Source organism: Candidatus Zixiibacteriota bacterium (assembly GCA_029860345.1).
GTDB lineage: Bacteria > Zixibacteria > MSB-5A5 > GN15 > FEB-12 > JAJRTA01.
Window position 1 is genome coordinate 1 of the sequence record JAOUBJ010000006.1, and the last position, 57,671, is coordinate 57,671.

A 57,671-nucleotide genomic window follows, 5' to 3' on the forward strand; every position below is an offset into this window, starting at 1 on the left:
CACCCCTGAATGCATCTGGTAAACTGGATATTCTGAGCGAGTCGGATCAATACGGCATGTCCAACCCCGAGAATCTCCCCGGCCCGGCCGCCGATGCCAACCATGATTACGACTGGTTTATCAATGAGATGCAACGTGAGGCTCAGGCGCCGCCTGGTTCTAAAGAGTCGGATGATGCGTCGGCATCGCAGGGGCTGTCGGTTACAGACCCGGCCTCGTTTGTCGACCCCATCACACCGCCGCCCGGCCCGCCCGCCGCTGGTGAAAGTGTCGTAAAGTTCATTGATGAGTTCAAAAAGGAAGTAGACAAGATTCATGACTCAGAACCTGAGAGCATTGCGGTAGAGTCCGACAAAACCGGCGGCAAGCGACCATCGGACGACCGAGGTTGGGAAGATTCTCTGGAAAAGATTACACCCGACCGGATCAATCTGTTCAAGCGGGAATTCGTTGATCTGCTGGCTGAAAAAATCGCCTCAAAAATCGTAGACAAGATTGACAGTCAAAAACTACTCAGTATGTTAAAGAATGAGATCATGGCCCAACAAACTCAGAAAAGCCAGGATTATTCTTGAACGACCGTGCAAAACCCACCGGCCCATATTTGAGAGGCCGGCTACAAGCATCAGTGGTATTCATCACCGACAAATTGGAATTGATGTCCGGGCAGACAGACTCGGATACAGTGTGAACATGGAACGACCTGACACCCTCGGGGGTACGGCAATCTGGAAAAACGATTCATGAAAGACGCTCTTGGGCGACCACGCCATCGTCTGGCTACGGCTGTCCTGACCTTTTTGATCCTTGGTTGGTTCGCAAACGTTGTTTTGGCCGAAATAGATTTTGGCGGTCCACCGACAGACTTCGATGAACCGCTGGTGAATGTCTCGACCGCCCTGTCCTACAGCAGTGTGGAAGCAGGCGAATCATACAGGGCCGCCCTGATTGCCCAGATGATACCGGGCTGGCATATCAACTCTGCTCATCCCTACCAAGACTGGCTTATTGCCGCCCAACTTTCTTTTGAACCACCCCCGGGCTTTCAGCTGTCCGACATCGACTTTCCCGAGGGGCACGATGTGGCCTTTTTGGATGAACAGATTTCCGTTTACTCGGATCGGGCGGTTTTTCTTTTCTCCGTCACGGTGGCGGCAGATGTTGCCGACGGCGTGTATTCACTACCGGTCGCATTGAACTATCAGGCCTGCGATGATTCGACCTGTCGGCCGCCGGAAACAATTGAGTCGATGCTGACAATCAACGTTGGCCAATTGGGTACGCTCACACACACCGATTTTTTCGATAACAGTGAAGCTCAGACGGCTTCGAACCAACCCCCCAACGGCGGCGAGACCAACGAGCTGCAACAGTTGGTCGACAAATATGGCCTTTGGGGTTACTTCCTGGCGCTCGGTTTGGCTTTTGTGACGGGTTTGTTGTTGTCGTTCTCGCCCTGCACCTATCCGATGATTCCGATCACGGTCAGCATCTTTGCCGGCCAGCAGCGTTCGTTGGGTCGAGGCTTTATCATGTCGTTGTTCTATGTCGGTAGTATGGCTGTTATTTACGGCCTTATGGGGCTGGTTGTATCGTTGGTCGGTGGCGTCTTCGGCGCCTGGCTGGCCAGCACACCGGTAGTGATCGGTATCGCGGTGATCTTTTGTGTGTTTTCCCTTTCGATGTTCGGCCTCTATGAGTTGCAGGTACCGATGTTTCTCCGACAGAAACTGGGAACCACTAAAGGCGGCGGTGGAATCGGTGGAGCCATACTGTTGGGTGCGGTCGCTGCTCTGGTGGTCTCGCCCTGTGTGGGTCCGTTTGTGGCCGGAATACTTCTCTATATCGCCACCCACGGTTCGCCGTTAATCGGCTTCATAGTGCTGTTCGTCTTCGCCATGGGACTGGGAACCTTGTTCATCATCATTGGAACATTCTCTTCAGCCATCAATTCCCTGCCGAGAGCGGGCGAATGGATGGACCAGGTCAAAAAGTTTTTTGGCTTCGTCCTGTTGATAATGGCCTTGTATTTCCTTCGCACGATCATACCGCCGATAACGATGGCCATTCTGACCGGCCTGCTTTTGTTAGCCTTCGGCGTCTTCGGCGGTGGACTGGATCGACTCACCGGCGAAGCCGGCGGGTTCGCTCGCCTCAAAAAGTACCTGGGTCTAATCTCGCTGCTCATAGGTGCCTACTTGCTCATCGGGACGATTCTGCTGGAAGGACTAATCCTGCCGCCGGCCTCCCGGTGGCTGCCGGCCGTTGGAGCCGGAACCTCACAGCAACAAGAGCACGGGATCGATTGGCTCACCGACCTGGACAAAGGGCTCGCTCAGGCCAGAGCCGAGGGCCGGCCGGTCTTTATCGACACCTGGGCAACCTGGTGCGCCAACTGTCGTGTTCTGGAGAAGAAAACATTCAGTCATCCCGACGTTATCAAAGAGGCCGATCGTTTTGTGCCGATTCGCGTGCAGCTTGAAAAGGCCGACTCTGAGATAACCAGGAACTTCATGGACCGTTTCGGCTTGAAAATATACTCTCTGCCCACCACGCTGCTGTTGGACTCTGAGGGCGCCACACAGATGATTCGACAAGGCGTCATCTCTCCGGAGGACATGGTCGCTCGGATGCAGCAAGTGAAGTGACTTCTGCCCTGATTTTTTACCTTATACACTTGTTTTTTTTGCGGACGAGTTATTGACTCGGAGCTTGACCAACTTTATATTCCCGCCGATTAAAAAATAGCAGGTTTACAAACAATGCCAAGACAGAAGAAAAACTCAAGTGTAATCGCCGTCTGCATCCAGGAGCCTTTTGAAGATGGGTCCAGCATGGACCTCGGTTCCATACAGGGGGACGACCTGCGATTTCTACATCAGGCGTTCATCTCCGATACCATCACGCACGCCCTGGATATTGAGACGGCCGATACACGACTGTACTACATCGACGACACGGACCGCAAACGATTCGTCCAGATCATACACGACTACCTCCAGAAGAAACTGACAAATCAGAAAGCCGAAGCGTTCAAGAAACGGTTTAACCTGTTTGAACAGGAAAAGGAACGCTGGGGCATCCGAGCGGAAAAACTGTTCGCAGACTGTTTCGCTTCAGGCTACGATAACGTCTTGTTAGTCGGTAGTCGCACGCCGACGATTAGAGCCAGCATGCTCAAAGCCGCGCTGCGAAAGCTTGAAACGTCGGATGCCGTTTTCGGTCCCACCCCCGAAGGACGCTACTATATCATAGGCATGTCCGGCGGCGCGAGAATCCAGCTGAGTGATTTCGACTGGAAGTCACCCTCGATTTATTCGGAAGTGGTCGAAGCTCTGACGGCCAAGGGTCTGGCCTGGTCCGAGCAGGAGATTTGGTACGCAGTAGAGACCACCGATGAACTTGAAATGATGGTTCGCGACATCAACCAATACCGCTACGAGGGAGACGAATCCACGGCCATCGAAACCGAGAAGGTCATGGAAAGACTGCTGGCCAAGCTGGGAGAATAGGTGGAACTCAAGCTACAGCGATTGAGTTGGCTGAAAGTCTCGGAACTCGTTCCCCGCAAAATCGACACCGTCATACTACCAGTGGGCACTGTTGAGGCGCACGGCTCCGACTGTCTGGGCACCGACAATTTCATTCCTGAGAACATTGCCGAAGGGATCGCCGAGCGCGTCAACGCGCTGGTCGCACCCACGCTGCCCTTCGGAATCACCAAGTCCCTGCAGCGTTATGCAGGTTGTATCACCTTGAAACCGGAAACCTTTGCCAACGCCGTTACTGAGATCATCGGATCGTTCAAGCAAGCCGGATTCAAGAACGTGATTGTGATGAACGGTCACGGCGGCAACAACAACGTGCTCAAAACAGTCGCGCACGATTGCCATCGTGACTATACCGTGAATGTCTGTGTCATTCATTGGTGGATGTTGTGCGCTCAGATGACCGAAGAGTTCTTTGGACATGTCGGCGGCCATGCCGGTACCGATGAAAGCGCCATGGTTCAGGCTATCGATGAAACTCTGGTCGACAAAGATGCATACGATCCCAAACAGGCCTGGTACTTCCGTCCCGGCGCCGATGTCTACCCTGTTCCCGGCACGATACTGCTATACAAAGATGGCGTCGGTGCGCCTGAATACGATGCCGAGAAATCCCGGCAGTACCGCGAGAAAGTAATCAAGACGGTCGGCGAGTTTACCGAGCTTGTGCTTACACGCTGGCGCCAGCAGGGGCTGTAGACCCAGACAGGCGTCTGGGGGGTGCGCGTAGCGCGAGAGACAGGCTTGCCTGTCACCCTGAGCGCAGTCGAAGGGTAGTCAGCTATTTCTTCATCGCTTCTTTACGCATGGCCGGGGGTAGCTTCTCAATAGCATAGCGCAAAGCCGTGCGCGGCATGACGGCGCGATGTTTCAAGACGTAGTTATAGACTTCATCCCGGAACTCGTGCGTGGCTTCTTTCAGCATCCAACCGTACCCCTTTTGCACCAGGTCTTCCTCGTCCATCATGAGTGTGTCGGCGACTTCGAAAGCGTCCGACAATGCCTGCTTCTTTCTGAGCGACACAATCAGACAGACGGCCGAGGCGCGACGCATCCACATGTTTTTTGATTTCGCCCACTTCTTGGTGCGTGGAATCAATTCCGGGTACATCAGAATCAAGTGCCCCAAGGCGCGACAGCATAGATTGTCGACCGTGCCCCAGTTGACAAGATGTTTCTTGGCCCATCGTTCGAACCGTGCGAAGTCCGATTTCGTAAAGTCCTTGCGGCACCGAAAGGCAAAGTCGAAAGCCAACCCTATGCGTGCTTCGAGATCGGAGGACAGCAGTTCTTCGCAATGACCGAAGATATCTTTCTTGGACTTCTTCTTGATCGTTTCCCAGATGTCGTTGGACAACTGTTTGAAGACCGGTCCTTTGAGCATCCAGGGTTGATCCAGTTTTTCCTTGAAGAAGCGCTGGGCGTTGATACGGTACTTGCGGGACTCGTATTTTTTCAACTCACGCGCGACCTGTTTTAGGAATGGTGATGTTTGCATGTTCTCCTCTGACTTTGTCCTAACATGCCTCATATTGTGGACAAGTCAATCACATTTTCTGAGATTCCCTCAATTTCGTCCTGAGTAATGCCCGGTAGGGTGGGTCCGTCTTCGCCTGCACGCCGTGGCGCGGACCCGCCTTTATTGTCTGTCGTTCCGGGCTTTGACCCGGAATCCAGTACTCGACTCGAAGGAAGTATGCCGGATCAAGTCCGGCAGGACAGCATCGGACGCGCGTAGCGCGAAAGAGTGATCTATCACCTCACCCTGAGCCCACCACCTCATCCTGAGCGGAGTCGAAGGATGAAGTATGCCCCCCTAAAACCGCTCTAGATACGTCAGGCGAAACGAACGTGTGAAAGTGTCTGAATCGCGGCGATTAATCAGGAGGTCTTTCAAAAGAAACTCCAGTTCCAGATTCTCGGTCACCAACCACTTGATCCCTGTGTTGAGATAACCTCTCCCCTTGCCGGAATACGGGTTGGTACTACCGTTGGGTAGTTTGGATTTATTGTCATCTAGAGCAGCATCGAATTCGGCTACGACAGCCAGGTTGTACTGGAACGTGGCATCGAAACCGACGAAGACGTTGGGATCGGTTTCGTCATCCCCCTCGTTTTCCAGCGAATAGTTGACCCCGGCATGCCAACCGGATGTCCAATTGTAAAAATAGAAGCTTCGACTGACCACAGCGTAGAAACCGCGTGACTTGAAAGTGTAGCGATCCAGAGAGCTATCGCTTATCCAGGCGCCAAAACCCTGCGAGCAAAAGCCGAAGGTCACGGCCGGGAAAACCTCGATCTCATCAACGACACGAAACTTGACATTGAACTGGATCTGCGGATTCCAATTGGGATCGCGATTGGACAGAATGTTTTCGGCCCCATAGGAGATACCGAGCGTGAGTCGATTGGACAGGCCGATATTAGTGTAAGCCAGGCAGCCGCCGTTGGGATAGAAACGAAAGCCGGCTGAGTAGTAGGCGCGGGGTAGCGTGCCCGCCGTCGGCATGTCCACCAGCCAGCGCGGCGGCACATCGTAGAGGCTGGTTTGGGCGTCATTGATCACTTGTTGCGCTGAGACCACCGTCGGAGCGGCGTTCAGCATTAGAAGGCAGATCAGCAGGGATCGGATAGTTCTATTCATAGCACGACCTTTGTTTATCGCGGTTTCTAATCGTTGAAAGATAGATGTCCTCCTCAAGATCAGTCAAACAAAAACCTGGTGTGTGATAAATCACTTCTTGCGCTTCGCGCCTTGTGAAACTAACAAGCAGATATTCAAGTGGTCTTGGGCGACCCCGCCCGACACCTCTCTCCCACCTGGGGGCCGTCAGGCGAGTCGCCAGACAGCACCTTTGCCAGATACCCACCGCAACGAACAAGTCCCGTCATTGCGAGCCACGCCAAGCGCGTGGCGCGGCAATCTCAAATTGTAGATGGAAGGCGATCCTTCGACTGCACACAGGGTAACGGCGGATGAGATTGCCGCGTCGTCCCCCGCTGGCGGCGGGGGACTCCTCGCAATGACTCAGTAGGAGACTCTGCCAAAAGCCCGGACGTCCAGGCCACCCAACCTGCGACGGGCCGCTTTCAGTTCACACCGACTAAGCGGTAGAACTGTTCGGCCAGGTCGGCGGTGATAGGTCCGGTTGCTACCCTGTGGCTCTTGCGTCCTGCTTTGACTAACGAAACACCGACAACCAGTTTCAGCGAACTGGAGATGAACAACTCGTCCGAGTCAAGCAGTTGCAAGAGTGAGCAGTTCTTCTCGGCGATAGAGTGACCGATCCGGCGGGCTTCTCTCAGCACGATCTTACGTGTAATGCCCTCAAGACAACCGGACGAAATGGGTGGCGTGAAAATGCGCCCGTTCTTTACCCAAAACACATTGGCCGACGTAACCTCGGCTACCTTGTCGTCCTGGTTAAGCAGAAGAGCATCATCGCAGCCGGCCCGACGCGACTGCAAGAGGGCGGCCGCGTGGATCACATACGACAGTGTCTTGATACGTCGAAAGACCGACTTGTGATCAACACGAAAGCGAGACACCTGGATGCGGAAGGGCCGTGCAGGCATGGTGTGCGGCGAGGCGCTCAGGATCACCTGCGGTTTCCCCTGACGTCCGACCCAGCGGGCCGCTTCACCGGCGGTAAGCGTCAGCCGCAACTTGGTAATCCGATCCGGGTGAGCGCGCACTGTTTTCTTCATCCAGCCAGTCAAACGCTCGGGCGTCACAGGTATGTCCAGGCCGATCACTTTGGCGCCTCGGTACAAACGGCTCAAGTGCTCCTTGAGAAAGATGATACGATCATCGACAGCCAGCAGCGTCTCGAACAACCCCTCGGCATACAACAGGGCGTTGTCAAAGACCGAGATGCGGGCATCCTCGCGGTCGTGAAACCGTCCGTTGATAGTCGTAACAGTCTTCAGCAAACCGTTTCCTCCTGCTGCACACCAAGCGACTTGAGCAGATTGCGGGCCTTCAGAAGCATCTCGTCATATTCAGAATCGGGATCACTATCAGCCACGATACCACCACCGGCATGGACTTGATACTGCCCCCCGGCGTGAATCATGGTTCGGATAGCGATATTGAAATCGGCCTTGTCACCATCCACGTATCCGATGCAGCCGGTATATACCGACCGCGGCAGAGTTTCCATGTCGGCAATAATTTCCACGGCGCGCTTCTTCGGTGCCCCGGTGATCGAACCCCCGGGCATGAGAGTTGCCACAATATCTTTCAACCGGACATCGTTCCGCAGTTCGGCTGAGATATCGCTTACCAGATGAATCAACGATGAATAGGTTTCTGTCTTGAAGAGACGTTCGACTTCCACCGTCCCGGTCCGCGCGATACGTCCGAGATCGTTACGTTCGAGATCGACTATCATCAACAGTTCGGCGCGGTCCTTGTCAGACTCAAGGAGCCGACGGCGGCTGTAGTCGTTGGCCATAGGGTCATCGCTGGCGGCAATGGTCCCTTTGATGGGACCGGTGCTGATACGCCCGCCCTCTTTTAGAAACATCCGCTCCGGTGATGTTGAAAGTATCTGATAATCTCCAAAATCCAGGTAGGCACTGTATGGAGCCGGGTTAAGACGCCTCAAACGACGGTACACATCGAAGGGAGGGGCGTCCGAGTTCACATCGATACGCGTCGTGAAATTGGCCTGGTAGATGTCTCCCTCGCGGATGTGGTCCTTAATAGCTCGGATGCGTTCTATGTAGTCGGCACGACTGGTTTGGATTAAACACTCGCCGCCGGATTGGTCGACAGCATCATCAATACTATTGGCACCGACGCTTTCGGTGTGGTCGAATTTCTGCGCCCGATCAAAGAACAGAAACCGCACCGACGGGATCGAACCGTACACGGACGGCGTGACACCGACAAACGGCAACATTGCTTCATACGAGATATACCCAACCGAAAAGTACTGCCGGCTTTCCCACAAACCTGAAAGTTCATCCCAAATATCGCGCCCCGGAAGCACCTGAACCGCTTCGCCCGACTTGCGAACCTGCACACGATTCTCATGAAGTGCAACATCAATCTGCGGATCACCGGCGACAAACGAGTTGTGCCCGCGATCATCAAAGCGCAGGGTTGAATCCAGCCAAACCGATCCGGGCCTGCCTGCTACCGTCGCAAAAAACGCTTCCGGTGAAGACACAACTTCTTTGGTGACAATTTCTGTTTCCATATCAGAGCGCCAAGCTAACGACCAGAACCGATTTGTCAACCCCCAGCAACAAGTTGCTTCTGTTGGGCACCAGCTTGCGGCGGCAACACAGCACGAAACAAAAGAGACCCAGTTATGGGCAGGCTTGACCCTGTCACCCTGAACGCAGTCGAAGGGTGCTCGTTGAGGCAAGAAATTTGTGATTGAGCCGGGCTGCCGGGCTGCCTATATTGGGCACATGGATATTTTCGAGAAAGACTCCCCCCTGTCGGAGGAGGCGGTGCACAATGCTTCCCCGCTGGCCGATCGGATGCGCCCGCAGACTATCGATCAGTTTGTGGGCCAGTCGCGGGTTTTCGGTGTCGGCACACCTTTGCGCCAAGCCATCGAGCGCGACCAGGTCGGGTCGCTGATTCTGTGGGGACCGCCCGGCTCCGGCAAAACCACGCTGGCCCGTTTGATCGCCAGTACTACACGGGGACAGTTTGTGCCGTTCTCGGCCGTGACTTCAGGCATCAAAGAGGTCAAGGCGGTCATCTCCAAAGCGGGCAACTATTTCAAATTGTCCGGTCGACGCACTTATATTTTCATTGACGAAATCCATCGTTTCAACAAAGCGCAACAAGACGCTTTCCTGCCCTATGTGGAATCGGGCGACATCGTGCTCATCGGGGCGACTACGGAGAACCCCTCGTTCGAAGTCAACTCCGCGTTGCTTTCACGCATGAGGGTCTATGTTCTTGAACGGCTCAGCCCAGCCGATATTCGAAAGTTGATCGAAAGAGCGTTGTCCGACAAAGAGTCTGGGCTGGGGGGCGGCAATGTGCAGATCGATGAGGACGGGCTCGATTTTGTGGCCGCGGCCGCCGATGGCGACGCGCGCCGGGGCTTGTCACTTTTGGAAGCGGCAGCAGCCTTTGTCGAGTCGGGCAAGACAATCACAGTCGATGACCTCAAGCAGGTGCATCAGCGAGGGCTGGCTCTCTATGATAAAGCCGGCGAGGAACATTACAATCTCATATCCGCTCTGCACAAAACTATCCGGGGCGGCGATCCCGATGCATCCCTCTACTGGCTGGCCCGGATGCTCGAAGCCGGTGAGGAACCCATGTATATCATCAGAAGACTGGTGCGGTTCGCCACTGAAGACGTCGGCCTGGCTGATCCATACGCGCTGACTTTGACTCTCAACGCCCGTGATGCTTTTCATTTTCTCGGCCCGCCCGAGGGGGAGTTGGCCATTGCGCAGGCTGTCATCTACATGGCTTGTGCGCCGAAATCCAATTCTGTTTACACGGCCTTCAAAGCTGCAAGAGTCGATGCTGTGGAGAAAGGGTCCCTGCCGGTGCCGCTGGGATTGCGTAACGCGCCGACTTCTCTGATGAAAGATATTGGCTACGGCTCCGGGTACCAGTACGCCCACGAGTTCAAAGATGGTGTAACCGGTCAGGAGTATTTCCCGGAGGAACTGGCCGGTACCAGCTACTATAAGCCCGGCGCGATCGGTCGTGAAAAGCGGCTGGCTGACTATCTGGCGCAGTACAAGGAATTCCGCGAAAAACTGAAGGACGACTCGTAGAATAAGGTGATTTGTCGAAACCTCGTCCTTCGACTGCGCTCAGGACGACACGGTCAAGCCGGCACAAATCACTGGAAAGGAACTGACATAGAGAGGCGGCGCGCGAAGCGCGAAAAACAGGCTTGCCTGTGGTTCGACTCCGCTCACCATGAGGTGGAAAACGCACGTAGCGCGAAAAAGTGATTTATCACTCCCCCCCCAACACCTCACGCAAAACCGGACGGGCAGCATCGGAAACGATCTGGTAACCCTTGTCGTTCAAGTGCACCGGGTCAACCGAACAGTCGCGCGGCAATAATCCGTTTTCATCGCCGATTGCGGCTGCGAAGTCAATAATCGGGTAGTGGTTCGACTCGGCAAAGGCACGCACCCAGTCGTTGAACTTTGAGAGACTGTCGGCCACAGAAAAATCGCCGATCCGCGCCTCTGGTTTGCCCGACGGAATTATCGTCGACACAATCGGCACGATGTCATTCGAGTGGGCCAACTGCGCCAACATGGTCATGCCATCTTCGAGAACCTTGTTGGGCATCTGCGGCCGGACGTTGATCGAACAAAACTTGATTATCACAGCCTTGGGGTCAAGCTCCAGCACGTCTCGCTTGTAGCGCGCCAGGATTCCGGGCACCAACTGTCCGCCGACACCCCTATTGACAAGCGGAAACTCAGGTAAAAACTTCTCGAAGTCCCAACGTTGGGTAATCGAGGCACCCAGAAAAACGATGCGCGACGAATCAGCTTCACCTCGTTCGATCTTCGCCAGGAGTTCAGCGTTTTCCTGAGCATAAGCGACCCTCGGAGCCGACTGTTTGGTCGTACCGGTCAGTTTGCGTTTGATATCTCCCAGCGGCGAGCCGCCGTACTTGACATAATTGAAAAAGGCCCAAATCGCTACAATGTTCAAAAGCAGCGAACCGGCCAGCACCAGTATCCAGAAGTATCGCATGACATCCATTCCTTCTATTTGATTCTTTTCACTGCCTAAAGATTTACTTTCCGGGCCGGGTTGCCCATGAATGTGCAGTTATCCGGCGCATCTTTGTAAAGCACGGCACCGGCCGCGACAGTACAGTTTTCCCCCACGTTGGCCATTACGATTGCTTCCTGCCCAATCCAACTATTGGCGCCGATTGTGATCAGATCGTACTGTTCGGTGGCGGTTTGATCAGAAGTTCGTTCATCCGGTCGCCCGTGCTGATATTTGCCGCTGATAACCGAGACGCGTGCGCCAAAAAGCACGTTGGGCCCAATATCGGCACAGCCAATAATCGTGTAGACGCCCAGAACCACACCCGAGGCCACGCTGACGTCACGGTGTGACAACATACTGCCCAGCATGAAACTGGCATCGGGAGACACATTGCGACAGGTGGCCAGGTAGAAACCGAGCCTGAAGTATTGGCCGACTATCGTTGGAAAAAGCGACAAAATCTCTTTGCAGGCGCCGTACACGCGCTCGTATCGCCGACCCATAATGGCTGCCTCCAGCCAGGTGAGCAGGATAAGCGGTAACGTGCAAACGACACCACACACCAAAAGGAATCTTTTGACAACCAATCTGATCATAAACCTTCTATCGGCTTACCACACCTGTACAGTAATGCTACCGCCACCCGTATATGAAGGCAACTACAAAAAGGGAAAGTTGAGGGGCTTGTTTTGGTTGGCCGGAAACGAACAGAGAATATGCGGCCTTCTCTGACATTTCGGCAAGACTCAAGTTGAGGTTTTCGTGTCTGCGTGGGACACAAGGGAAGTATCAGGAACCGTTCTTTCGCTGGACGAACTTAACCAGGTTGTCGATGGAATCCAGGTTGTCCGGTACCAGATCGTCATCGTCGACCGTGAACTGATAGGTTTCTTCAAGGAATCCGACCAGTTCGAGCACGCCGGTAGAATCAATAATGCCAAGCTCCAGAAGTGATCCGGAGTCCGACAATTCGGAGGCATCCTGTCCCATCATGAAGTTTTCTACAACGAACTCTTTCAGTTGTGTTCGAGCGTCCAATCGAACCTCCTGGTCATGAACTTAGTACGTCGGCCAGAGCCCGGTCTCTTAAAGTTATCGACAAAACCTATTTACAGTAAAGCCCTTAACGAGGCAAGTGTCTTTCCCCGGGATTTTGCCGACCGGAGTCGGCTACACCGCTGCGATAGTCATATCGGACGGAAAACTCGTTTTGCTCAAGGGCTGTAGGCTTTTCCGACTGATCGATAAACTGCTGCACCAACAACTGGGTCGAAAGTATGCCAATGAACGACATGTTGTCCTTAAACGACAAATGAGCGTGCGAAAGTCGAGCGCACTTCGTTCTCAGTTTGGCCACGGCCTCCGGCTTGAACAAGCCGGTCCGGGCAAGACACTCTTCCGAAAGCATCTCTTCGACATAGGCCGGTGGATCCTCGCAGAAGAAACTATTGGAGTCTGGCGCCATGTATGGTTGTTTGACGCGCTCCACTATCCTTGGCGGCAGTTCTTTCTTCATGGCTCGTTTCAAGATCGCTTTCTCGTTCAAACCGCGAATCTTCAGCCAGGGAGGAATCCGCGATCCCAGTTCGACCACCCGGTGATCCAGAAACGGGTAACGTCCCTCAACAGAATTGGCCGCCGACACGCGGTCTCCCTGAGACGACAAAAGGTAGCCCGAAAGCAACGATTTCGCCTCCAGGAATTGAGCCCGCAGTAGGTGATGCCAATCCTGAAACTGGTCGGGCAGGTCCCGGCCGAAGGCTTCGAGCGAGTCATGATCGCCGATTCGCTGCTTAGCCTCATCGGTGAAGTAATCCTTCAGTTTGACCGTGGTGTTGATGCGCGGCTGGTGCGAGAACAGCCAGGCATCGGACTCCGACAGACCGGCCTTGTAGAAAGTTTCAAGGTAAAACCGAGCCCGCCCCGGCGACAACGGCAGGGTCGGATAGAGCTTTCGCAGCAAAAGCGGACGCCATTCCGAATCAGGCTGACGTGACCAGAACTTGCGCACGAGTGTCTCTTTGAACAGATCATAGCCACCGAATATTTCATCCGCCCCTTCACCGGTGAGAACCACTTTGAAATTGTTGCCACGGACCAACTCAGACAGCATGTACAACGGAGTCGGGGCCGTTCTGAGTATCGGACGCTCGGCATGACGGATTACGTGCGGGAAGTTCGTGGCAATGTCTTGATAGGTGCAGGAAACCTGGTGGTGATTGGTACCCAGATAGTCAGCCATTTCCCGCTGGTAGCCTGATTCGTCGTAAGCTTTGTCCTGAAAAGCTATCGAGAATGTCTCCACCCGGTTATCGGTGAACTGCCGGATAAGCGCTGTTGTCGCCGATGAATCCAAGCCACCGGAAAGGTAGGCGCCGACCGGTACATCAGCTCGCAAACGCAGGCGAACGGCATCGACCAGTAGTTCGTGCAACTCCTCCGCCCATGAATCCGACGACCGGGAGCGGTCGAATTCAGTTGGGAAACTCATATCCCACCAGCGTCCGCTCTCAATCTGTTCTTCTTTGATTTGGAGAAAACTTCCGGCCGGAAGCTCGCTGATCCTTTCAAAGGCTGTCCGAGGCGGCGTCGTTGTCCACCAGGTGAAAATCTCGTCCAGCCCCTTGTAATCCAGACAAGGCTGGATCGACGGATCACAGAATATCCCTTTTATTTCTGAGGCGAAAACAAAACGGCCATCATGCACGGTATAGAAAACCGGGCGAATCCCCAAACGGTCGCGGGCCACAAAGAGCGACCTTTTGTTTCGATCATAAATCGCAAAAGCGAACTGTCCGTTGAATCTGTCCAGACAATCGCGCCCCCATTGCTCCCAGGCGTGGACAATTACTTCAGTGTCCGACTGGGTCCGGAAGTGATGCCCGGCCGTCTTTAGTTCTTCTCGCAACTCGATATAGTTATAGACCTCCCCGTTGTATACGATCCACAGCGATCCGTCCTCGTTGCAAAGCGGCTGGGAGCCGGAAGTAAGATCGATTATCGATAACCGTGCATGACCCAGGACGCAATTGTCGTCAAGATAGACACCGAATTCGTCCGGGCCACGGTGTCGCATGATGTTCACCATGCGACCGATCAGTTGTTCGTCGGGTAAAGTATTAGAATTCAGTTTGAAGTATCCGGCAATCCCACACATCGCGTTAACCAGACTGGATTACAGATTGGATTGGCTCGACTTTGTCAGTCTGCAATCCATCTAAACGATTTCGAGCGGACTCATCCGCAGATATTCTGTCGCAACAATCTTGCGGTTGATATTGGCGTATGCTTTTTCCACTTGCTCTTCGGTCAAACCGAGTACCGAAGCAGCCTTGGCCGGCTCGACATCGTTCTCCATGGCGTACCAGAGCATATCCATATTGTAAAAGTCCAGACCGAAAAAGAACTCCTCCTGAGTAACTTCGGCCGAATAGGTGTCGGTGGTGGGTGTGCGTTCGATGATTTCGCTGGGAACACCGAGAAACTCGGCCAGTTGGTACACCTGGATTTTGTACAGGTGGGCGATCGGCTTCAGATCGGCCCCGCCGTCGCCGTACTTGACAAAGAAACCCTGCTGGTGTTCATCTTTGTTGCCGGTGCCGACCACCGCCCAATTGCGCAACTCGGCATGATAGTATAGGGTGGTCATGCGAAGCCGCTGCTTGAGATTTGAAGCAGCTACCACCTGTAGGTAGGCTTTCAACGGCATGCGTTTGGTGAGGGCCTCGCCCGTATCGGTCTCGGCGGCGAGATTGAAGAAATTGAATGTGTTTTTGTCGAGGATGTTCCCGGGGTTGACAATCTTGGTTTTCCAGGAATCGTTGAAGTCCGGAAAGACGGACTTGATTGCTTCATCACGACGTTCGTAGCAACCCAGACCGGCCAGACCCTGCGAGATGTTCTCCATGACTGTTTCGAATCCGAACTTTGTAGCCAGGATTCCGGCCAGGTCGGCGCTTTCCGATGCTGAATCGGTTTCCGGCATCATGATCCCGACCACTTTCTTGGGGCCTAAAGCCCGGGCGCACAGAGCTGCCACCACCGATGAATCTATCCCACCGGAAATACCGATCACAGCGCCTGATTTTTTCAGCTTTCCGCGTATCTGTTCGAGGATGGTCGTGCACATTTCATCGACGACCGCCTTGGCGTCAATCTTCAAACTATCCTTGTTGAACTCCACTTGCTTTCCTGCCTGCTGTTCGGTTAAGGCCTCCTGGCTGCCCAGTATATTACCACTACCGATGGCCCTTGGCAACCCGATATTTACGACTTCGCGACGCGGCTTTCACTCGGCCGACCGAGCCGTTCCTTCAGTTTATCGGCGACATCAGGACCGGCTTAAGCCCCATGGTCTTTCAGAGTTCGACGTGTATCGGGCCACTGATAAGGCCCATTGCAAGCCTCTACCGACGGGGGCCATCACCCAGCGGCCAGAAGGTGTAGCTGAGTCGCACTGCCCCCTGTCCGTTGTCAGCGTCGATTTTCAGCACTTTGATCATCGCCCAATGACCCTCGGACGTCAACATCCGAATGGAGTCACCCTCCCGGACCTCCACGCGGTTGGCGGCCTGCTTGGGAGCCAGGCCACTTCGAAAGTCTTCTGTTTCCCAATCCAACTCAGGGTTCGACGCCGGCCAGAACAGGTTGTGTCGCAGAAAACTGTCCAGGCGTGAAGGAGAGGCAATGAAGTGCGCGCCGTCTTTGGAATAGTAATAAAGATCATTATCGATATTGTCGGCCCTTACATGCACACCCTGGGCCAACGAAAAACCGTCCAGGGCTCCTGAGTATCGCCGAACAAGTTCGAACTCTCCTTGCGGACCACACAAACCGCCAATCGGCTCGGATGGTGACGACAACGTCCGATCCGCAAAGACAACGCGCACGGCTACCTGGTACAACACACCGTTGTTAAGATTGGTAGCCTCATAGTAGATTATCCCGTCGTCCGGGTCGGTGTCACCGGGATAAACGACATCGTTGTGCGGTTCAAACGGCAACGCAGAAGTGTCCGCGAATCGTTCAATTGAAGTCGGACTGATGTAGATGTTGTAGCCGCTGATCAGACGATCACAATCGGTTTTCCACCCGATTTTCATGCTGCCGTCATTGGTTTCTACCATGGTACTATAGGGTTGACAGATCGCGGCTCGTTCATGAGCCGGTTTGGGTGGACCGCATCCGGCTGCGATGATCGCCACGCCGATAGCTACGAGGCTGATTCTGTGGGCGGCAGACGCCCTCGTCTGCCCCGGCATCCAGGTGGCGCACGAGGACGTACACCACGCACAACACCGTGGAAAGGCTGCTATAAAAACGGCTAGAAACTTCAAACTACGATCAACTCGAGTTGCCGGGGGCATAGAAACCTTGCTCCGCCATCCACTATCAGCACATCCTCTTCCAGACCGACACAACCGATTCCCGGCAGGTTGATTTCAAGTTCAAGTGTAAAAACGTTGCCTGCTTCCAGCTTCATTTCCGCTGTCTTGCCATAACGCTCCCACTTAGGTCCGATTATCGCGCCGCCATCGTGAACGGCGCGGCCCAGCTGATGTCCCAGCGCATGTTGGTACTCGGCATAGCCGTTATCCAGGAGCATTTCGCGGGCAATGGCGTCGATCTCGAAACCACGGGCACCCGGTTGAGCGCGGCCGGCCGTCTCGGTGATGATGTCACGCACCTGTTCGAACGCCTCGCTCAGATGTTCTGGCGGTCCAGCTTCATTGGGGCGACGAAAGTACACCAGTCGTTGCAGGTCTGAGCAGTAGCCTTCGATCCGAGCGCCGAAATCGACGTGCAAAAGATCACCCGGCTCCAGTTTGGCATCGGTCGGCAAACCATGTCCCGGCGATGTTTTGTCGCCGGCGTTGACTATAGTGCCAAAGGAATTAGCTGAACCTAAGCGATCAATCTCAGCATCGATGACGGCGCCGATTTCCTTTTCGGTCATGGCGGTGCCGAATTCCGGAACCACGTTTTTGAATGCTTGATCGGCCAACACGGCAGCCCGGGCCACCAGGTCGACTTCGCTATCGAGTTTTCTCGCGCGGAGCTTTGTGCAAACATCGGAAGCCGACACCAGCCGGTCGGCGAAGTCGGTCCCGTCCAGGTAGCCCAGTATAGTAAGATACATGCCGTGCGTCAGACCGTCGGCAGCCGGATTGTCCGGAGAGTAATTGAGCGCAATCCGCGACGGGTTTAGTCGTTCGATGGTTTTGCGAAAGTCATCGCGCACACCTTCGGTGTAGGCTGTTACTTCGGTAAACCAACCGCAACGTCTGTAATCCTCCACATCCAGATTGCCCACCAAGGCGATAGCATCACCCTCGCGCGTGTAAAAGAAAAACGACTGCCAGGTTGCCTGATGTCCAACCACCAGCGACAAAAGTGGGTCGGCCATGATCGATGTTTCGCGTACGGCCATCAGCCACAGGTCTATCTCCAGTTCCCCAAGAAGCCGATGGGCTTGTTGGATCTTCTGCCGGGTCAAACTCATGCCGGCCAAGATAGGCGGCAAAGATGGACTTAACAAGCGGAAACCGGGAACGGAGATTGTGATACAGGTCAAAAGTGAAGCTGACAGCGCCAAAAGTAGGCACAGCCGAAATAAGTAGGGCGGGTCCGTCTTCGAACCCGCCACCTTCCTGAAGTGGGCGACAACCAAACCCCTCTAAACCGAAGCTGACAGGGGATAAGCCCACGGGCTCGAAATTTGCCCGCAGGACGGCCCATAACCTCGTGTGACACATTGTGTTACATTCCGGGAAAGTCTTAAAGGCTGTTGGTGAATCGGTCGACATAGATAGGTAGCAGATCGAAAAAATCCAAACGGTTAGAATCGTGTTTCTCTAACGCAGGAGGACAGTATGTACGATGCCGCAAATGACGGCAGTGGATTTGGCATGATGGGTGTGTTGATCATCCTGGCTGTCTACTTCTACTTTGCTTTTTCACAGTTTAAGATTGCGCAGAAAGTTGGCTGCGCCGACCAGGCATGGTGGTCGTTCATTCCGATCGCCAACACATTCCTGTTAATCAAAATGGCCAACAAGGACTGGTGGTGGTTTGTACTCTGCCTGGTGCCGGTGGTGAATATCATCTGTTTCGCCATAATGTGGATGGAAACAGCCAAAGCGGCCGGCCACTCCCCGGTTTGGGGATTCCTGGTGCTGGTCCCGTTTTTGAATTTCGTCGCGATTGGCGTGATGGCGTTCAGCGGCGGGGCTACCGGTGGTGGTATGCCCTCATCGGGCCAGATCGACACTACGCGCAAACCGACGCATGTAGGGTAGCGGACCAGATTCCGTATCGATTTCGCAAAGGCGAGCCGGATGGCTCGCCTTCTCTTTGTGTAGATACCTGCAGGGGTCGGGCGGGGTCGCCCAACGCCACTTGGAACTCGTCCCCCGACTCAGCTCGGGGTGACGTTGCATACGCGCGACGGGTGGCCGCCTCAAACCCGGTTTGGGGCGGAAGACAGTACAAGAGATTCACCCTTCGACTCTGCTCAGGGTGAGGTGGATGGGTGCTTCCGGTGAGTCTTCAAAACAGTAGGTCGAAACCCCTGTGGTTTCGACATCCCGCTCTTCGCGGTGATAAATCACATCTTCGTGCTTCGCGGGATTCTCTTCAAACAAAGACTGGATTCTGGCCTTCGCCAGAATGACCAATCTACAGGGTGCTGATCAGTCTTCGTAGGGCAGGATCCCTGTGATCCTGCCAGATTAGGCGGGTCCGAAGACGGACCCACCCTACTAAGCGAAAATGGATTCCCGCCTTCGCGGGAATGACAGAGGGGCGCGGAGAACATTCTTGCCTGTCGCCGCGAAGCGAAAAACCCATTTATGGGCTCAATACGACTTGGCCCAAATGGCGTCGGTCTTGGCCGGGCCGCCGCAGATGACACAGGTACCATCGGTGCCACTCTGATCAAGCGGCATGAGACGGATCGTAACCTTGAGCTTTGCCGCTTTATCTTCGCACTCCGGGTTGTCACAATACTTGGCCAGCACGAACCCCCCGTGTATCTCAGGTTTCTCACTGTTATCCGGTGCAAAGAACGCCTCGAACGATGCAAAGTCGGTGATATCAGTGTGAGTGTGTTCCTCACGAAGAGCCAGCGCCTGGTCAAAGAGATTCCGTTGAATCTCGCCGAGCGCTGTCACTACCGTTTCAGCGACCTGGTCGCGACCGACCGACTCGGCTGCTTTGACCGAACGATCACGACGGCCCATAAAGACAGAATCCGATTCCATATCGCGGGGACCTATCTCAATTCGGATCGGCGCACCCCGTTTGACCCATTGCCACTTTTTGTCGACCGGACGCATGTCACGTGCGTCGACCTGTACACTCACCGGCTGTCCGGCCCAGGATTGCTTGCGGATGTCATCGGCCACAGCGTTGGCATAGGCCAGCACCTGTTCTTCGGTGCCTGCTTTGTTCAGCATGGGGATTATCACCACCTGTTTCGCCGCTATCTTAGGCGGCAAACGCAGACCGTCATCGTCGGCGTGGACCATGATAACGGCGCCAATCAATCGGCTCGACACGCCCCACGAGGTGGTATACGCCAGTTCAACCTCACCTTCGGCATTGGAGAACTGAATCTCAAAGGCACGCGAAAAATTCTGGCCGAGATAGTGCGAGGTACCGGCCTGCAGCGCTTTGCGATCCTGCATCATAGCCTCGATACAATATGTGGCCACGGCGCCGGGGAATCGTTCGGCTTCGGTTTTTTCACCGACCAACACCGGCAGGGCCAGAGACTCCTCAGCAAACTTGCGGTAGACGTCGTGCAGTATCATCAAGGTTTCCTCGCGCGCCTCTTTCTCGCTTGAATGCGCGGTGTGCCCCTCCTGCCAGAGGAACTCGGTCGTGCGCAGGAAAATCCGCGGACGCATCTCCCAGCGCACGACATTGGCCCACTGGTTGATCAACAGCGGCAGGTCGCGATAGGACTGAATCCATTTTGCGAACGACCGTCCTATAATAGTCTCCGAGGTCGGACGCACGATTAGCGGCTCTTCCAACTCACCGGTCGGCACCAGACGCCCCTCTTTTTCGACAAGTCGGTGGTGCGTAACAACAGCGCATTCTTTGGCAAACCCCTCGACGTGCCCGGCCTCCAGTTCCATGAAGCTGAGCGGGATAAACAACGGAAAGTACGCATTCTCATGCCCGGTCTCTTTTATCAGATCATCCATCCCCCGTTGGAGTTTTTCCCAGATGCCGTATCCCCAGGGCTTGATAACCATACATCCGCGCACGCTGGACATTTCGGCCATATCTGCCGCTTTGATGACTTGCTGGTACCACTCGGGGTAGTCTTCCTGCCTGGTCGGTGCAATCGCGTTCTGTTGTTTTTTGGCGTTCACTGTTCTGTCATCTTTCGAAGTTGTGTTTTTCTTGTCAGCCTGAGCACCGTCGAATGGTGCATGCTTCGACTCCGCTCAACATGAGGTTGACAGGCGGCGTTCGTCCGATGGGTGGCACCCTCAAACTCGGTTTGGGGGTGATAAATCACTTTTTGTGCTTCGCACCTTGTTACTCACGCAAGCACTTCTTACGGCAGCACGCGCGGAGCGCAAAAAACGGGCTTGCCCGCCGCCCCAAATATGATCTGAGGCGGCCACCCACCAGTTTTATTAGCGAGAGGATAGCAGACGACACGGGGAGGCACAAGGAAAATCATCCCAACTTGCCAACTCAGTAGACGGAGATTTGGGGTCGAAACTTCTGGTTCGAAGGACCGCCCTGAGCGCAGTCGAAGAGTGTATGCTTCGACTCCGCTCAGCATGAGGTCGTCAGGCGACGTTTGTCGGTTGGGTGGCCGCCTCAAACCCGGTTTGGGTGTGGACACATCCGCTCCAAACAAGCAGGCTGTGTCATGAAGGGGGTGTCGCAGGGTTCTGATCTCGACGCAGTCGGGATTGTGACCCTGCGATTTTCGGCATCGTGTTGTGAGAGAGCAACCTCAAGAACCACCGGTTCACACGATTGCGACACGGCCTGAAGGCATGAGACGGCTACCTGTGGCTTGCCTGTCAGGAGCATGCGGTCCCCGACTTGCAAAGAGCCGTCACGCAAAGTCGCATGACGGCACAAGGAAGATAGAGTCCCACTTTCGCAGGAGTGAGAAGACTTTCCGGGCGGTGGTTAGCGCCAGTAGCTGAAGTCTATTTCGAACTCGTCCGTGCGACCGTAGATGGATGACTCGAACTGATGTCCGAATCCGGTGTTGAGCACCCAACGGTGCTGCGTGTTGTCGAATCGCAAGCCTGTTTCCCAGACTCTGACCAACGGTATGGTTATACCCTTGAGCATCGTTAAGGCCGTCGTCCGGCTCTTCGCGTTGGCCTTCTGCCAAACCGATTTGGCGATCCGGACTTTCATGACGCGAGGGCTTCCATCCACCAGAACGGTGCAATCGGCGTCAAATTCCCACATACCGTAACTCCCTTTATTTAGAACTCCATCAGGCGCCTTCACCTGATTATCTCATTGGTCGGTCCAAAACTCCTTGTATTGCGCGCGCCAACTTTGCGGCACCCGCTAAGCTATACAAACATATAATACGTGTCAAGTTGAGCTTCTCGCAGGAAGTTAAACTGGTTGCCTTTAATAAGTCGGCTCCCCTATCTTGCCGGTGAAAGGAAGGACTCCGAGCCGGTTGGTGGGCAATCGGCCCGGACAGTGCGTGGTTGTATGAGTCTGGAGAGATTCGTTGCCGGAAGATATCTGAGAAGCGGGCATGCGTTTCTTTCGGTATCCACCTGGATCACGATGGTCGGTGTGACACTGGGGGTGGCCGTCGTCTGCTTTGTGATGTCACTGCACAACGGTTTCGAGCGCGAGATTCGTTCACGGCTTTTGGGCACCACATCGCACATATCGATCTTCCCACTGCACCACGAACTTATTGAAGAGTACGAGCAATTGGTCGATCAATTGGAATCGGTTGACGGTGTCGTGGCCGCCTCGGCGTTTATCTACTACAAAGTGGCTATCCAGTCGGCGTCAGCCGGTGACGGCATAATTCTGCGCGGTGTGGATTTGGAAATGGAGAAGAAGACTTCCAATATCGCAAGAGACATGAAGGTCGGCGAGTGTTCCTTCGAACCGAAAATGATCGACAGCGACACCGTGCCCGGCATGATCATTGGCAGCCATCTGGCCGAACGATTGAGTGTGTACCTGGGTGAGCCTGTCTGGCTGTATTCCATTCGAGGTGAGGACTTGCAGAAACGTTCACGCCCGCGCGTGGCCAAGTTTCAGATTTCCGGCATTCTGGAAACCGGGATGTATGAATTCGACGCCCAGATGGCCTATATAGCGCTGGCCGACGCGCAGAAACTGTTCAAAACCGGCCATGCTGTCACGGCGGCACATCTTAAGCTGACCGACATATATGATGCGGAATATGTCACGCCGGTGATCGACTCCATCCTCGAGTATCGCTACGATGTTGTGCCCTGGAACATCCTGCACAAAAACCTCTTCTCCTGGATCGCCATAGAAAAGAAGATATTATTCCTGGGTTTCATTTTGATTGTGGTAGTGGCAGCTTTTTCGATAATCTCCACCCTGGTAATGCTGACCATGGAGAAGCGCTCCGACATCGGCATCTTGAAGACAATCGGTCTGACCCCGGCCAAGGTGCGCAAGATATTCGTGTTGAACGGTCTGACCATTGCCTCAGTCGGTGTGGTAGGCGGCTGGGCTTTGGCCTTGGCAGCAGCTTGGGTACAGAACAGCTACGAACTGATATCGTTGCCACCTGATATCTACTTTATCAGCTACCTGCCGATTGAAGCGCGGTGGTTTGACTTTTTGGCGTCCGGGGCGGTGGCTGGGTTCATCTGTTTTCTGGCGGCGCTATATCCGGCCACCCGGGCGGCGCGACTCTCGGTGGTCGACATTGTGAGGCAATAAGTCGATGTTTTTGAGTGCGAAACTAAACCTTTGCTGAAAAGTGGCGAAAATAGTAGTATAACCCGGGTTGGGTTAAAACATAGGACGGCAAACGCTTGAATATGGATGACAAAGATTTGATCCTGTCGGCTACCGACATACACAGGCAGTTCAACACAGCCAACGGCATCCTCCCGGTGTTAAAAGGGCTTTCGCTGGGTTTCCGCCGTAAATCGATGGCTGCCATGACGGGTGCATCCGGTGTCGGGAAGTCGACTTTGCTGCATATCCTGGGCGGATTGGATCGACCAACCCAGGGCAAGGTGGAAGTAGCCGGTGTCTCGCTGGTCGACAAAAGTGAAACAGAACTGGCTCAGTTTCGAAACGAAACAGTAGGCTTTGTGTTTCAGTTTCACTACTTGATGGACGACTTCACCGCCCTTGAGAATGTGATGATACCTTCTTTAGTGGCCAATCGAAAGCGAGGCGAGGCCAAAGCCAAGGCGGAACAACTTCTGACACTGGTGGGTTTAAGAGATAGAACAAGCCATCGCCCGAAGCAATTGTCGGGTGGTGAACAACAAAGAGTGGCGGTCGCTCGTGCTCTGGCCAATGATCCAAAGATTGTGCTGGCCGATGAACCGTCGGGTAATCTGGATACGTCCACCGGCCGCCGGCTTCACGACCTGCTTTTTGAGCTAAACGCAGAAAACGACACCACTTTTCTTATTGCAACGCACAACCGGGAACTCGCTGACCGATGCGACAGTGAGACACAGATTGTTGACGGTAAGGTTTTTGACCATATTACGCGCAGGTGATGAGTATGCTATGTCAGGACTGTAACAAGCGCGAAGCACATGTGCAGATCACGCAAATCGTGAACAATGACAAAACGATGCTGTCGCTTTGTAAGGACTGCGCGGCTGCCCGCGGCTTCCATTCCCCGCTGGAGAATGCACCTTTCCCGCTGGCCGAGATTCTCTCCGGGCTGGCCCAGAGCATTCCCAAGGCGGGCGCGCAGCTGCCGGTAAGCACGGTGTCATGTCCCAACTGCGGCCTGGCCTTCGATGAGTTCGCACGGCAGGGTCGGTTTGGATGCGGCGAGTGTTATAAGACATTTCGCGGTGATCTCGAAAAGATAATGAGGAAGATCCACGGCGCTTCTTTGCACCGGGGTAAAGCGCCGATTGTCGAAGCGCCCGTTACCGACTCAGGCGACGATAACGATCCGGCCATTCCCGTCAAAGAAGAAGAACGGCTTGAAGCCGAACTGAAAAAGGCGGTCGAGGCCGAAGATTTTGAGCGGGCGGCAGAAATCCGCGACAAGCTCAAAACGATGCGGGATTCCTTTTCGGTCGAAAGCTAACGTGAGGACATAGAGTGGAAACGATGTTTGAAGAAATGGCCCGAACCCCGGCCGCCTGGTTGTCCGGGAAAGGCAGAGAGTCGCTGGTGGTTCTCTCAAGCCGTGTCCGTCTGGCCCGTAATGTCGCCGGGTGTCAGTTTCCCGGGTCGGCCGACAGCGCCACGCGTGATAGGATCGTAAATTACTTCGACTCCACGCGAGCTCGTTCCAAATTGTTGTCGGAGGGACTATACTACAAGGCGACCGACCTGAGCAAACTGGATCAGGATTTCCTGGTCGAGCGTCACCTGATATCTCCCGGCTTTCTTAATGGCGAAAGTTCCAAAGCGCTGTACATCGATCCCCAGGAACGGTTGTCGGTCATGGTCAACGAAGAGGATCATCTGAGAATCCAGGCGCTTTCTCCCGGTCTCGACCCTGAAGGCGCCTACAAATTGGCTACGACCTACGATGCTGAGATTTCCGGCCACCTGGAGTATGCCTACGATCCCGATTTCGGGTATCTCACCGCCTGCCCCACCAACGTCGGCACCGGCATGCGCGCTTCGGTTTTGATACACCTGCCGGGTCTGGTGTTGACACGCGAAATAGACAAAGTCATCTCGCATATCACCCGAAGCGGCCTGGTTGTGCGCGGTTTCTACGGCGAAGGCAGCGATGTGCTGGGGAATCTTTTTCAACTTTCCAACCAGACAACGCTCGGTGTCTCCGAAGATGAAACCTTAAGGCAGATCAACCGAGTGGCCGACGAGATTATCGAGAATGAAGCCGGCGCTCGTCAGCGACTGGTCAACGAGGCGGCCGATATGATCGAAGACAAAATCTGGCGAGCCTATGGGATACTCAAACACGCCCGCGTGCTGACATCCGAAGAGGTCATGAACCTCCTGTCGGCGGTGCGTCTGGGGCACGCCATGAAAATCATCGATTTTCTGGACGTTGCTCTTGTGAATGAAATCCTGCTCTTGTCGCAACCGTCGCACCTGCAAAAATACTACGGTCGTGAGATGGATGCTACCCGTCGTGACTTCGTGCGGGCCCAGATGGTGCGTGAGAAATTGCGGAAGTTCGAGAACTGATGGACTCAGAAAATGTTGACTTATGGATTTGCAGAAAAGTTTTTCGTTGAACATACAGAGGAAGGATACAACGCATGAATGAGATGTTCACAGAGCAAGCGCGCAAGGCGATTGAATTCGCTCGCGACGAAGCAGCCCGCTTGCGACATGATTATATTGGAACCGAGCATCTCCTGCTGGGGCTTATACGCCTGGGTGAAGGGACAGCCACGGAAATCATCGCCAACCTCGGCCTGGAACTGAGCGACCTGAAAGCCTCGATTGAGGATGTGGTTCAGCCGGCCGGTGGCACCATGACAATGGGCCAGCTTCCTCTAACAGCACGGGCCAAAAAGACGCTGGAAGTTTCCGGCCAGGAAGCGCGGGCGCTGAAGTCCAAGGATATCGACACCGAACACATTCTGCTGGCCCTCCTTAAGGACGAGGAAGGGGTGGCCGCCCAAGTGCTTTCCACCTATGAGATCGACTACAAAGAAGCCTACGAAGAACTCAAGAATGTCCAGAACGGCAAGCCTTCGTCGTTCAAGAAGAAGCGTAAGAAATCGAAAACTCCCGCCCTGGATCATTTCGGCCGTGACCTCACCGAACTGGCCCGCCGCGGCAAACTGGATCCTATTATCGGTCGCCATGAGGAGATCGAACGAGTGGCGCAGGTACTCTCCCGCCGCAAGAAGAACAACCCGGTGCTGATTGGTGAACCGGGCGTCGGCAAGACAGCCATTGTAGAGGGGCTGGCCCAGCGCATCGTGGAGAACCGTGTCCCGCAAATTCTTGAAAACAAACGAGTGGTAACTCTGGATATGGCCTCATTGGTCGCGGGAACCAAGTACCGTGGTCAGTTTGAAGAGCGTCTCAAAGCGGTCATGACCGAGATTATCAACGCCAACGATGTTATCATTTTTATCGATGAGCTGCATACAATCGTCGGCGCCGGTGGCGCCGAAGGATCGCTGGATGCCTCGAACATTTTCAAGCCGTCATTGTCGCGAGGCGAACTCCGCTGTATCGGCGCCACGACCCTGAACGAGTATCGCAAGTATATCGAGAAGGACGGCGCACTGGAACGCCGTTTCCAAACGGTGATGGTTGAGCCGCCGAGCGAAGAAGATACTATCAAGATTCTCTCAGGCCTCCGTCATAAGTATGAAGAGCATCATCAATTGACCATTTCCGATGAAGCCATTGAGGCGGCGGTCAAGCTGTCGAACCGCTATGTGTCCGGCAAATTCCAACCGGACAAGGCTATCGACCTGATCGATGAAGCCGGTTCGCGTTCGCATCTGTCAAGCTACACACGACCACCGGAATTCTCAGAGACCGAAAATGAGATTGTCGAACTGCAACAGAAGAAAGAGCAGTCGGTCAAGAACCAGGCCTTTGAAACCGCCGCCCAACTACGCGACGAGATCAAGGCCAAAAAGGACAAGCTCGATCAGATGCAGAAAGACTGGGAAGCCGCCCGCGAAGAACAGAAAATCATTCTTACCGATGATGAGGTGGCAACAGTGCTGGCCAAGATGACCGGCATCCCGCTGTTCCGCCTGGAGGAAAGCGAGTCTAAACGACTACTTAGAATGGAAGAAGAACTTGGCAAGACCATCATCGGACAGGCCGATGCGCTAGCCACTATTGCCAAGGCGATCCGCCGTGCCCGCGCGGGGCTGGCCGATCCGCGGCGACCCATTGGCGCCTTCATGTTCCTGGGACCTACCGGTGTAGGCAAAACCGAACTGGCCCGATCACTGGCGCAGTTCTTGTTCGATGATGTCGACTCGCTGATTCGTATCGACATGTCTGAGTACATGGAGAAGTTTGCCGTGTCGCGTTTGATCGGTGCTCCTCCCGGCTATGTCGGCTACGAAGAAGGCGGCCAGTTGACCGAGAAGGTCCGTCGCAAACCGTACTCGGTCGTGCTCCTGGACGAAATCGAAAAGGCCCATCCCGATGTTTTCAATATTCTCCTGCAGTTGTTCGACGATGGATCGCTGACCGACTCGTTCGGTCGCAAGGTCGATTTCAAAAACACCGTGGTCATCATGACCTCGAACGTGGGTACCCGGCAGCTTCGTGACGGCAAGACGGTCGGGTTTGATGCTCAGCAGGTTGACGCAACTCACGAGAACATGGAAAAGAAAATCAAGGAAGAACTGAAGAAGATGTTCAATCCGGAACTACTCAACCGGATTGATGAAACGCTCATCTTCCACTCGCTCGATCGTGATCATATCAAGGAGATCATTCACATCCTGGTGGCCGATATTGCCACACGGATGGCTGAAAAAGGAATCAGCTTCCGATTGACGCCCGAGGCTTGCGAATTCCTGGCCGATAAGGGTTTCGATCCGGCCTTCGGCGCCCGACCTTTGAAGCGGGCGTTGCAGAAGTATCTGGAAGATCCAATGGCCGAGGAGATTCTCAGAGGTCAGTATGCCGGCGACTGTAACCTGATTGTGGGCGCAACCGAGGAGCAACTCACCTTCACCTTTGACAAGTCGTCATCGTCAAAGAAAGACACGCCGACGGAGATCACCAACTCGAATTGATCGCTTAGGCACATGTTTTGACATACAGCGGCCGGGTCTCAGACTCGGCCGTTTTTTTCTTGTGTCACAGTGACGGTCAAAACTCCAGTAACTTGCCATTCTGATAAAAATCGACTCTTTTCTTATCCCCCTCAGGAGTCCACAGTATCCACTTGCCGTGCTTCTTGCCGTCGACTTGCTTGCCTACATAGAACTCCCGGTCCCATTTGTCCTTTTCGACGAAGACATCCTTGGCCGAATCGTAGTAGGTCTTGGCATGAAAGATATCATCATGAAAGAAAGTGCTATCCAGGGGTTTGAGGGTAGCGAGCAGAGCACCCTCGACATAGAACCAGATTGCCTCGAACCCACGGTGTACCCCATTAGCGAGGTCCCAATAAGGATCATACAGGATGCACTTACCATGAAGTTCACCGTCTCGGTATTGGTAGAACTTGTGAATCTTCAGATTCGGACGCCAGGTGACTTCTTTGCCATGCTTCTTCCCGGCGAGATAGGACACTTGCTCGATCTTTCTTCCAACGCTATCCCACCTTGTCCAGGTTAGAGCCTTCATATCATCCTCGTACGCACCATCGTATTCCAATTGCCCGTTCTGATACCATGAGCGATACGGCCCTTCCTTGAAAGTCCTCTCGTTGCCTCCAGTGTAGACCGTGTTATACCGTTCTCTGAGTCGACCATCCGGCCACTGCGTTTCTACGGTATCGACGATGGTCTCATCCCAGGGCATCGCAGTGGTCAATGGCAGAGCGATTGCGAGAACCACCAGAATCAGTTGTCGCATAATCATTCCTCCACTTGAGTTCCGGATCAACATAACCCAATTGCCTTCGCTTGGCTACTCTTATACAAACGCTGGCTCCAACCGCCCACTCTCGACTCCGATCAATCCCCTGCCCGACAATCAGTTACAGATTTCGCTTGCAATTGGGCGCCGAATTGTTATAATAGACGGCTGTAGTTGCCGCGAAATCCGGCGATATACAGCTTATAGGTATTGAGAAAAGAACGCTCAGTAGATAGAGGTCAGTATGGCTCATAAGAAAGGTGTCGGTTCTTCCAAGAACGGTCGCGACTCAAACGGTCAGCGACGGGGAACCAAAGTATACGGCGGCCAGGCAATCCCGGCCGGATCGATAATCGTGCGCCAGTGCGGCACGAAGATAAAACCCGGCTACAATGTCGGCATGGGCAAAGACTGCACCTTGTTCGCCAAAGTGACCGGCGTGGTCAAGTTCGAACGGGTCGGCAAGGATCGCAAGCAGGTATCCGTTTACGAGTAGGGTCCAGAACGACCTTGGTCGTCACACAAGCAATCAACCTCCGACCAGAAGGTCGGGGGTTTTTTCGTGGGCGGTGGTTACCAATAAAAACACCCACTCTGGTCAAAATGGACACTTAATGTCATTGCTAATCACCAACCGCCGTGTATATTCAACCCCGTTATTATGAACCGATTGCTGGACGATCTCAACGAAGCGCAGCGCGCGGCGGTCACCACCACTGAAGGGCCGCTTCTGATAATAGCCGGAGCCGGTTCCGGCAAGACGCGCGTGTTGACCAGACGGCTGGCTCATATACTTTATGAACGGTTGGCTGAGCCGTATCAGATTCTGGCCGTAACCTTCACTAACAAAGCGGCCGGTGAAATGCAACAGCGAGTGGCCTCGCTGCTTGGTGGTTGTATTGAGAAGCTCTCGGTGTCGACCTTTCACTCTTTTTGCGCCCGACTCCTGAGGCGTGAAGCGGGAGAACTGGGCTACGATACGTCGTTCACCATTTTTGATGACATCGATTCGGTCAGCCTGGTCAAGTCCTGCATAACCGAGCTTGGCGTGAATGTCAACCAGTTTGCGCCCAAAGCGCAACGTCGCAAAATATCCAACGCCAAAAACCAAATGACTTCGGCTGATGTCTTCGCCTCATCGGCATCGGGTTACTTTGAAGAGACCACGGCCAGAATATATCTGCTCTACGAAAAACGCCTGCGCGAATGCAACGGCATGGACTTCGACGATCTGCTGTACAACACGGTGCTGCTGCTGAAAGACAATAAGGCAGTCGGCGAGCGCTACCGGAATCGGTTCCGATATGTCATGGTCGACGAATACCAGGACACCAATCATGTCCAGTACCTGATGCTTAAACACATTATCGGAGCCCATCACAACGTCTGCGTCGTCGGCGATGAGGACCAGTCGATCTACGGCTGGCGCGGCGCCGACATTCGCAACATTCTCGATTTTGAAAAAGACTACCCCGGCGCAAAAGTAATCAAGCTGGAACAGAATTACCGGTCAACACAGACGATTTTGGGAGCTGCTTCGGCGGTTATAGCCCACAACGAAGCGCGCAAAGGGAAGACTCTGCACTCGTCAGGACAAGTGGGCGATCCGGTAAAGCTACTATACGTTGACAATGCCGAAACCGAGGCGGCCAAGATCGTGGACTACATTGATCAGGGACGTCTGGACACGCCGCTGAATGAAATGGCCGTGCTCTACCGCACAAATGCTCAGTCGCGCGCCTTTGAGGAACAACTGCGTCGGCGCAATCTTCCGTACCAGATCGTGGGTGGCATCGCCTTCTACCAGCGTAAAGAGATCAAGGATCTTTTGGCCTACTTGAAACTGATCGCAAATCCGCTCGATGACGTTTCATTCCAACGTATCATCAACTATCCCAAGCGGAGTCTCGGGGCCAAGTCGGTCGGCGTTATTATGGAGTTGGCGCGTCGGGAGAGTCGTTCCTGCTATCAGATCATTGCCAATGCGGATTCCTATCCTGAATTGGCGGCCATCTTGAGACGTCTGATGCCGTTTGTGGACCTGGTCGAACGGTTTCGCAAAAAACATCAGGAAATGCCAATCGATCTGTTTGCCCAGGAGTTGGTCGACGAACTGAAACTGATCAGTATCCTCCTGGATGAAGACAAAACTGTCGGACGGACACGCGTGGAGAATATCGAAGCCTTCATCGAAGGCGCCGCGACCTTCGCGCGCACCAACGGTCCCACAACGCTGGTCGACTATCTGGAATCGATCTCGCTGTACACCGATCTCGACGCTTACCAGGCGACTGAGGACAAAGTGACCCTGTTGACGCTGCACGCAGCCAAGGGGCTGGAATACGACAGCGTGTTTATCGTCGGTTTGGAAGATGGTCTCTTCCCGCTGCAACGAGCCATGGATGACCCCATGGAACTCGAAGAGGAGCGGCGTCTTTTCTATGTGGGCGCCACTCGCGCTCGCAAGCGGCTCTATCTTTCCACGGCCAGCAGCCGCTTTCGGTTTGGTGAGGTTATGTCGATACCCTCACGCTTTATCAAAGAGATTCCCGAAGAATTGATCGATGCGGTCAATCTAAAGACATTACCAACCCGGACTCATCGACCGACCCCCGCCCGCAGCCTATTCGGCGATTCAACCACCGACGCGGCCGTTCCGGAGGGCGTACACTACGAATGGGACAACGATCACGCGGGGCTCAGACCGGGACGGATTGTGCAACACCCGACCTTTGGTCGTGGTAAGATCGTCGGGGCTGATGGTTTCGGTGAGTCGTTGCGATTGGAGATCATGTTCACCGGTATCGGTATCAAGAAGATCATGGCCAAGTACGCCCGCCTCAAAGTCGTGGGGTGACAGGGTCAAGCCCTGTTCTTGTGGCTTCGCCACGTTGCAGAACTAACTCTAATTATCACTAACCTCACTCTGAGCGGAGTTGAAGGGTGATAAATCACTTTCTCGCGCTCCGCGGTGATAAATCACTTTCTCGCGCTCCGCGCGCCACTTCTGTCGTTCCAGCGCAGGCCGGAATCCAGTTCTTCCCCCTTCAAGCTCACCCTGAGCACCACCCACCTCACCCTGAACGGAGTCGAAGCACAACTCTGTCGTTCCAGCGCAGGCCGGAATCCACCCGGTCTTTCTTGTGCGTGGTGTACGTCCTCGTGCACCACGTGTGTTCTTTGCCGTTCAGCAGGGACCTGGCTTCACCAAAGGTGAAGGTGTGACCCTGCAGCTTATCAACGCGCAGGGTGTCAGCCCCCGCCCGTGGCGGGGGAAAGGACCTAGCGCAACTGCCAGGTCCGAGACAGCCCCTAAAGATCCCACCCGCCGCAAGGCCTCTGGGTGGGGTACCGTGTGGTGCCCAAAGTGCGGTGTGTGTTTCTTCTTCGAGTGACTCAAATAACACACCCCTAAACCGACTCTCAAGAGGGGACTTGGAAGAATGAACCTAATCGGTTCTGACACTGTCACCCTGAGCGCAGTCGAAGGGTGAATCCCTACACCGTAGGGCTCATGCTTCGACTGCGCTCAGCATGACATCGTATGGTTGCGACATGACTTGCGCGCGAAGCGTAAGAAGCCGATTTATCGGTGTCAGGTCACAATTCCGTCGGTACGGACTCAAGGCCTGACACAACAGTGCAGCGCTGAAGTTGGCGCGTCCGACGATGGACCCACCCAACTAAGAACCAAGCCTTACATCGCGGGCCACGAAAAACCCGTTTATGGGCTAAAACACACTAAACTTGAAATACTTCTTGGGGTTGGCCTCAATGTCGGTAACAAGGTTGTTGATGCGAGCCATCATGTTGACCGCTTCGATGTAGAGCGCAGTATCGGCGACCAACAGACCGAGCGATCCTTCGGCAGTGTTGATCTTGTGGATGACCGAGTCCAGTCGGGCCGAAGTTGTAGCCAGATTGTCGTACAGGGCCGGATCGTTCATTAGACGCCCCAGTGTGCCGCTGTTGGAGTCGACCCGGTCGGCCAATCCGGTGACGGCATTCGAGGTTTGCTCAATCGACGAGACAATGCGCTCCTGGTTTTTCTGCAGCGCGGCCGTCAGTTTTGTCAGGCGCGCCAGCAACGCGGTCATATCGGTGTAGAGTTTGTCGTCGGTGGACAACTTACCGAGCGTGCCATCGCCACGGTTCATACGGGCGAGGACATCATCGAGATTGCTGACCATATCGCCTGCTTCGCTGAGCGCACGTTCGCCTTCGAGAAACATCGCTTGAGCGCTGCCGGCATCTCGGGTAGGCACAATGGCGCCGTTCTCAATCGGTACTCCGCCGGGTCGGCCGGGATCAAGTTCGAGATACTTGTCACCGAGAAAACCAATGGAGCCAAGTTGCACGCGCGCGTTATCGGTTATCATGTCCCACACCGAGCTTTTCACTTTGCACGTCACTTCGACCTGTCTGAGTGAATCGATATTGACAAAGGTAACCCGACGCACATTACCGATTTCCACGCCCGACATCCAGACCGGCGAGCCCTTGACCAATCCATTGACATTGGCGAAGTAGCACAAGAAATCGCTCTTGGGATCAAAAATCGAAGTCCCGCCACCGGTGAGCGATGCCCACAAGGCGGCTGCAATCGCCACTACCAATACCGCTCCCACTTTCAGACTGCCCCACTTGGTCGACGACGATCGCTTCATCTATTGTTACCTTTAATATTCATGTTCTGTATACGCCTCTTTCGTAACAGCCGTAGCACTATATAATGTCGATTTCACACGGCGCCATCAACAAATTTCCGTTTGACCACTCCTTCCATCGAAGACCGAAAAGGCTCCAGGAATTCGACCACTTGTTGATCAGTACTCTCTCGCAACTGCTCCAGCGACCCGTCAAAAGCCACCCGACCTTTGGATATAACCACGAAGCGATCCGACACTGCAAAGGCATCGGCGATCTGATGTGTCACCACGATGGACGAGATCGAGCGCTCATGATGCAATTTGTTGATCAGGTTTATAACGTTTCGGGTAGCGTAGGGGTCCAGTCCGGTGGTCGGTTCGTCGTAGAGCATAATCTTCGGATCGGTCGACAGAAGCGCCCGGCCGATAGCTACACGACGGCGCATACCACCGGAGAGTTGGTCGGGTAGTTTGTCGATCAAGTCATCGGCATCGAGACCGACAAAACCGAGCATGGTGCGGGCTCGTTCTTCGATTTCCTCCCACGGGAGCCTGGTGTGTTCGATCAGGTAGTAGCCGATATTCTCACCGACGGTGAGCGAATCAAACAATGCGCCGTCCTGAAATACCATTCCGATTTTCTTGCGTACTTCTCGAAGCGCCTTTTGCTTCAACCGACAGATATTCTTGTGGTCGACCAGCACCTCTCCCTGATTGGGACACTCCAGACCCAGTATCAATCTCAAAACTGTAGACTTCCCCGATCCGGAAGGACCCATAATTACCACCGATTCGGAGTCCTGGATCTCAAATGTAACGTCGTTCAACACCGGCTTGTCGCCGTATGAAAAATGTACCTGCTTCAGTTCGATCATAGGTAGCCCTTTATCCAGTTGAAGACAACGCGGGTGATGAAGAAATTGACGATCAGGATCGTTATTGAGGTCCACACCACCGACCGCGTAGTGGCTTGACCAACACCCTTGGTGCCACCTTCAGCGGTGAAACCTTTGTAACAAGCCATGAAGGCAATCACCAGTGAGAATACGATCGGCTTCAGAATACCGACCAACAGATTGCCGAAAATCAATCGATCCCGCACAGTCGCCCAGTACATGGTGGAAGTGACATGGGCGACAAGGACGGCAATCATCCATCCGCCGAGCAGGGCAATGGCATCACAAATGATCGTCAGAACGGGCACCATCACTACCAGTGCGATAAGTCTCGGTACGGCCAGCTTCTTCAGGGGATCAATACCGAACGCTTCCATGGCATCGATCTGGTGGGCCGACTTCATGGCGCCGATCTCGGAAGTGATTCCGGCCGAAACACGCGCCGCAAACATCAGACCGGTCAGAACCGGACCGAGTTCACGGATAATACTGATAGCCAGGATACGTCCCAGGTAATTCTTGGCGCCAAAGTCGGCCAGTTCCATCGAAAAGGCAAAAGCAAAACCCTGCCCCGCAAATATACCGGTGAGCACCACCAGATAGAGCGATCCGACGCCGATCACGTACATCTGCTCCATCGTCTCTGTGACGTACCACCGCCTGGAGAAAAAGGCTCCGATCATTCGCAGGCTGAAGAAGAAGAGACTCTGCGTCTCGTAGGCGAAGTTACTGAGCCAGTTGTTTATCAGTCGGAAAATGGACATGTTTTCAACACTTTGGCCGTCATTGTACCGGCTATGTTCGGACAAGTCAAGGCTAAAAGGGACTATCCTTTTCCTGGAAAATTCCTATATTGAGCCCTCAAAACTGCGACCGTCTTACGTTATACATACGCCGGTTACGGCCGTTCAGTATCGTTGGACACGACATTATGTAAGGTTGATTTTGAACGATAGATCAAAGAAACGCGGACACGCCATCGCCCTGTTTTCAGGCGGATTGGACTCGGCGCTGGCCATTTTATTAATGCTCAACCAAGACATTGAGGTGACCGCTCTGACCTTCATGACCCACTTCGGTTGCGATCTGGGCGATCGCTCATCGTGTGGCTCCGATCCTTACCCGGCGGCGGAGAAGTTCGGGTTCAATGTCAAGCTGATGCACCTGGGTGAGAAGTTTGTCGACATCGTTAAGAACCCGCAATTCGGCCGGGGCAAGAACATGAATCCATGCACCGATTGCCGGGTATTGATGCTCAGCGAAGCGCGCGAGTTCATGGAGATGTCCGGCGCCGACTTTGTCGTCACCGGTGAAGTCATGGGCCAACGACCTATGTCGCAGGTCAAGGACAAACTGTTCCTCACCATCAAACACTCGGGGCTCAAGGGAAAACTGCTGAGACCGCTCTCGGCCAAACTGCTTCCGCCGACCGACGCCGAGCTGAGCGGCATGGTTGATCGGGAACAGCTCGAAGGAATCAGCGGACGGAGTCGCAAGAGACAGATGGAGCTGGCCCAGCAGTTTGGTCTTGATGACTACCCCTCACCTGCATCCGGCTGTCTGCTTACAGACGCCGCTTATTCGGGACGGCTGCGTGACTTGTTGGGGCACTCGGAGCGGATTACTTTCGACGACCTCAATCTGCTGCGAGCCGGGCGTCACTTTCGGTTGAGTCCCAGCCTGAAGATCATAGTCGGTCGCCACGAAAGTGACAACCGGGCGATCGCTTCCTGCGCCAGACCCGAACACATTCGGCTGGAAGCGGAGGAGATCGGTTCACCTGTCACATTACTAATCGGCGAGGCAAGTGAAGAGTCAATCGAAAAGGCGGCCGCAATTACAGCCCGCTACAGCTCCGCGCGCCACGAACCACAGGTCGAAGTTACCGTGACTTCCGAGCAGGGCCGGCATCGTGTCAAGGTGCAACCGGCCACCGCCGAACAGCTGGGAGCGGCGCCGGTGGGCTGATTGTGTTTTTGTATCGCCGCCCAGCCAATTATTGACAAATTGGGATATACTGGTTTTCTTGCCGGGTGATTTGCTTTTGAATTTTTCCAGCCCGGAGGAACCAACAATGCCGCAAGTACGATTTCTCGGACACTCCTGTGTCACCATTACGGAAGGGGAGCACCGACTGATAATCGATCCCTTTCTGACCGACAACCCACAAGCGACGGTGAGCGCCGATGACATCAAGGCCAACTACGTGCTCGTCACTCATGGCCACGGCGACCATGTGGGCGACAGCGTCGCTATCGCCAAGCGCAACGGCGCAACAGTGATCGCTAACTTCGAATTGGCCAACCTGATCGCAAAAGATGGCTGCGAAATCCATCCTATGCATATCGGTGGCAGATTCGACTTCGATTTCGGCAGCGTTAAACTGACTATCGCTCACCACGGCGGCGGCTATGGCGAGGATGCCTCACGCTACACCGGCCCGCCGGTTGGTTTTCTGGTGACAATAGGTGGGAAGTTGATCTACCACCCGGGTGACACCGGTCTGTTTTACGACATGAAGCTGATCGGCGACATGAACAAAATCGACCTGGCTTTTCTGCCGATTGGTGACAACTTCACGATGGGCATCGACGACGCCGCCAAGGCCGCCGAGTTCCTGCAGGCCAAAAAGGTGGTGCCATTTCACTATAGCACCTGGCCGGTAATTGAGGGCAGCCCGGATGAATTCGCGGCCAAGGTAACTTGCTCGGAGGTTGTAATCCTGAAACCGGGTGAGTCATTGGAGCTTTAGCCGTTGAATTCCCGACTGACTGCCGGAGTATACAGTTCATCGATACACCGACCGAAAACGTCAGTTCGAAAGGCGACAGGTATGAGTGAACAAGACACGGCTGACCCGATGTCATGCCCACGGTGCAGGACCTCTCTTGAGTACGTCGGCACCAAGAAATTCCACGAAGGCACCAACTGGGGATTCTTCGGAGAAATCGGCGAGTTGTTCGTCAAGAAACAGCACTTTGACGTCTATGTCTGTTCACGATGCGGACGCGTGGAGTTGTTTGTAGACGGCATTGGCGAGGAATTCCGGCCACATTAAAACGAGCCGGAGTGCGCTTGAGACTCTGTTTAACGGAGGTACGTTGTAGTGACCGAGAATTCCGAAAAACCTGAGTGGTCGTTTGACACCTGGGCCGAGACCTATGATCAAGAAATAGCAACCGGCAACAGTTTCGACCGTTACGCAGACATTTTGGCCGCTGTGGTCGAGGTTGCCAATATACGACCAGGCTCGCAGGTACTCGACATCGGCGTCGGGACCGGTAACCTGGCCCTCCTATGCGCCGAATTGGGCGCCAGGGTCGTTGGGTTGGACCCATACAAGGGCATGTTGGCCAAAGCGGAAATCAAACTGGCCGGACACTCGGACGTGCGCCTGGCCTGGTGTGAAGACCCCTTCTTGTCTTTGCCCTCCGACGATGCATCTTTCGATGCGATAGTCAGCACCTTCGCTTTTCATCATGTACTGCACGAAGAAAAACCGGCGGCAGTGCAGGAACTCAAAAGAGCGCTCAAACCAGGCGGAGTAGTTTCTATCGGCGATCTCATGTTTGAAAACGCTCAGGCTGAAACCGCCGGGCTGAAGGAGCACGACTGGTTGGATGAGACTGAGTTTTTCTCCCGAATCGACGAGTTGAGCGACATGTTTGCCGAAAACGGAATGGAACTGATTTGTCAGCAGTTCACACCCGTGGCTTGGGTCGTGCACGCCACGAGGTCGAAAGAAAGCTGAGAATAGGACCTTCACTTATGAGCAAAGACAAACCCTGGTACGAGCGGGAAGATTTCTGGGAAGACACCGAATCGCTGATATTCGGTGAGAAACGTCTCGAACAAGCATCCGACGAGATGGAACAAGTAATTGCGCTGATGAAACTCGATCCCTCGATGAAAATACTCGATATGTGTTGCGGTGTCGGCAGACACACAATCGAACTGGCCCGTCGCGGCTTTGACGTGACCGGTGTGGATCGGACACAACGGTATATTGATCGAGCTGCCGCGCAGGCGGAGAAACAACAACTCGAAATCAGGCTCGTGTGTGAAGACATGCGCAACTTCTGTGAACCGGAGAAGTTTGACGCGGCTATCAATCTGTTTACATCGTTTGGATACTTCGATGATCCGGCCGACGATAAACTGGCGGCCCTGAATATCTACAACTCTCTGAAACCGGGCGGCGTGCTGCTCATGGAAATGGGCGGCAAAGAAACCCTGGCCCGTATCTTTCAGCCAAGAGACTGGTACGAACAGGAGGATGGAACCATTATCCTCGAAGAGCGCAATACTGCCAGGGACTGGAGTTGGATGGAGAACCGTTGGATTTTACTCAAAGGGGACAAGCGCATAGAGCAACATTTCTGCCACCGTCCATACTCCGCGACTGAGTTGAAGAATCTACTTTTGGATTGCGGTTTTAGTACCGCGCAGGCGTTCGGTAGTTTGGAAGGTTCGCCATACGATCATGAAGCCAAGCGCTTGGCAGTGTTGGCTCGCAAGTAGACGGTGGGAGAGACAAGTCGGTTCACCCTTCGACTCTGCTCAGGGCGCGGTTCTTATGCGATTCAAGAATAGGCTCTGGGAGTCGACATTATAAGCATAGGAACCGGGCTCGCCATTGCGTGAAAGTTCAGTCGTTCAGGCTCTGGTTAAGAAACAACCGTAACCAGTAACATGAGTGAGGAAACCCATCATGGCATTGACTGATAACTTAGTTAAGCAGCACGCCGACCTGGTCAGGCTTGTCGAACAGATCTCAGCCCATCTTGAGGTGGACAAAGTCACCAACGAAACCGACGAAATCTCAGACCTGTTGTCCCAGTTGGCCGGTAAGCTGACCATGCATCTGGCCATGGAGGACAAATCTCTGTACCCGAAGCTGCTCGGACACCGCGATGACAAAGTCAAACAGGTGACACAAAAGTACATCGATGAAATGGGCCAGTTGGCCGAAGCGTTTCAGAATTACCTTGAGAAATGGCGCGGTGCAAGTGCCAAGCGTGACAACGCTCAGGGGTTCATCGATGACACCAAGGCAGTGTTCGGCGCCTTGGACAAGCGGATCAAGTCTGAGAACAGCGAATTGTATCCACTGGTAGAATCCTGTTAGTAGTCGGTAGCGGAAGCTCAGACCGTAGGTCGAAACCCCTGTGGTTTCGACATCACGCGCTTCGCGTGATTCCTTGGTATTGTCTTGTCTCTCCAGGAAGTCGAACCTTCGCCTTGCGTTACGTGCACGGCAGATGTCCACATCTGCCGATCCGGTCACCCTGAGCGCAGTCGAAGGGTGACAGGGAAACCTGTTTCTCGCACTTCGTGCGCTGTCATCAAACTTACAATATTGCGGCAGGTCTTGCGAATCATGCGTACCGCGTGATTTGTGTGACCTGCCGCTTTTGTTTAGCCGGTATTCATGTTGCAGGTGCAGTCAGGCGACTCGCCTGACTGTCCTTGGATAGCTCAGGGTGTCGGGCGAGGTCGCCCTACACCACTTGAAAGACGGACATTTTCGTGCACGGCAGATGTCCACATCTGCCGATCCGGTCACCCTGAGCGCAGTCGAAGGGCGACAGGGAAACCTGTTTCTCGCACTTCGCGCACTGGCCGAAGCCCTCATTACGATGTCAGAAAATTCGCTGCGAAAGAAGTGATTTATCACCTCATGCTGAGCGGAGTCGAAGCATGAACGATTAGAAAGACTCACCCTTCGACTCTGCTCAGGGTTAGATTGGCAATTATGCAGTAGGGCGCCACCGCTAAGGGGGTGCCGCCCCGCGGGGATCTACGGTACGAGCCGCCATTTAATTAACAGATGAAAAGTTGAAAGCGGGCCGCCTTACGACGACCCGCGTGTTACATTCAACGTAGGGCAGGTCTGTCCTCAGTCCTGCCGACAAAGGCGGGTTCACGCCGCGGCGCGCAGGCGAAGACGTACCCGCCCTACTTGTTTTGTTCTGTATTGGTACCCCACCCAACGGGTGGGTTTGTTTTGTCCGAAGCTACCCTTCCACCTTCGCTGATGACCAGTCCATCGCAGCCAGTTGAGAGTACAGGTTCCAGCGACGGTCCACATCCTGCTGGCCCAGTTTCAGCAGATCGCGCGCGCGCTCCGGGTGGGAACCTTTGAGCTTTCGAAAACGACCCTCGGCATAGGCATAATCTTCAAACGAAATTGACGGCGCCTTACTGTCCAGTTGCAATGGGTTCTCACCCTTGGCGATGCGGTCCGGGTGGTACCGATAGAGCAACCAGTGGCCGGACTTGACAGCGCGGTTCTCGGCTTCGAGTCCCAATGACATATTGATACCGTGGGCGATGCAGTGGCTGTAGGCGATGATGCACGATGGACCGTTGTACGCTTCGGCTTCGGCGAACGCCTTGACCGTCTGGTTGTGGCTGGCCCCGATCGCAATCTGCGCGACATAGACGGACCCATACGACATCAGCATCATGCCGAGGTCTTTCTTGGAACCCTGCTTGCCGGAGGCGGCGAATTTGGCCGTTGAGCCGCGCGGTGTCGCCTTGGACATTTGGCCGCCGGTGTTGCTGTATACTTCAGTGTCCAGCACCAACAGGTTGACATTGTCGCCGGAGGCCATGACGTGGTCGAGACCGCCGAACCCGATGTCGTAGGCCCATCCATCACCACCGATTCCCCAGACAGATTTATTGACCAGGAAATTGGCCACGTTTTGCAGGGCGGTAACGCGGTCGCTGGGGGGCAAGCCGCGCAGTTTGTCCATCAAGGCGGTAACCCGTCCGCGTTGCGATTCGATTCCTTCCTGGGAAGATTGGTCGGCGCCTGCAAGATCATCGTACATCTCGGGGATAAGTTCACGCACCATTTCAAAGGCATAGGTTTGCAGCCGGTCGGCGGTCAGACGCATGCCCATAGCGAACTCGGCACAATCTTCAAACAGCGAGTTCGACCAGGCCGGTCCCAGCCCATCGGCCCGTACCGCAAATGGTGTCGTCGGCAGATTACCGCCGTAAATCGAACTACATCCGGTGGCGTTCCCGCAGATGGCCCGGTCACCATACATTTGAGTCATTAGTTTCACATAGGGTGTCTCGCCACAGCCGGCGCAGGCGCCCGAGAACTCAAAAAGCGGTTTGACGAACTGGGAACCTTTGGTGGTGGCAACGTTGTACAGGGCCGGATCGGTCTCCGGGAGTTCGTCAACAAAGAAGGCCCAGTTCTTCGCCTCGACTTCACGCAGCGGCGCCTGCGGAGCCATGTTGATAGCTTTGCGCTCGGTCTTCTTGCCCTTGTCATCTTTGACATAGGCCGGGCAAGCGTGCACACATATCTCACACCCGGTGCAGTCTTCGGGCGCTACCTGGAGACTGTAGAACATTCCCTGGTGCGGTTTCATGGCTTCGATACTCTTGAACCCGCTGGGAGCATTATTCAGATGTTCCTTGTCGTACAGCTTGGGTCGGATGGCTGCATGCGGACAGACAATCGAACAGACGTTGCACTGGATACAGGCTTTTTCCTCCCAGACAGGTATCTCGACGGCGATATTTCGTTTTTCCCATTGTGTCGTCGCGGTGGGATAGGTGCCGTCATCGGGAAAGGCCGAGACCGGCAACTGTTCACCACGTCCGGCTATGATCTCGGCGGTGACATTGCGAACGAATTCGGGGGCATGCTCGGGCACGGTTGGCGGCATCCATAGTTTGCTGTCTGCCGTGCCGGGGTAGTCGACACTATGCAACGCATCCACAGCGCCGTCGACAGCGTCGTTGTTCATCTTGACAACCTTCTCCCCCTTGCCGGCAAAGGTCTTCCGGTTTGCATCTTTGATTGCCTGCTTCGCTTGGTCCTTGGGGAGAATCTCGGAGATCATGAAGAAAGCAGTCTGCATAATCACACTGATATGCTCACCGAGACCAAGTTCTTTGGCGAGTGAGAGAGCGTCAATTACGTAGAATGCAGCCTCTTTGTCGATTATCTGCTGCTGAACCTCGCGCGGCATTCGGTCCCAGATTTCATCGGGCCCGAACGGCGAGTTCAAGAGGAAGGTCCCACCGTCGCACAGTTTGGACAGCATATCGTATTTCTCCAGGAAGGAGAAGTTGTGACAGGCGACAAATTGTGCCGAAGTAACCAGATAGGGCTTACGAATCAGGTCCTTACCGAACCGTACATGCGAGACGGTCACGGCCCCGGCCTTCTTGGAGTCGTAAACAAAATAACCCTGGGCGAAGTTGTCGGTGTTTTCGCCGATGATCTTAATCGAATTCTTGTTGGCGCTTACAGTGCCGTCGGAACCGAGACCGTAAAACATTCCGCGGAAGTTCTCACCCTCAAGATCGAACGAAGTATCCAGAGCAAGTGAAGTCCGAGTGACATCGTCATTGATACCAACGGTGAAGTGGTTCTTGGGTGTATCACTCTTCAGGTTGTCGAACACCGCCTTGGCCATGGGAAGATTGAATTCCGCCGATCCGAGTCCGTAGCGACCGCCGATCACCAACGGACGGGTCTTTGGACGCGGCCAGTCGTTGTCGTATGCTTCGCTTAGCGCCGACTGCACATCGGTGTACATTGGTTCACCGACCGCGCCCGGCTCTTTGGTGCGGTCGAGGACGGCGATCTTAGTGACCGTGGACGGTAGTGCGGCGGCAAATGCCTCGGCCGAAAACGGTCGGTACAACCTCACTTTGAGCACACCCACGCGTTCATCACGCTCCATGAGTTCCTCGACGGTCTCGTGCACGACTTCAGCGCCGGTGCCCATGACAACGACTAGATGCTCGGCCTCGGGATGTCCTATATAGTCAAAGAGATGATACTGGCGACCTACACCGGCTGCAAATTTGTCCATCTGTTCCTGGACGATCTCCGGCGTCGCTTCATAGTACTTATTGATCGTCTCACGCGACTGGAAGAAGACGTCCGGGTTTTGCGCTGTACCTTTAATAGTAGGATTGTCCGGTGACAGAGCGCGCAAGCGGTGTTGGGTAATCAGGTCTTCCGGCAGCAGGTCACGCATATCCTCGAAAGTTATCTGCTGGACTTTCTGTACCTCGTGTGAGGTCCGAAAGCCGTCAAAGAAATGCACGAACGGCACCCGACTCTTAAGGGCCACAGCTTGCGAAATCAAGGCGAGGTCCATCACCTCCTGCACCGAGCCGGAGGCGATCAAACCGAATCCGGTGGTACGGGTGGACATGACATCGGAGTGGTCACCGAAAATCGACAGCGCATGGCTGGCCACGGCGCGCGCCGTAACATGGAACACTGTCGGCGTAAGTTCACCTGCGATCTTGAACATATTCGGTATCATCAGCAAGAGACCCTGCGACGCGGTGAAGGTGGTGGTAAGCGCGCCGGTGGTCAGAGCACCGTGCACGGCGCCGGCCGCACCTGCTTCAGATTGCATCTCGACCACGTTGGGTACACTGCCCCAGATGTTCTTCTCCCCCCGAGCCGACTTCTCGTCGGCTTCCTCGCCCATGTTTGATGAAGGGGTTATGGGATAAATGGCTATCACTTCATTCGTGGCGTGTGCTACATACGCGGCCGCCGTGTTGCCGTCGATTGTCACCATCTTGCGTCGGAGCGTATTATTCGTCACAGTCTCTTGCTCTATAGTCTGAACGTTCTCGTCGGTCATTGGAAGCTTCCCGTCTTGTCTTCGTAAAACTTGTTGTCCATTTATTATCGGCTGGTTAGTCCGGTTTTGAGATTGTAATCTCTCTTTGTGCCTGGTACTTGCCGGCTTTGTCACGATACGAGTTTATGCACTCCTCTGCTGCCTCCAGGAACACCAGTTGGGCGATTCCCTGATTGGCATAAACACGGGCCGGAACCGGTGCACTGTTGGTGAGACTGATCGTGGCGTAGCCCTCCCACTCCGGCTCGAATGGAGTGACATTGACTATGACACCCATCCGGGCATAAGTCGATTTGCCGAAGCAGATAGTGAGGATATCGCGTGGAATCTTGAAGTACTCAATAGTGCGCCCCAGAACGAATGAGTTGGGCTCAATCAAAATCGAGTCTGCCTTAATATCTCTGTAATCTTCCGGTCGGATTCCAGCCGGGTCAAGCTCCTTGATATTGGCAGCGTCGAGGATTTTGAACTCGTTGGATAAACGAAAATCATATCCATAAGAAGATGTACCAAAACTGATACCGGTACGCACCTGAGATGCAGCAAACGGCTTGATCATCTCATGTTCACGCACCATATCTATGATCCATCGATCCGGTTTTACGGGCATGGTTGCAACTTTCTCTTTCAACCGTTCTTTACCAGCCCGGAAGATACGGAGCAAACCGACAGATGTAAACTAAATACGTCTAATTGGCTACTTTCACCCCCGGCTCGACCTGCTTGGCCCGTTCCATCGCCACCAGGTCCTCCAAAGTGTGACCGGTGAAAACATCAAGCATCTGCTTCTCGGCGGTGGCCAACAAGTCGCGCATAGCACATTGAGATGCACGCGGACAGCTGTCGGGATCCGGAATACACTTCGTCAGGTGATATGGTCCCTGAATCGATTCAAGGACATCCTTGACGGTAATATCACAAGGCGACTTGGCCAATGTGAACCCACCCCGAACGCCTCGATGCGATCTTAGAATACCGGACCGCGAAAGGGCCTGGAAAATCTTCGCCAGAAACTTCTCAGGTATTTCTCTGGCTTCAGAAATCTCAGAAAGAGGTGTAACCTTGCCCTGACCCTTGTCGGCCAGATGCAACACCCCTTGCATCCCGTATTCCTCAGCTTTTGTAAACTGCATAACGACCTTTCTGCAAACTGCGCCGTCGATCATTAACAAGCCGGTTAAACACGGCCTGTAATGACTGTTTTTAACTTCGCCGACAATATACTCCAAATTGACCGTCCGTCAATAGGAATTCGTGACTTTTTTCACAAAATATCACTTTTTTTTTGATAAGAATATGCTGATAATAAAAGGTCTCTTGCGTTTTGTTTTAAGTTTAGTTATTGTAATAGCATGAGTTACAAAACAGATTGCTGCCATGGTTGAGAAAAACGGAACAAGCACCGGATTAAAGATTGTCTATACCGGCCAGGGTAAAGGGAAAACCACGGCTGCCTTGGGTATGTGCGTCAGAGCCGTTGGGTATAGATGGAAAATCTGTTTGATCCAGTTTGTCAAAGGCAGCTGGAAATATGGTGAATTGGAGGGGCTGAAACGCCTCGAACCAAATCTGCAGCTACATGTCGTCGGCGAGGGGTTTGTCGGCATTGTAGATGATGACAAGGACATTGAGGTACACAAAAAGGCAGCGGCTGATGGATTAGCATTGGCCACTGACAAGATCAAGTCAGGCGACTTTCAACTGGTCATCCTGGACGAGCTAAACGTTGCCTTGAAACTGGGGTTGGTCACCGACGATCAGGTTCGCGAGTTACTATCGGCATGTCCTGACAGGCAGCACCTCGTGATCACCGGACGCGACGCGCCTCAGTGGTTGATCGATCAAGCCGACCTGGTCACCGAAATGACTGAAATCAAACATCCGTTTCAGGACGGCATCCCAGCACAAAAAGGTATTGATTGGTGAGAGTCGGTGTAACCGGCTCCACTGGTTCTCTCGGTGGTCATTTGATCAAAAGGCTGCTGGCCGAGGGAAACAAGATCAGGGCATGGGTTCATCGCAACAACCCTGAGCCGACGTCCGACTCTCAAAAAGTCGCTTTGACTGGCTCTGTCGGCGACATCGATAGTCTGACTTCGGACCCGCCACTGTAGCCATTCTTGTAGGGCGGGTCCGTCTTCGAACCCGCCATCTTGAATGGCCAATCACTCTCCATATACATCATTATCTGCGCTCACGCCTCCCTCTCCCCAATCGGCATCGTAATGACCCGCACGCCGAAATCCATGGAATGAAGAAAACCGCCACTGTTTCGTAGAACCAACCAAACCATGCTTCACGGGATTGATATGAACGTAATCCACATGGCGAGCCATATCTTCTTCCGACCTAATAATGTGATCCCAATATCTATGCTGCCATATTCCGCCATCAGCCTTGGACAGTCGACGCCATTGAAGTGCGAATGAGAGTTTGATGCGCTGCACGATCGCAGAGATATCTCCATCGGGACTGTCGATGATAGCATGAAAATGATCAGGAAGGACTACCCAGGCAACTACGGTGAAACGGGATTTGCGTTTTGCTTTCCTTACAGCACGAAATAGCAGACCGACGTGTCTATCGAGCACAGGCTGCCTATTGGCTGTTACACATGTTATGAAGCAGCATTGACCCGGTTCATAGTATCGCAGCAGTTTTGACATACTGACAAGATAGGGTCTGACCCTGACAGAACATGTCAGTCATTCTCTGAGTGAGCGGGAGAAAGTAGGGCGGGTCCTACGTCAAAGATTCCAATGTAGGGCGGTTCTGTATGGTCTTGTGCTGGGCTAAAGTAGGGCGGGTCCGTCTCAAAAAACCGCTATTGGATTACCTCTTCATGTAGGGCGGGTCCGTCTTCGAACCCGCCATTAAACACTGTCGCGTTACGTTCCCTGATCAATTGTCGGCGTTAAGCAAATCAACTCGTTGCTGGATGTACCGTGCAATATCAGCCGGGTTATGATCTCGGCCGTCAATGTATCCATCGGTTTTTAACACTCCATCGACATGGCCGTCATCCATTCTGACGTACATGACCCTTTTGTTCTCGCGTTCCATTATGATCTCTTTGATTGCCCGGAATTCGATGCCACACCACTCTTTATTTTGAAAATCGCTACACAAGAAAGCCACGACCAGCTTGGAACGGTTACGATAAATGTCTTGTAGCAAATCATCAAGAGACGGCATGGCAAGTTGTGAGGTGAAGTTCTGGTCGTAGAAGCATGAATCTGGTCCGATTATGCTCTCAAGCTCGACGGCCACACTTCTCACGAATTCGCGTATTTCACCGGGGAACGACAAGGCTACATCGAATTCTTGTTTTGTTATATCAACCGCCTTGGTTGCGGTGCGTGCCCAGGGTGGCAATATGATGTCTCTTGATCGCAACTCAGTGGCAAGGTCTATGTCTTTGACGGCCCAATGTGTCCTATTCATTTCCCAATTGAGAATGTCGAGTTCAAAGGCCAAATTCTTCTCTAGATCCCATCCGGTGAGGAACTTGTCCAATTCTTCAGTTTCATATTCAATCTTAGCCTTCCCTTGGCGTTTGGTTAGGTCGCGTAGGCGGCCAAACTTCGGTGCTTTGTTACACGAAGACTCGTAAGCAAATATACAGGGAAGGCGTAGCAGTTCAATAATGTCTCCGGCGGTCAAGTCACCGTATCGTGCGGTAATTGCTGCGTCGGTGTACTCGCATAAACATCTATTCAGCTCAAGAAAGTACGGTTCACTCTCCCAGTCTTCTTTGTGTCCAGAAACGAAAAGGTTGTACATTGACGAGTGTCTTCCTATATCTCCTGCCGTATCGCCCGAAGGCCAGCTTCCGCCAGTCCCTGGAAAAGTAGTCTGACGTCTGCCATTCTTTCGTCTGGCTCCTTTGTTGGGACACATGATAACACAAATCTAGGCTCTAAGAAAGCAAAAGCGGCGGGTTCGAAGACGGACCCGCCCTACAGGAGACAGAAACCGTGCCGATTACCACCAGATTGCGCCTGCACGTCGGCTTGTAAAAGGACCAGACAATGACTACCAAAGCAAAACAGACCGCCGCAAGTATCACCGCCCTACGTGCAAGACTCAGATTCAATACTACATCCGTTGAGCAAACTTAAAAAGGGCACAAACGAACCCATTTGCACAGACAGGGCGCCACAGAAAAACTTTTTTCCGGAAAACAAACCCATTTCACTCAACCTGACAGGGAGCAGGCGCAAAGCGCAAAAGGCCATTTATGGCCCGGAAAAGCTTGAGTTTTTCGAAATCCACAATATCATTAGACTCACTGGCGGGTGATGAACCGTGAACTTCTGACTACCCCCACCGTTGATATAGCTATGATACGGTGTGGCGGGTTCGAAGACGGACCCGCCCTACAAGTCGGCTGGCGGGTTCGAAGACGGACCCGCCCTACAAGTCGGCTGGCGGGTTCGAAGACGGACCCGCCCAAGAAAAGATGGATCCCGGATCAAGTCCGGGATGACAGAACGCGCGAAGCGCGAAAAAGTGGCTTGCCACTGGCGGGTTCGAAGACGGACCCGCCGTACGAAGACGAAAGATGGTTTGGAAAGATACATGAGGATTTGACGATGGCCGAAGAGAAGAACTACGATATAGTAATCGTCGGTGGCGGACCGGGTGGATTGACGGCCGGATTGTATGGCGCACGAGCCATGCGCAAAACAATCGTATTGGAGAAAGGTATGCCCGGCGGACAGATTGCCAACACCGAAGAAGTCGAAGACTATCCCGGCTTCGAACATATCTCGGGCTTCGAGTTGGCCACCAAAATGTCCAACCATGCTCAGAAGTTCGGATTGGAAATGGTCACCGAAGATGTGGAAGAAGTGTATGTCGACGGCACAGATCGTGTCGCCCGATGTTCCTCCGGCATGCTTTACCGGGCCAAGGCTATAATTCTCTCGACCGGTGGCTCGCCGGTTCTGCTGGGTGTGCCCGGTGAATCGGAGTACACCGGCAAGGGAGTGTCATATTGCGCTATCTGCGATGGTGCCTTCTTTCGCAACCAGGTCATCGCCGTTGTCGGTGGTGGTGACGCAGCGGTGGAAGAAGCCGGGTTCCTCACCAAGTTCGGATCGAAGGTCTACGTGATCCACCGTCGCAATGAGTTGAGAGCAGCCAAGATCGTCCAGAAACGGGCCTTCGCCAATGAGAAACTCGAATTCATCTGGGATACAATCGTTGAATCGATCAACGGCAGCGACAAGCAGGTTACCAATCTCTCTCTGAAAAACGTCAAAACCGGCGAGAAATCTACGTTAGAAGTCGGTGCCTGTTTTCCCTTCCTCGGATTTGTGCCTAACAGCAACATAACCCGCGAAGCATTGCGCAAGGATCAGGGTGGGTATATCATCACCGACCACAAGATGGAGACATCGATCAAAGGTGTGTTTGCTTGCGGCGACGTGCGTTCACAACTGGTGCGTCAGATTACCAACGCGGTCGGCGACGGCACGACCGCCGCCGTCGCGGCCGAGAAGTACATCGAAGAGATGGAAGACCACGGATAGGTATCCCGACCCCACATTCTCTGTCACCCCACTTTATTCTGTCACCCCCGCGCAGGCGGGGGTCCATCTTCAGGTACAACCACAGAACATTCGTGGGCGGCAGACGCCCTCGTCTGCCCCCTGACAACCTGACGCACGAAGTGACATGCCACTTCTTCGCTGGGGAGGATAAGGCAAACCAATGAATCACGCGAAGCGCGACAAAGTGATTCATCACCGCGCTCCGCGTGATGTCGAAACCACAGGGGTTTCGACCTACGGTGTTCGGGATTCATGCTTCGACTCCGCTCAGCATGAGGTGGTTGCAGACGAGAACCTTCTGACCTCACTCTGAGCGACGGGTGGCACCCTCAAACCCGGTTTGGGGGTGAGGCTTCTTGAACCCGCCCCAAACAAGGTTTGAGACGGCCACCACAACACAACTGGCACAACGTCCACAAAAAAAGCCCGCCGGTGAAAACCGACGGGCTATAGTCATCGTGACAGGATAGAATCTGTCGAAACGGTAATCTCAGATCAGTCGCAGTGCAAAGTCCCGAGGAGACCGTTGTTGTAATCGTCGAGCGTCGACTTCAAATCGTTGACCTCGTCTTTCTGATCCTTGGTCAGCGACTTCCAGTCCATGTAATCGTAATCGGCCAGGAAAGCGTCGGCGGCTGCGATCTCAGAATCAACCGGACTGGAGGCACCGGCGGCCACATTCAACTTGGCTCCCAATAGCTGCGCGTACAGCTTGGTGATACCGTTGGAGGCCTTACCGTAGACGTCCTGATTAAGATAGTCGACAGCGTCCTGAGCGGTGGCTACGGTTCTGGTCTTGGTACCACCGGCATCGCCGAGCAAGATCGGCAGGTACTGCGAGACTTCATCATCCTGCGGGCCGAAACCGGCGTGCGTCTTCCAGAATCCGATTGTCCGGGTGCAACCGTCCGGCGGCGGAGGCGGAGGCTCGGTCGGAATTTCGAAACGAACTAATGCCTGCTTCTCCAGTTCGGTTTCACTGCTATGGCCCGAGCGAATGACATGCACGGCGCCGAAGTTATCATCCGGGTTGAGTTCCCAGATGTATGAGTCGGCAATCGACTCAAACGTTTCGCAGACGAGATCACCTTCGAAGTAGTAGCAAACTTCGAGATAGGGAGCCACGCTGCCATAGTCACGGCTGAACCAGATCGAGCGCGGCCAGGTGAAGCCTTGCTCCAGCAGGAAGCCATAGTTCGGATAGGTGCCGTCAAGCCAGGCCTGGACCAGCGAGGTAGCATCGGTGGACACCCATCCCTCAGCGTCGACCAGGAAGGAGCTTTCGATTGCGCCATCGTAAGCGCCACCGAAGTTGCCCCATGTGACGGTCATCTCGTCCCAATCAGCGGTAATCCGGTGAGTGTTGACGGTCTGGTCGGAAAGCTGCCAGACATACAGGTTCAGGGTTGCAGATTCGATCACAGTCCCCTCAGGAATTGCCAAACCCAACAATCCTACCGGACCGTTGATCTGTGTACCTTCGTCGTCGCCACAACCGGCCACCATCAGAGCCAGGGCTGCCACGGCCACGGTGAGAAAAAGTTTTTTGGTCACTACTACCTCCTTAAGGTAATTCAACACTTCGTTTGGTTTCTACTTTTTGGGCTCTTGGTTCGCTGCCCCCCTCACCGATGAGCACGGGACATTCAACAAAGAGATAAACCCTGTTTCTTCAACGAATGAAACCTACGCAAAAACCGTGCGAATTCGAGGCTGGTTCACAAATGACCAGATGACTTTTTTTTGCTCCAAAAAACGCCGTGCATCGGGCGTTTACGGCACTGTGACCGATCCTTTGGGAAACCGTTAGGTGCCAAAGTAAGAACTTGGCTTTACTGATATGCATGCGGTTGCAGGATTGTCGGTCGGTAAGCACTATCGAACCATGCCTAACAAGAATAAGCCCGCCGGTGAAAACCGACGGGCTGTATCATTCAATGTCAAACGGTAGACTTAATCAGAAGAGCTAAATCAGTCCAACGGACAGAGTCGGCCACCGGTTCTGCTGTAGCCGTCGAGGATCTCAAAGTCACCGGCGACCATGCCAATGTAGATCGGCTGTGAGCAACTGGTGTGGATCAATGTATGGTACTCTCCGTCCACATACAGATATATTTCCGGACTCAGAGTTCCCTGCTTGTCTGCGCCGACAAAGTTGATGCTGCCACCAGGAAGAACCTGACCGGAGAAGACGAGGCCACCCAGATCACCTTTTTTGCCTTTCATAAAGACTTCAACCGTGGCTTCGGCGGCACCGGAATAAGCCAGTGTCAACTCCGAGATCTTGCCTTCGCAAGGGCCGCAGTCGTCGGGCGGCTCCACGGGCAGATCAAATTGGATCACTGATTGCTTTTCCAAATCGGTGGCCAACTGCCAACCGGTGCGCAGGGTTTCACTGCCGCCGTAGTTGTCATCGGGAGCGCCTTCCCAGAATTCAGCGTCGGCGATGGCAGGAAGCTGTTCGCAGACTTCCACTCCGCCCTCCATATAACAAACCTCGAGGAAGGGATCCATGTCGCCGTTATGCTCGCGGCTGAGAAAGATCGAGCGCGGATAGGTTGTTCCCTGCTCAAGCAGGAATCCGTAGTTGGCGTAGTTGCCGTCAAGCCAGTCTTGCACCAGCGCTGTAACGTCGGTGGATGTCCAGCCTACTGCCGCCACTGGGATGGACCCGTCGATGGCCGCTGCATACGAACCACCGAAGTTGTTCCAGGTGATAGTCATCTCTTCCCAGTAATCGGTGACCCGATGAACATTGACGGTCTGGTTTGAAACCTGCCAGACATAGAGATTCAGCGTGGCTGATGTCAGCACCGCTCCGGGCGGGATGGCCGAACTAAGCATTCCGGCCGGTCCACCAAACGGTGTCCGGGTGCCTTCGTCGTCGCCACAACCGGCCACCAACAGGGCCAACGCGGCCACCATCAGGGTGAGAGTAAGTTTTTTGATCACTACTTTACCTCCTTGGGGTTGTTTAAAACTTCGCTTGGTTTCTTCGTCTTGGGCACCTCAGTAGCTGCCCGCCTCGCCGACGAGCACGGGACAGTTGACATAGAGATACACCCTGTCTGCTCAAGGATAGAAGACGACGCAAAAACTGTGCGAGATTGAGACAGATTCGTCTTCGGCCAGGTTCTTTTTTCACTTCGGGAATGTGGCTCATACCAAGCGTTTACGGCGTACCACAGGCCCTTTCGATTGCCGGCTGGCGGGCTAATGGGGAGTGCTGCCGCCCACTATGCATGGGGTTGCAGTTTATGTTCACGGGTTTGACCAATTGGCAGGCCAAATCATGGTGTCTGTTCACCGGCTCAAGATAAAGGCCAACAGAAGCTGTTGAGTCATCGTCTTGTAACTGAGCTACCCAAACGCCAACAGCGTGTTGATAGGGCGGCATGTCCTTTGCTGTTTTGGAGGGCATAAGTTATATTGACCCGATGATCTAAACGAAAATCGGGAGTGGTGCGCGCTGGTTTACCAGCCACCTGACGTTAGAGTCGGGCATCCCCCCTCCGCCACTCCCGTTTTTTTGTGCCATTTTTGCACGGTAACAGCCGTTCATAACTGCCCACCCACTGCCGATAAACCAATGATAAGTGAACTTTGTGTCGAGGAATTCGCTTTTGAACAAGTGGCTGTTTCGTCCGTTTCGACCGGCTCTGCTCTCCAGATTGGGCCATATTATTGTCGTGCAGGTGATCTTCGTTTTTGCCGCCTTTGCGCTGATACTGTTTTTCCCCCACAGGGAGGCCTCTGTTGATTTCAGCACGGTAGAACGTGGTTTTCGTTCTCTGGCGCAAGACGTGGCGGAATATCTTGTCACCGCTACGCCCAGTTCCGGGACCATTCAGAGCGATCCCCTCATTGACGAATCTCTCAGCCGACTGGTTCAGTCTCAGACCAACATCATGAAATCGTCGATCTATCTTCTGGAGATGGATGGAGGGACTGCTCGCGTGTTTGATTACACTTCGGGCTCCAGTCATCAAGCGGGCCCCACCGACGACTCTGATCTTGGTGTTGTAGCAGAACCTATACTGCGCAACATGACCGAAAAACACGCGATCGGCCGGCTGGTCCCGATAAGTCTGAGCACAGACCGGCTTGTCTACGCATATTGTTTCGAGTTGGGTGACCAACGTCGGGCCGTAATGGTGGCCGCGCTTCGCCAGGAGTTGCTGGTCTCCAATCGGGATACTGTTCTGTACGGGTTGCTGCTTTTGTTTCTCGGATCGATCCTTGTGTCACTGCTGACAGTTTATCTGATTTCGCAACGTTTCAGAGGACCTCTAAAAAGACTGGAACATGGTCTTGCCAAGACGGCCGCGGGAGAGCTCTTCTACCTGCTTGAGGAGGGTGGTGATGCTGAAGTCAATCGGTTGGTGGCGTCGTTCAATCAGATGTCCAAAACGCTGTGGAAGAACCATCAGGCGCTCAAGCGTTACAACCAGCTACTCAAAGATGCATACTTTACCCAGACCGAATCGCAGGTCTTTCTCGCCACCTTGATCGACTGCTCCCCCTGTTGTGTGGTGGCAGCCACCTCAGAAGGGGAGGTGGTGATTTTCAACCGCAAAGCCGGCGAAGTTTTCGGATATGAGAACGGGCAAGCGCTCGGCCTGACAATAAACGAATTGTTTGCCACCTCGCGTGATAATGGAGGCATTGATACTTCCGGGCCAACATCTGAAACTTCCGGCGAAGTCGTTTGTCAACGCCAGGATGGTTCAATGTTCCCGGCCTATCTGGTTGTCTCGAAAGTCTCGGCTGAGACAGATCGCCTTCCGGTTCATCTTTTCATATTCCTGGACATTTCAGAGAGTAAGAACTTCCAGGAAATGATGGTCAGCATCGACCGTTACTACACGCGCGGTGAGATGGCCGGCGATATCGCTCACGAGATCAACAACTACCTGGCCGTGTTGGGTGGGAATATCGAACTGATGCCTTTGTTCCTAAAACGGGGTGACCAGGAGAAGATAAATAAGAAACTGGAATTGATGAAGACTACTGTGGACAAAATTGCCCGTTTCTCCGATGGTCTGATGGACATAAATCAGGGCGAGTCGAGATTCGAACCGGCTGATCTTAACCAGCTAACCCAAAACATAATGGCTTTCCTGATGCCGCAGAATCGCTTTGACGGCGTCCACATCAGTACTGATCTATCCTCCGAGTTGCCGCTGGTGCAACTGGACCCAAACCAGATTCAACAGACCCTGGTCAACCTGATCCAGAATGCCGCCGACGCCTTGGCTGACTGTCCCGATAACCGCCGGATTGTGGTGCGCACCGAGCTTTCAGATGATAAGAGCCACGCCCGGGTTGTGGTCTCAGACAATGGACCGGGTGTGGATAGCGAACATGAAGGATCGCTGTTTGAAAAACGGTTCACCACCAAGCGCAAAGGACATGGTTACGGCCTCGTGACCTGCAAGAGAATCATCGATGCGCACAACGGCAACCTCCGCTATCAGCGAACCGACACGACAGAGTTTTTATTTGATCTGCCCATCAAGCACGCCAAGACGGAGAGCGAGATTTCGTCCGAACCCGCTGCGACCGAAGTGGCTTGCCGACCCGTCTAACTTTTAGTTGCCGCGACCTGAGTCCACGACTACATTGATCTTATGCCAGGTAGTCGCGCGAACAGTCCCACCGGGAGGGATCCCCGTTTTCTTGCGACGCTTCTGCTGGTTCTTGCCCTGGTAATAGTACTTGTCACCTGGATTGGTATTCGTGAGAATCGTTTGGACAGTCTGCAACTGTTGAGGATGCAGGGCGGCGCCTTTACCGAGGCACTGGCCCAGGCGGCGGAGAGCGCTATGGCCTCTGAGTCCTTTGTCGATTACCTGATCCACCTGCGATATGCCGAGGTGGTGCGCAATGTCACCCGCCACGACCTGGCAAACGTGTCCGATCAACAGTTGGTACGAACGGCTGTTGAACATGATCTGTTTGGGCTGTTTGTTCTCGATTCTACGGCGACCCTCACCACAGGTGGCGTAACTCGCGGTCCGGCCTCGGGTCCGCCTCAGTTTGTATTCGACGAAGCGGCGCAGCTTTTGTCACAACCAGAGCACAGGTATGTCCTCTTGCTCGACGAAGGGGACGATCCGGGGGAGATCATACATTACTATCTGGAACTCACCAACGACCTGCGCTGGGTGGTCGTGCTGGCCGCCGATGCATCATACTATATCGAAGCTCTGAGGGAAACGCAGATCGGATACCTGACCCAGAACATGGCTCGGGAAGAGGGCGTCGAGTATATCATATACCAATCGACCGAGGGAATCATCTTTTCCTCACGCAAGACCGGCCAGTTACTGGCTATTGAGAGTGACCCTTTTCTGACCGAGTCGCTCGACAGCGACAGTATCCGGTACCGCACCTACGAGTTCCAGCAAAGGCAGGTGCTCGAACTGGTGCGTCCGTTCGCTTCGGAGGATTACCCCTTCGGTCTCTTGCGCGTCGGAATCTCTCTGGAGGGATACAATACGGTGTCACGCAGTTTCGACAGATTGATGCTCTCGCTGGCCGCCGTGATGTTCGGGTTGATCCTGGTCGGACTGTTGTACTTGAGAAGCCGACGTAAACGAAGAGAGTTGTCCGAACGGTACAGCCGTATCAAAACAACCACCGATAGGATCTTTGATGAAATGCGAACGGGGGTGGCAGTAGTTGACCACCACGGTATTGTGACACTCGTCAACGCTGCTTTTGAGAGTGTCTTCGGTGTTTCAAACATGCTGGGTCGGCAGTTCTCCAGCGTAGTATCCGAACCGCAACTTGATCATGCAACAACCGGATCGGGTCGGGGAACTTCGACTGAAACCGAAATCATGATCGAACGCAAAGGCGCCGCCGTGCATCTACTGGCAGCCACATCGGCCCTGCAGTTTGACGGTGCAGAAACGGCCGGGACGGTTATAGTTGTATACGACGTCACGCGGCTGAAACAGTTTGAACGTGAAGCGGTCCGTCGTGAACGGTTGTCGGAAATGGGACACCTGGCGGCCGGAGTGGCCCATGAGATCCGAAATCCGCTCAACACCATCTCTATCGCCGCCCAACGACTGGCTGGGGAGTTCACACCCGAGCAGAATCAGCAAGAGTACTCAGGCATGACTTCGCAGATCAAAGAGGAAGCGACACGTCTCAATGAAATCATAACACGTTTTCTGGCGCTGGCTCGTGAAGAGAAAAAGAGATTTCAGCCGATTGCGCTCGATAGTTTCATCGAAGAGTTCGTGCATTTCATCACACCGGAAGCAGAACAGTTGGGCATTGAGTTGTCTGTTGATTTGGTGTCCGGATGTACAATCCAGGCGGATGACGGCAACCTGAAACAGGTCTTCACCAACCTGTTCAACAACGCGAAGGAAGCACTGAACAAGCAGCCCGGCCATGTCCGGATAAGGACGGAATCTACAAAAGACAAAGTACAGATTCTTCTGGCCGACAGTGGACCTGGAATCAAAGAGTCTATACGAGAAAAAGTATTTGCTCCTTACTTCACGACCAAGGATGCCGGTACCGGGCTGGGCCTTCCGACTGTACACAAAATCATCTCGGAGATGGGCGGCGAAATCACCATCGCAGACTCCGACCTCGGCGGCGCGGAGTTTGTGATTACATTGCCGGTACAAAAGTAGGGGAGGACTGTCCGCAGAGTTGTAGCAAAGGTAGTGTTGAAAAAGCTCCTTCTGAGTTGCGGTGGGTCCTGCGTATTCGCGCCAGCGAATCCGTGTGACCCGCCGGCGAGGTTCTTGTAGATTCGAAAGGTCAGGTCTACGGTAGTATCGATCGGGGTTCCGTGACTATCGGTCACCCGCCCCTGGTAGCTGTTGTGCCCGGCACTGAGGCCTGGGCGGCCGATGTCACAAGTATCACAAGACAAAACAGTTTTCGCATTGGGATTCCTCTCGTCAGTTTATC

49 protein-coding genes are annotated in these 57,671 nt (G+C 53.9%); 25 read left to right on the top strand and 24 right to left on the bottom strand.

The window, feature by feature from the left end; translation table 11 throughout:
• The 4 genes from OEV49_07695 to OEV49_07710 form a co-directional block, all read left to right on the top strand.
• Positions 1 to 575, top strand: a 575-nt coding sequence (locus OEV49_07695; GenBank protein MDH3890954.1) for a hypothetical protein, incomplete at its 5' end; no start/stop codon positions are given.
• 168 nt (positions 576 to 743) lie between these two features.
• Positions 744 to 2,648: a thioredoxin family protein gene (locus OEV49_07700; GenBank protein ID MDH3890955.1), complete on the top strand. Its 1,905-nt coding sequence runs from the start codon at positions 744 to 746 to the stop codon at positions 2,646 to 2,648.
• Between the two features lie 114 nt (positions 2,649 to 2,762).
• The gene (locus tag OEV49_07705; protein ID MDH3890956.1) at positions 2,763 to 3,512 is read left to right on the top strand and encodes a DUF2064 domain-containing protein; all 750 of its coding nucleotides are present in this window, start codon (positions 2,763 to 2,765) and stop codon (positions 3,510 to 3,512) included.
• The gene (locus tag OEV49_07710) at positions 3,513 to 4,247 is read left to right on the top strand and encodes a creatininase family protein (protein ID MDH3890957.1); all 735 of its coding nucleotides are present in this window, start codon (positions 3,513 to 3,515) and stop codon (positions 4,245 to 4,247) included.
• An 82-nt stretch (positions 4,248 to 4,329) separates the two neighbouring features.
• Here the strand turns inward: OEV49_07710 and OEV49_07715 are convergent, their stop codons facing one another.
• From OEV49_07715 to pabB, 4 genes are all read right to left on the bottom strand, one after another.
• A complete protein-coding gene (locus OEV49_07715; GenBank protein MDH3890958.1) occupies positions 4,330 to 5,046 on the bottom strand; it encodes a DNA alkylation repair protein in 717 nt (238 codons plus the stop codon).
• 318 nt (positions 5,047 to 5,364) lie between these two features.
• Positions 5,365 to 6,192, bottom strand: a complete 828-nt coding sequence (locus tag OEV49_07720; GenBank protein ID MDH3890959.1) for a hypothetical protein — start codon at positions 6,190 to 6,192, stop codon at positions 5,365 to 5,367.
• 446 nt (positions 6,193 to 6,638) lie between these two features.
• The gene (locus OEV49_07725; GenBank protein ID MDH3890960.1) at positions 6,639 to 7,481 is read right to left on the bottom strand and encodes an aminotransferase class IV; all 843 of its coding nucleotides are present in this window, start codon (positions 7,479 to 7,481) and stop codon (positions 6,639 to 6,641) included.
• The gene (gene pabB, locus OEV49_07730) at positions 7,475 to 8,755 is read right to left on the bottom strand and encodes an aminodeoxychorismate synthase component I (GenBank protein ID MDH3890961.1); all 1,281 of its coding nucleotides are present in this window, start codon (positions 8,753 to 8,755) and stop codon (positions 7,475 to 7,477) included. The genes OEV49_07725 and pabB overlap by 7 nt, the downstream gene beginning before the upstream one ends.
• Positions 8,756 to 8,972: 217 nt before the next feature.
• Between pabB and OEV49_07735 the strand changes: the two genes are divergently transcribed.
• Positions 8,973 to 10,313: a replication-associated recombination protein A gene (locus OEV49_07735; GenBank protein MDH3890962.1), complete on the top strand. Its 1,341-nt coding sequence runs from the start codon at positions 8,973 to 8,975 to the stop codon at positions 10,311 to 10,313.
• Between the two features lie 187 nt (positions 10,314 to 10,500).
• Here OEV49_07735 and OEV49_07740 read toward each other — a convergent pair whose 3' ends face one another.
• From OEV49_07740 to OEV49_07770, 7 genes are all read right to left on the bottom strand, one after another.
• On the bottom strand, positions 10,501 to 11,259 hold the full coding sequence (locus tag OEV49_07740; GenBank protein MDH3890963.1) for a GDSL-type esterase/lipase family protein: 759 nt from the start codon (positions 11,257 to 11,259) through the stop codon (positions 10,501 to 10,503).
• A gap of 35 nt (positions 11,260 to 11,294) precedes the next feature.
• A complete protein-coding gene (locus tag OEV49_07745) occupies positions 11,295 to 11,879 on the bottom strand; it encodes an acyltransferase (GenBank protein MDH3890964.1) in 585 nt (194 codons plus the stop codon).
• Between the two features lie 193 nt (positions 11,880 to 12,072).
• Positions 12,073 to 12,321 (bottom strand): acyl carrier protein, encoded by a 249-nt coding sequence (locus OEV49_07750; protein MDH3890965.1) that lies wholly within the window; start codon positions 12,319 to 12,321, stop codon positions 12,073 to 12,075.
• An 85-nt stretch (positions 12,322 to 12,406) separates the two neighbouring features.
• Positions 12,407 to 14,440 carry an asparagine synthase (glutamine-hydrolyzing) gene (gene asnB, locus OEV49_07755; GenBank protein ID MDH3890966.1) on the bottom strand — a complete coding sequence of 678 codons (2,034 nt, stop codon included), beginning with the start codon at positions 14,438 to 14,440 and terminating at the stop codon, positions 12,407 to 12,409.
• Positions 14,441 to 14,500: 60 nt separating this feature from the next.
• The gene (gene nadE, locus OEV49_07760; protein ID MDH3890967.1) at positions 14,501 to 15,466 is read right to left on the bottom strand and encodes an NAD(+) synthase; all 966 of its coding nucleotides are present in this window, start codon (positions 15,464 to 15,466) and stop codon (positions 14,501 to 14,503) included.
• Between the two features lie 223 nt (positions 15,467 to 15,689).
• Positions 15,690 to 16,544, bottom strand: coding sequence for a hypothetical protein (locus tag OEV49_07765; protein ID MDH3890968.1), 855 nt, complete (start codon positions 16,542 to 16,544; stop codon positions 15,690 to 15,692).
• A 71-nt stretch (positions 16,545 to 16,615) separates the two neighbouring features.
• On the bottom strand, positions 16,616 to 17,713 hold the full coding sequence (locus tag OEV49_07770) for a Xaa-Pro peptidase family protein (protein ID MDH3890969.1): 1,098 nt from the start codon (positions 17,711 to 17,713) through the stop codon (positions 16,616 to 16,618).
• A 442-nt stretch (positions 17,714 to 18,155) separates the two neighbouring features.
• Between OEV49_07770 and OEV49_07775 the strand changes: the two genes are divergently transcribed.
• A complete protein-coding gene (locus OEV49_07775) occupies positions 18,156 to 18,581 on the top strand; it encodes a DUF5684 domain-containing protein (protein MDH3890970.1) in 426 nt (141 codons plus the stop codon).
• Between the two features lie 558 nt (positions 18,582 to 19,139).
• On the opposite strand, the gene proS is transcribed toward OEV49_07775, so the two are convergent.
• Positions 19,140 to 20,666 carry a proline--tRNA ligase gene (gene proS / locus OEV49_07780; protein ID MDH3890971.1) on the bottom strand — a complete coding sequence of 509 codons (1,527 nt, stop codon included), beginning with the start codon at positions 20,664 to 20,666 and terminating at the stop codon, positions 19,140 to 19,142.
• 781 nt (positions 20,667 to 21,447) lie between these two features.
• Positions 21,448 to 21,738 (bottom strand): hypothetical protein, encoded by a 291-nt coding sequence (locus OEV49_07785; protein MDH3890972.1) that lies wholly within the window; start codon positions 21,736 to 21,738, stop codon positions 21,448 to 21,450.
• Between the two features lie 258 nt (positions 21,739 to 21,996).
• On the opposite strand from OEV49_07785, the gene OEV49_07790 reads away from it, so the two are divergent.
• From OEV49_07790 to OEV49_07810, 5 genes are all read left to right on the top strand, one after another.
• Complete coding sequence (locus OEV49_07790) at positions 21,997 to 23,223, top strand: ABC transporter permease (GenBank protein MDH3890973.1); 1,227 nt, start codon at positions 21,997 to 21,999, stop codon at positions 23,221 to 23,223.
• Positions 23,224 to 23,324: 101 nt separating this feature from the next.
• On the top strand, positions 23,325 to 24,023 hold the full coding sequence (locus tag OEV49_07795; protein MDH3890974.1) for an ABC transporter ATP-binding protein: 699 nt from the start codon (positions 23,325 to 23,327) through the stop codon (positions 24,021 to 24,023).
• Between the two features lie 5 nt (positions 24,024 to 24,028).
• Positions 24,029 to 24,571: a UvrB/UvrC motif-containing protein gene (locus OEV49_07800; protein ID MDH3890975.1), complete on the top strand. Its 543-nt coding sequence runs from the start codon at positions 24,029 to 24,031 to the stop codon at positions 24,569 to 24,571.
• Between the two features lie 23 nt (positions 24,572 to 24,594).
• Entirely contained in the window at positions 24,595 to 25,650 is a 1,056-nt protein-coding gene (locus OEV49_07805) for a protein arginine kinase (protein ID MDH3890976.1), read from the top strand.
• Positions 25,651 to 25,724: 74 nt separating this feature from the next.
• Positions 25,725 to 28,193: an ATP-dependent Clp protease ATP-binding subunit gene (locus OEV49_07810; GenBank protein MDH3890977.1), complete on the top strand. Its 2,469-nt coding sequence runs from the start codon at positions 25,725 to 25,727 to the stop codon at positions 28,191 to 28,193.
• Positions 28,194 to 28,269: 76 nt separating this feature from the next.
• Here OEV49_07810 and OEV49_07815 read toward each other — a convergent pair whose 3' ends face one another.
• Entirely contained in the window at positions 28,270 to 28,980 is a 711-nt protein-coding gene (locus OEV49_07815) for a hypothetical protein (protein ID MDH3890978.1), read from the bottom strand.
• A gap of 247 nt (positions 28,981 to 29,227) precedes the next feature.
• Here OEV49_07815 and rpmA point away from each other — a divergent pair, with 247 nt between their 5' ends.
• A complete protein-coding gene (gene rpmA, locus OEV49_07820) occupies positions 29,228 to 29,479 on the top strand; it encodes a 50S ribosomal protein L27 (GenBank protein MDH3890979.1) in 252 nt (83 codons plus the stop codon).
• Positions 29,480 to 29,644: 165 nt separating this feature from the next.
• The gene (locus tag OEV49_07825) at positions 29,645 to 31,840 is read left to right on the top strand and encodes a UvrD-helicase domain-containing protein (protein ID MDH3890980.1); all 2,196 of its coding nucleotides are present in this window, start codon (positions 29,645 to 29,647) and stop codon (positions 31,838 to 31,840) included.
• Between the two features lie 874 nt (positions 31,841 to 32,714).
• Here the strand turns inward: OEV49_07825 and OEV49_07830 are convergent.
• The 3 genes from OEV49_07830 to OEV49_07840 form a co-directional block, all read right to left on the bottom strand.
• The gene (locus OEV49_07830) at positions 32,715 to 33,650 is read right to left on the bottom strand and encodes an MlaD family protein (GenBank protein MDH3890981.1); all 936 of its coding nucleotides are present in this window, start codon (positions 33,648 to 33,650) and stop codon (positions 32,715 to 32,717) included.
• Between the two features lie 74 nt (positions 33,651 to 33,724).
• On the bottom strand, positions 33,725 to 34,507 hold the full coding sequence (locus OEV49_07835) for an ATP-binding cassette domain-containing protein (protein ID MDH3890982.1): 783 nt from the start codon (positions 34,505 to 34,507) through the stop codon (positions 33,725 to 33,727).
• A complete protein-coding gene (locus tag OEV49_07840) occupies positions 34,504 to 35,292 on the bottom strand; it encodes an ABC transporter permease (protein MDH3890983.1) in 789 nt (262 codons plus the stop codon). Before OEV49_07840 ends, OEV49_07835 begins: the two co-directional genes overlap by 4 nt.
• Positions 35,293 to 35,473: 181 nt before the next feature.
• On the opposite strand from OEV49_07840, the gene OEV49_07845 reads away from it, so the two are divergent.
• The 6 genes from OEV49_07845 to OEV49_07870 all read left to right on the top strand — a co-directional run bounded on the left by OEV49_07845 (position 35,474) and on the right by OEV49_07870 (position 39,656).
• Positions 35,474 to 36,496, top strand: coding sequence for a hypothetical protein (locus OEV49_07845; GenBank protein MDH3890984.1), 1,023 nt, complete (start codon positions 35,474 to 35,476; stop codon positions 36,494 to 36,496).
• A gap of 106 nt (positions 36,497 to 36,602) precedes the next feature.
• The gene (locus tag OEV49_07850) at positions 36,603 to 37,280 is read left to right on the top strand and encodes a metal-dependent hydrolase (GenBank protein MDH3890985.1); all 678 of its coding nucleotides are present in this window, start codon (positions 36,603 to 36,605) and stop codon (positions 37,278 to 37,280) included.
• An 81-nt stretch (positions 37,281 to 37,361) separates the two neighbouring features.
• The gene (locus OEV49_07855) at positions 37,362 to 37,586 is read left to right on the top strand and encodes a hypothetical protein (GenBank protein ID MDH3890986.1); all 225 of its coding nucleotides are present in this window, start codon (positions 37,362 to 37,364) and stop codon (positions 37,584 to 37,586) included.
• Between the two features lie 48 nt (positions 37,587 to 37,634).
• Positions 37,635 to 38,279 carry a class I SAM-dependent methyltransferase gene (locus tag OEV49_07860; GenBank protein ID MDH3890987.1) on the top strand — a complete coding sequence of 215 codons (645 nt, stop codon included), beginning with the start codon at positions 37,635 to 37,637 and terminating at the stop codon, positions 38,277 to 38,279.
• Positions 38,280 to 38,296: 17 nt separating this feature from the next.
• Entirely contained in the window at positions 38,297 to 39,049 is a 753-nt protein-coding gene (locus tag OEV49_07865) for a class I SAM-dependent methyltransferase (protein MDH3890988.1), read from the top strand.
• A 190-nt stretch (positions 39,050 to 39,239) separates the two neighbouring features.
• Positions 39,240 to 39,656, top strand: coding sequence for a hemerythrin domain-containing protein (locus tag OEV49_07870; GenBank protein ID MDH3890989.1), 417 nt, complete (start codon positions 39,240 to 39,242; stop codon positions 39,654 to 39,656).
• An 889-nt stretch (positions 39,657 to 40,545) separates the two neighbouring features.
• Here OEV49_07870 and nifJ read toward each other — a convergent pair.
• From nifJ to OEV49_07885, 3 genes are all read right to left on the bottom strand, one after another.
• Positions 40,546 to 44,172 carry a pyruvate:ferredoxin (flavodoxin) oxidoreductase gene (gene nifJ, locus OEV49_07875; protein ID MDH3890990.1) on the bottom strand — a complete coding sequence of 1,209 codons (3,627 nt, stop codon included), beginning with the start codon at positions 44,170 to 44,172 and terminating at the stop codon, positions 40,546 to 40,548.
• Positions 44,173 to 44,227: 55 nt separating this feature from the next.
• On the bottom strand, positions 44,228 to 44,782 hold the full coding sequence (gene dcd, locus OEV49_07880; protein ID MDH3890991.1) for a dCTP deaminase: 555 nt from the start codon (positions 44,780 to 44,782) through the stop codon (positions 44,228 to 44,230).
• A gap of 79 nt (positions 44,783 to 44,861) precedes the next feature.
• Positions 44,862 to 45,305, bottom strand: a complete 444-nt coding sequence (locus tag OEV49_07885) for an Rrf2 family transcriptional regulator (GenBank protein MDH3890992.1) — start codon at positions 45,303 to 45,305, stop codon at positions 44,862 to 44,864.
• Between the two features lie 244 nt (positions 45,306 to 45,549).
• Here OEV49_07885 and cobO point away from each other — a divergent pair, with 244 nt between their 5' ends.
• Positions 45,550 to 46,098, top strand: coding sequence for a cob(I)yrinic acid a,c-diamide adenosyltransferase (gene cobO, locus OEV49_07890; GenBank protein ID MDH3890993.1), 549 nt, complete (start codon positions 45,550 to 45,552; stop codon positions 46,096 to 46,098).
• Positions 46,095 to 46,286 carry an NAD-dependent epimerase/dehydratase family protein gene (locus OEV49_07895; GenBank protein MDH3890994.1) on the top strand — a complete coding sequence of 64 codons (192 nt, stop codon included), beginning with the start codon at positions 46,095 to 46,097 and terminating at the stop codon, positions 46,284 to 46,286. The genes cobO and OEV49_07895 overlap by 4 nt, the downstream gene beginning before the upstream one ends.
• 51 nt (positions 46,287 to 46,337) lie before the next feature.
• Here OEV49_07895 and OEV49_07900 read toward each other — a convergent pair whose 3' ends face one another.
• A complete protein-coding gene (locus tag OEV49_07900) occupies positions 46,338 to 46,838 on the bottom strand; it encodes a transposase (protein ID MDH3890995.1) in 501 nt (166 codons plus the stop codon).
• Positions 46,839 to 47,073: 235 nt separating this feature from the next.
• The gene (locus OEV49_07905) at positions 47,074 to 47,955 is read right to left on the bottom strand and encodes a TIR domain-containing protein (GenBank protein ID MDH3890996.1); all 882 of its coding nucleotides are present in this window, start codon (positions 47,953 to 47,955) and stop codon (positions 47,074 to 47,076) included.
• 812 nt (positions 47,956 to 48,767) lie between these two features.
• Between OEV49_07905 and trxB the strand changes: the two genes are divergently transcribed.
• Together trxB and OEV49_07915 are read left to right on the top strand one after the other, a co-directional pair.
• On the top strand, positions 48,768 to 49,709 hold the full coding sequence (gene trxB, locus OEV49_07910; protein ID MDH3890997.1) for a thioredoxin-disulfide reductase: 942 nt from the start codon (positions 48,768 to 48,770) through the stop codon (positions 49,707 to 49,709).
• Positions 49,710 to 49,890: 181 nt separating this feature from the next.
• A complete protein-coding gene (locus tag OEV49_07915; protein MDH3890998.1) occupies positions 49,891 to 50,043 on the top strand; it encodes a hypothetical protein in 153 nt (50 codons plus the stop codon).
• Positions 50,044 to 50,225: 182 nt separating this feature from the next.
• Here OEV49_07915 and OEV49_07920 read toward each other — a convergent pair whose 3' ends face one another.
• On the bottom strand, positions 50,226 to 51,284 hold the full coding sequence (locus tag OEV49_07920) for a DNRLRE domain-containing protein (GenBank protein MDH3890999.1): 1,059 nt from the start codon (positions 51,282 to 51,284) through the stop codon (positions 50,226 to 50,228).
• Positions 51,285 to 51,701: 417 nt separating this feature from the next.
• Positions 51,702 to 52,682: a DNRLRE domain-containing protein gene (locus OEV49_07925; protein ID MDH3891000.1), complete on the bottom strand. Its 981-nt coding sequence runs from the start codon at positions 52,680 to 52,682 to the stop codon at positions 51,702 to 51,704.
• 671 nt (positions 52,683 to 53,353) lie between these two features.
• Between OEV49_07925 and OEV49_07930 the strand changes: the two genes are divergently transcribed.
• Complete coding sequence (locus OEV49_07930) at positions 53,354 to 55,318, top strand: ATP-binding protein (protein ID MDH3891001.1); 1,965 nt, start codon at positions 53,354 to 53,356, stop codon at positions 55,316 to 55,318.
• Positions 55,319 to 55,480: 162 nt separating this feature from the next.
• On the top strand, positions 55,481 to 57,388 hold the full coding sequence (locus OEV49_07935) for an ATP-binding protein (protein ID MDH3891002.1): 1,908 nt from the start codon (positions 55,481 to 55,483) through the stop codon (positions 57,386 to 57,388).
• Positions 57,389 to 57,671: the final 283 nt, after the last annotated feature.

Excerpts from the sequence above, each read along its gene's own strand:
- nifJ (MDH3890990.1), bottom strand. The coding sequence starts at position 44,172 with ATGACCGACGAGAACGTTCAGACTATAGAGCAAGAGACTGTGACGAAT.
- OEV49_07850 (MDH3890985.1), top strand. The coding sequence starts at position 36,603 with ATGCCGCAAGTACGATTTCTCGGACACTCCTGTGTCACCATTACGGAA.
- OEV49_07825 (MDH3890980.1), top strand. The coding sequence starts at position 29,645 with ATGAACCGATTGCTGGACGATCTCAACGAAGCGCAGCGCGCGGCGGTC.
- OEV49_07915 (MDH3890998.1), top strand. The coding sequence starts at position 49,891 with ATGAATCACGCGAAGCGCGACAAAGTGATTCATCACCGCGCTCCGCGT.
- OEV49_07790 (MDH3890973.1), top strand. The coding sequence starts at position 21,997 with ATGAGTCTGGAGAGATTCGTTGCCGGAAGATATCTGAGAAGCGGGCAT.
- OEV49_07770 (MDH3890969.1), bottom strand. The coding sequence starts at position 17,713 with ATGGCCGTACGCGAAACATCGATCATGGCCGACCCACTTTTGTCGCTG.
- rpmA (MDH3890979.1), top strand. The coding sequence starts at position 29,228 with ATGGCTCATAAGAAAGGTGTCGGTTCTTCCAAGAACGGTCGCGACTCA.
- OEV49_07835 (MDH3890982.1), bottom strand. The coding sequence starts at position 34,507 with ATGATCGAACTGAAGCAGGTACATTTTTCATACGGCGACAAGCCGGTG.
- OEV49_07775 (MDH3890970.1), top strand. The coding sequence starts at position 18,156 with ATGTACGATGCCGCAAATGACGGCAGTGGATTTGGCATGATGGGTGTG.
- OEV49_07795 (MDH3890974.1), top strand. The coding sequence starts at position 23,325 with ATGGATGACAAAGATTTGATCCTGTCGGCTACCGACATACACAGGCAG.
- OEV49_07800 (MDH3890975.1), top strand. The coding sequence starts at position 24,029 with ATGCTATGTCAGGACTGTAACAAGCGCGAAGCACATGTGCAGATCACG.
- pabB (MDH3890961.1), bottom strand. The coding sequence starts at position 8,755 with ATGGAAACAGAAATTGTCACCAAAGAAGTTGTGTCTTCACCGGAAGCG.
- OEV49_07715 (MDH3890958.1), bottom strand. The coding sequence starts at position 5,046 with ATGCAAACATCACCATTCCTAAAACAGGTCGCGCGTGAGTTGAAAAAA.
- trxB (MDH3890997.1), top strand. The coding sequence starts at position 48,768 with ATGGCCGAAGAGAAGAACTACGATATAGTAATCGTCGGTGGCGGACCG.
- OEV49_07815 (MDH3890978.1), bottom strand. The coding sequence starts at position 28,980 with ATGCGACAACTGATTCTGGTGGTTCTCGCAATCGCTCTGCCATTGACC.
- OEV49_07745 (MDH3890964.1), bottom strand. The coding sequence starts at position 11,879 with ATGATCAGATTGGTTGTCAAAAGATTCCTTTTGGTGTGTGGTGTCGTT.
- OEV49_07830 (MDH3890981.1), bottom strand. The coding sequence starts at position 33,650 with ATGAAGCGATCGTCGTCGACCAAGTGGGGCAGTCTGAAAGTGGGAGCG.
- OEV49_07885 (MDH3890992.1), bottom strand. The coding sequence starts at position 45,305 with ATGCAGTTTACAAAAGCTGAGGAATACGGGATGCAAGGGGTGTTGCAT.
- dcd (MDH3890991.1), bottom strand. The coding sequence starts at position 44,782 with ATGCCCGTAAAACCGGATCGATGGATCATAGATATGGTGCGTGAACAT.
- OEV49_07810 (MDH3890977.1), top strand. The coding sequence starts at position 25,725 with ATGAATGAGATGTTCACAGAGCAAGCGCGCAAGGCGATTGAATTCGCT.
- OEV49_07700 (MDH3890955.1), top strand. The coding sequence starts at position 744 with ATGAAAGACGCTCTTGGGCGACCACGCCATCGTCTGGCTACGGCTGTC.
- OEV49_07765 (MDH3890968.1), bottom strand. The coding sequence starts at position 16,544 with ATGCCGGGGCAGACGAGGGCGTCTGCCGCCCACAGAATCAGCCTCGTA.
- cobO (MDH3890993.1), top strand. The coding sequence starts at position 45,550 with ATGGTTGAGAAAAACGGAACAAGCACCGGATTAAAGATTGTCTATACC.
- OEV49_07855 (MDH3890986.1), top strand. The coding sequence starts at position 37,362 with ATGAGTGAACAAGACACGGCTGACCCGATGTCATGCCCACGGTGCAGG.
- OEV49_07865 (MDH3890988.1), top strand. The coding sequence starts at position 38,297 with ATGAGCAAAGACAAACCCTGGTACGAGCGGGAAGATTTCTGGGAAGAC.
- OEV49_07805 (MDH3890976.1), top strand. The coding sequence starts at position 24,595 with ATGTTTGAAGAAATGGCCCGAACCCCGGCCGCCTGGTTGTCCGGGAAA.
- OEV49_07785 (MDH3890972.1), bottom strand. The coding sequence starts at position 21,738 with ATGTGGGAATTTGACGCCGATTGCACCGTTCTGGTGGATGGAAGCCCT.
- OEV49_07705 (MDH3890956.1), top strand. The coding sequence starts at position 2,763 with ATGCCAAGACAGAAGAAAAACTCAAGTGTAATCGCCGTCTGCATCCAG.
- OEV49_07905 (MDH3890996.1), bottom strand. The coding sequence starts at position 47,955 with ATGTACAACCTTTTCGTTTCTGGACACAAAGAAGACTGGGAGAGTGAA.
- OEV49_07740 (MDH3890963.1), bottom strand. The coding sequence starts at position 11,259 with ATGCGATACTTCTGGATACTGGTGCTGGCCGGTTCGCTGCTTTTGAAC.
- OEV49_07840 (MDH3890983.1), bottom strand. The coding sequence starts at position 35,292 with ATGTCCATTTTCCGACTGATAAACAACTGGCTCAGTAACTTCGCCTAC.
- asnB (MDH3890966.1), bottom strand. The coding sequence starts at position 14,440 with ATGTGTGGGATTGCCGGATACTTCAAACTGAATTCTAATACTTTACCC.
- OEV49_07735 (MDH3890962.1), top strand. The coding sequence starts at position 8,973 with ATGGATATTTTCGAGAAAGACTCCCCCCTGTCGGAGGAGGCGGTGCAC.
- OEV49_07870 (MDH3890989.1), top strand. The coding sequence starts at position 39,240 with ATGGCATTGACTGATAACTTAGTTAAGCAGCACGCCGACCTGGTCAGG.
- OEV49_07900 (MDH3890995.1), bottom strand. The coding sequence starts at position 46,838 with ATGTCAAAACTGCTGCGATACTATGAACCGGGTCAATGCTGCTTCATA.
- OEV49_07720 (MDH3890959.1), bottom strand. The coding sequence starts at position 6,192 with ATGAATAGAACTATCCGATCCCTGCTGATCTGCCTTCTAATGCTGAAC.